A 57253-nucleotide genomic window follows, 5' to 3' on the forward strand; every position below is an offset into this window, starting at 1 on the left:
TACCGGCACCTCCACCCCGCACCGCCAGAAACCACCCCGATCACGACTCTCATCGAACGGACTTCCGAAACACGGCCCGGTAGACAGGTGCCGACCCCGGCAGGAACGGAGATCACCATGACCGAGCGCCCCACCCTGGTCTGCTTCCACCACGCGGGCGGCACCGCCTCCGTCTTCCGCACCTGGAAGCAGGAGGCCGACTTCCCCGTGCACGCGGTGCAGCTACCCGGCCGGGAGAGCCGGGTCGGCGAACCCCGGCACACCAGCCTGCCCGCGCTGGTCGACTCGCTCCTGCGGGAACTGGAGGACGTGCTCGCGGGCCCGCACGTGCTCTTCGGCCACAGCATGGGCGCGCTCGTCGCCCACGCCCTCACCCGCCGCAGGCTCGCCCTGGGCCTCCGCGAACCCCTGGCACTGCTCGTGGCCGCCTACGTCGCCCCGCACGAGGAACCCGTCCGCCTCGCCCTCGAGCGCATGACCGACCTGGAACTGGCCACGACCCTCTGCGACATCGACGGCCTGCACCCCCAGTTCCTCGAACGCCCCGAATGGCTCGGCCCCCTGCTCGCCGTGGTCAAGGACGACCTGCGCGTCTGCGCCAGCCACCACCACGGTCCGACCGCCCCGCTGCCCGTCCCCGTCCACGCCTTCGGCGGCACCGACGACCCGCTGGTCGCCCCGGCCAAGCTGGTGTCGTGGGAGGCCCACACCACCGCGGAGTTCGGCCTGACCTGGGTCCCGGGCGGCCACTTCATGGTGACGGCGAGGGGGTCGACGCTGCGCGAGGACGTGTTCGCGCTGACCCGCCGCTTCGCCGGGGCGCCGGTCGGCTGAGCGGGTCGACTCACGCGGCGGGCGGGGAGGACCTGATTCCTCCCTGCCACCCGCGTTTTCAGTCCACCTCCCCCGGGTCGCGCAGGGCCCGCTCGATGACCTCCGCCTCCGTCAGCGGGCTGGCCGCGTGGTGGGTCAGGCACAGCGGCGCGGTGATCCTGGCGAAGCCGGTTCCCTCGCCCGCGCAGTAGAACTGGCCCGCGGTGAGCCGGGAGATGTCGAGGACGGTGCTGCCCTTGGCCTTGGCGTACTCGCGGGCGGACTCGATCTGGGTCGGGCTGTTGAGGAGGCCGTAGAACTGCGTCGTCGCGTTGCCGACGATGCGGTTGTGGATGCCGCGCGGGGACTGGGTGGCGAAGACCAGGCCCAGGCCGTACTTGCGGGCCTGGGCGGCCAGGGACGTGGTGCTCTCGGTGCACGCGGTCATCCGGCCGGAGGGGGCCAGGGTCTGGGCCTCGTCCATCACCAGCAGGCCGCCGAGGGGGCGGTCGCCCGCCGGGTTGCGCTTGACCCAGGCGAACAGGGCCATCTGGAGCTGGTTGACGAAGCTCTGGCGCTGCTCGGCGGCGGGCAGGCCGATCATGCTGATCACCGAGACCCTGGCGCGCTTGCCCGGGCCCGGGGTGAGCAGCTCGCCGGGGTCGAGCGGGGCGCCGGAGCCGCCGAAGAGGGAGTCGTTGATCATCTCGGCGGCGAGGGTGTCGGCCAGGTCGGCGGCCAGGCGGGTGGCGTTGTTGATCCGGCTGAGGTCCGCGGGCAGGTCGGCGAGCAGGTCGAGGAACGCGGCGAGGTCGCCCCCGCCGGAGCGGGCGAAGGACGTCAGCGCCTCGCGGAGCACGGCCCGGTTGCGCTTGGCCCTGGGCGTGTCGCCGTCGACCTTGGCCCGGGGGGCCAGCACGGACACCGCCGAGTCCAGGGCCAGGGTGAACTCGTCGTCGTCCTCGAGCACGGCGGCGAAGTCCGGCAGCGGCCGCAGCGACAGCGGGCGGCCCCCGCCGCGGCGCGGCGTCCACACCACGACCTCGGTGCCCGCCAGGTACGCCCGCGCCCGCTCCTGGTCGCCCGCGCCCCACCCGGCGGGTGGCTGCGGCCAGGCGTCGCCGAGGCGGGCCAGGTCGTTGTTGGGGTCGAGCACGATGCTCGACACCCCGCGCAGCGCGCACTCCTCGATGATGCGGCGCAGCAGCACGGTCTTGCCCGAGCCGCTGCCCGCGAACACCACCACGTGCTTGCGCAGCGACTCCAGCGGCAGCTCCACGGCGTCGCCCGTGGCCGTGTCGACCCCGACCGGCAGCGCCCCGGGACCGCTGGACTTGTCCGGGTCGGCGCTGGGCCACCCCGGCGGCCGCTCCCCCTCGGCCGCCGGGACGGGCGTCACGGGCGCCGCTGTCGGCAGCGTCGCCTGGAACAGCGCGGTGGCTCCGGCGGGCCTGCGCTCGCGCAGCCACGCGCCGAGCCCCTTCGCGCCCTCGGTGCGCAGCACGTCGAGCGCCGCGAACACCCGCAGGTCGTCGGGCTCGAGGTCGAGGCACGCGCCGCCCTCGTCGACGAACTCCGCGAGCCTGGCGCGGGCCTTGGGCCCCGGCGACCACGTCGCGGGCCGCAGCAGGAACACCCGGCGGTCGGGCGCGGAGCGGGACAGGCCGCCGTCGGTCCAGGCGCGGTTGAGCCGGGCCAGCAGGGCGCGGGCGTTCGGGTTGGCGATGGAGCGGAACGACCAGTGCGCCTCGGCCTCGGTCTCGTCGTCGAGCCGCAGGCGCAGCCGGGCGTGCAGCGGCGGGTTGGCGCCGGGCAGTGGGTCGGCGGAGTAGTCCTCGCGGTTGTCCTGCTCCTCGATCCACGCGCGCAGCCCGGCGCCGAGCAGGGCGGCCATCGCGGTGTTCTCGGTGTCGGGGTGGGTGGCCGCGGCGGTGTCGGCCTCTGCGACCAGGCGGGCGAACCGCTCGTCGAGGGCGGCCATCTCGTCCGGGCGCGCGGTCGGCGCCGGGATCGGGGCCCGGGCGGCGACGGCGGCGTTGTTGTCGTCGTCGTCGTCCAGGGACGCCAGCTCGCTGAACTCGTCGCTGTCCAGGCACGCCTTGATGTGCCGGTCGATGCGCTGGAGCAGGCCGCGCGGGGTGAACCGGCGCGCGGCCGCGAACGCCTCCGGCAGCACCGGCCAGGTGGGGTGGGGCGGGGTGCGGGCGACGGCGAGCAGCCGGGGGACGAAGTGCGCGGCCACCAGGTCGCGGCCCACCTCCGGCGACGGGACGCGTTCGAGGCTGGGGGCCTTGCGGAAGCGGTCGTCGAAGGAGTTGACGGCGTTGTCGCGCAGCAACCGCCAGGACTTCTCCAGGCAGCTCACCAGGGTCACGGTGCGGGGCATGACCTCGCGCAGCTCCATCAGCCCGCTGCTGAGCTGCTCGGCGAGCGGGTTGGGCGCCTCCGCGCCCGCCGCCGCGCCCGAACCGGTGGTGGAGACGTCGATGAGCGAGTCGATCTGGTCGATGGCCAGCAGCAGCGGGCCGGTGGCGGCCAGCAGCACGGCCAACTCGTGGGCGATCCGCTTGGGCGGGGGCGGCGGGGGCAGGGTCCCCCAGCGCCGCACGCCCCCGTCCGGCAGGGGCTTCGAGGTCAGGTACGCCTCGCCGTCGTCCATGGCCTCGATCGGCTGGGACGCGAACAGCAGCAGCGCGCGCAGGGTGTGCCTGCACTCCGCGCCGAGCCGCCGGTCGCGCACCCGGACCGCCCGCACGAACGCCTCCAGCGCCGCCGACTCGGGCTCCTCGGCCGCCAGGACGGCGTCCGCGACGCCGCCGGGCACGCGCGCCCAGGCCGCGAGCAGCCGCACCAGGTCGTGCAGCGGCGGCGGGGTGTCCTGGTCCGGCGACCGGTTGAGGTCGGTGAGCAGGGAGTTGACGATGTTCTCCCAGAAGCCCTGGCCGGGACGCAGCTCCACCAGGCAGAAGTAGCCGCCGTCCTTGCGCACCTGCTCGCGCACCCACCGGATCAGGTGCGTCTTGCCCGCGCCGTTCTGCCCGACCATCGCCACGCCGACCGGGCTGCCGGTGCCGCGCCGCACGTCGTCGAACGCGGTGAGCACGGTCGTCGCCACCTGGTTGTTCAGCCCGGCGACGTGCGCCTCCAGCGGCTGCCAGACGTCCTCGCGCGTGGGCGCCCAGCTCACCTGCAGCGCCTCCAGCGCGACGCGCTCCTCCGGTGTCACGGCGCGGTGATGGCGAGCAGGTGCTTGTCCTCCCCGCCGACGCGCAGCGACGCCGCCCGCTGCGCGTCGGTCAGCGACTTGCGGTTCGCCTCCGGGATCAACGACACCCCCGCCTGATCGTCGAGGTCGAGCAGCGCCCGGTCCACCTCGGCGTGGTCGCCGCCGACCGCCGCGCGCAGCGCGGCCAGGTCGACGTACTCCCCCGGCTCGGCCAGCTCCGCGTAGGCCGCGCGCAGCTTGTCGACGAGGGTGGTCCCCGCAGCGGTGTCGTCCGTAGCGGTGTTGTTCGTGGCGGCGGCGTACACCTCGGCCACCTTGATCCCGCTGCGTTCGAGGAACCCGGCGTAGTCGGCCAGCACGGTCGACTCGATGCGGTGGGAGCGCTCCGCGCCCTTCGGCGGGCCCGCCGCGGCCTCGAAAGCGCCCTGGCGCCACCCGGGGTCGGTGAGCTCGTGGAAGTACGGGCCGGAGCGCTCCCGCTCCCGCCGCACCTGGATCAGCCCCCGCTCCCGCAGCCGGTCCCGCACCGACTTGGGGACGGTGAACCCGAAGCGCTCCTTGATCTCGGTGTTCGAGACTTCCCGCTTGAGGTGCATCAGGACGAGGAGGACCTGCCGGTCCGCGGGCAGCAACCGCGCCAATTCGCTCACGGGGGTCAGTCCACCGCCCGCACCCCGGCCGAGTACAGGTCAATAACCTGACAAAACCGGGACACCCCGGCTCGCGGGGGCGCTCAGCGGCCCATGACCTCGTCGTAGAGCGCGGTCGCCTGGGCGGACGGGGTCGGAACGCCCGGCACGACGCGGAACCCGCCCCCGGCGACGAGGAACAGCCCGGGGCGGGTGCGGTGCAGGCGTTCGGCCAGCAGGTGCAGGTGGGTCACCGCCACCACCCGGACACCGGAGTCGACCAGCGCGCCGAACACGCCCTCGGCGATCTCGGCGCCCTCGTGGTCGGTCGTGGACGCGAACGACTCGTTGGACAGCAGCAGCGCGCCCGGCCGGGCCCGGTCGACGACCGCGCTCATCCGGCCCAGCTCCTCGTCGAGCCGCCCGCTGGCCATCGACCGGTCCTCGGCCCGGGTGAAGTGGGTGAGCACGGCGGGCGCGGGCGGCGCGGCGAAGGCCTCCGCGCACACGAACATCCCCGCCTGCGCCATCACCTGCGCCAGCCCCAGCGACCGCAGGAAGGTCGACTTGCCACCGCGGTTGGCCCCGGTGACCACCACCAGCGGCAGCCCGTCGGTGGCGATGTCGTTGCCCACCACGGCTTCCCGGGACCACAGCGCCAGGCACGGCTCCCACAGGCCCCGCGCGGTCACCGACGCCGCGTCCGGGTCGGGCCAGCAGGTCGGCCCGGCCAGCTCCTCGGCGAGGTTCAGGCACCCCAGGTAGAACGACAGCTCCGCGCGGAGCACGCGGAAGTACCCGGTCACGTGCGCGGCGGACTCCGTCACCGCCGCGGCGATGTCGCCCAGCACCTCGTTGCGGAAGGCGGCCATGGCCCCCCAGTCCTGCTCGTCGTGACCGGTGATCCGGTGGCGCAGAACGGACTTGCGCAACCGCTTGAGCACGGCCGCGTCCCCCGGCTCGTGGACGCGGTAGTGCACCTGCCCCGGCCCGTCCCCGAGCCGCGCGCCGACCACGATCCCGTCCTCGAACCGCAGCCCCCGCAAGACCGCGGCGACCTCGCCCAGGTAGGCCTCCCCCACCCGCTCCCGCAGCTCCGCGAACAACCGGACCAGCGGCGGCGCGGTGAACCGGCCGCCGGAATCGCGCAGCGCGCGCAGGTGGTCGCTCGCGACCTCCAGCACCCGCACCGAACGCCGCAGCAGCCCCTCGCCCCTGCCGTGCGGGAGGGCCTGCTCGGCGCGGACGGCCGTGTCTGCGAGCTGGTGCAGCGCGCGCAGCTCGGCCGGGTGCGCCAGGAAGTCGGCGAGGACGGACTGGCGGTGGTCGATCACCGCGGTGTCCCGCAGCGGGTCGAGCAGCACGCGACGGGCGATGGCGCGCACGTGCTCGTCGCCACGGGACATCGCGTCCCACACCACGTCGAGCCGGAGATCGGCGACGAGGTGTTCGTCGGCAGGGTGCTCGTCGGCAGGGTGCTCGTCGGCGGGGTCGCGGACGAGGTCGCCGTCGGGGAACAGCAGCAGCGGCCTCACCGGGCCAACCTCCCCAGGACCTGGTCGCGGGTCAGGCCGTGGCGGCGGACGACGTCGAGGGCGTGCCCGCGGCCGTCGGCGGAGCGGCGGGTCACCGCGAAGGAGCGGTCGGGGCTGCTGGCCATGCTCACCGCCGCCGGGCTCCACCGCGCCAGGTCGGCGGTGAAGCTGACCCAGCACACCGCCGCGCCCGCCGTGTCCAGCTCAGCGAGCACGCGGCGGCTCAGCTCGGCGGCGTCGTCGGCGGTCGTGGAGGTGAAGATCTCGTTGAGCACCACGGCCGAGCGCGGGCCCGCCTCGGCCAGCAGCGCGCGCAAGCGCAGCAGCTCTTCCTCCAACTTGCTCGCGCCCTGCTCCTCCGCGCGCTCGAAGTGGGTCAGCACCCGGTCGACCGCGGCCACCCGCGCCGACGCGGCGGGCACCGGCAGCCCCAGCGCGGCCAAGTGGTGCACCTGCCCGAACGCCCGCGCGAAGGTGGTCTTGCCACCCTGGTTCGGACCCGAGACGACCAGCACCCGCTCGCCGTCACCCAGCAGCAGGTCGTTGCCCACCACCGGTTCGCCCCGCGCCGCCGCCTTGGCCGCCAGCGCGAGGTCGTAGACCCCGCGCGCGTCCAGACCCGGCCCGTCGGTCACCTCGGGGTAGCAGACCGGCATGCCCGCCGCCCGGATCGGCGCGAGGAAGTCCAGGTACCCCAGGCAGAACCGCAGCTCCCGGTCGAGCAGCGCCACCTCCTCGGCGACGAACCCGCGGTGGCGGCGGGCGAACGCGTCCACCTCGGCGAAGACCCCGGGGTGCAGGCGGACCACGAGGTCCAGCACCCCCTCCTCGACCGCGTCCAGCCCCACCCCGATGGGCCGCCCCGGCCGCCGCACGGGCACGGTCGCGTGCCGGAACCGGTCGAACAGCGTCACCACCCTGGCCGCGTGGTCGGCACGGGTGTCGGCCGCGGGGCAGGCGGAGACGACGTCGGCGTGCAGCAGCAGGTCGTAGCGCACGTCGGCGAGCAACCCGCGCACCCGCGCCGCCTCATCGGCCGCCCTGGTGAAACCGGACGAGCGCACCAGCTCCGACAACCCGTCCCGCACCCCGGTCAGCGCCTCGGACACCGCGGGCGCCAACCCGTCCGCGAACGCCACGACCGCCCGCTGGTGCCCGGTCACCGCCGCCAGGAACCACCGCCCGGCGCTCGGCGGGTGCGTCATCCCGTCGATCCGCGCCAACCACGCCCTGGTCTCAGCCATCGATCTGGTGAACCCCCGCGCCGCGGCGAGCACCCCGGGCCGCTCGAGGTCCTGGAACAACCGCTGCCGGTAGCCGATCGACGCGGGGTCGGGCAGGTGCCGCAGGTAGTCGGCCAACGCCGGGTCCGCCCGCGTGACAGCCGCGGCGACCTGGTCGAGGTTGATGTCGGCGAAGCACCCCGAGCGATCTCCGGCGACCGGCTCGCCGAGCAGGCTGGGAATCGACACCCGTCGAACGTTAGCGAACCGGGGACCACCCGCGGGCGGGACCGCGAATCCGCGGTGCCCACGGCGCACCCGATTCACGTTTTGACAAAACGGCAACTTGGTTTGCGCTTCCGCCGCCCCCGGCGCATGGTGGTCCCATGAACGAAGACACCTTGAGCCCCAGCTACGACGTCGTGGTCATCGGCGGCGGCGCCGCGGGCCTGAGCGGCGCCCTCATGCTCGCCAGGGCCCGCCGCGCCACCGCCGTCATCGACGCGGGCCACCCCCGCAACGCCCCCGCGGGCGGTGTCCACGGCCTCCTCGGCCGGGAGGGCGTCCCGCCCCTGGAACTGGCCGCCCGGGGGCGCGCCGAGGCCCGCTCCTACGGCGCCCACATCATCACCGGCGAGGTCGTGACCACCACCCGGAACCCGACCGGCGACTTCACCGTCACCCTGGCCGACGGCCGCACCACGACCGCCCGCCGCCTCCTCATCACCACCGGCCTCGAGGACGTCCTCCCGGACATCCCCGGCGCGGCGGCCCGGTGGGGCAAGGACCTGGTCCACTGCCCCTACTGCCACGGCTACGAGGTCCGCGACCAGCCCCTGGGCGTCATCGCCACCGGCCCCATGTCCGTCCACCAGGCCCTCTTGTTCCGCCAGTGGACCGCCGACCTGGTCCTGTTCACCCACGACCAGCCCCTGCCGTCCGAAGAGGACGCCGAGAAGCTCGCCGCCCGGGGCGTCCAGGTCATCACCGGCCCGATCGCCTCGCTGGACACCACCGACGGCAGGCTGACCGCCATCACCCTCGCCGACGGCCGCTCCATCCCCCGCGCCGCCGCGGCCGCCGCCACCGGCATGCGGGCCCGAGCGGGCTTCATCGCCGGCCTGGACCTGGCCCTGGCGCCCCACCCCTCCGGCATGGGCCACTACCTGCCCGCCGAGCCGACCGGGAAGACCACCGCCCCGGGGGTCTGGGCCGCGGGCAACGTCACCGACCTCTCCGCCCAGGTGGGCGCCGCGGCCGCAGGCGCGGCCCTGGCCGCCGCCCACCTCAACGGGGACCTCGTCACCGAGGAGACCCAGGCGGCGGTCGACGCCCACCGGGCGCGGGCGACCACGGCGGTGTGAGCCCACCCGCACCCGGCGCGCGGGCCGGGTTCTGGCACGGGAGCGGGTGTCAGGCGTGGAGCATCTCGTCGAGGCGGCGGGCCCACTGCCGGGCGTGGGAGAGGTAGCCGACGTGGCCGCCGGGGAAGACCGAGACCCCGGTGCCGGTCTTCTCGGCGAGGATGGTGGTGGCGCGGGTGGGCGGGGTGTCGACCGAGTCCTCGCCCACGGCGGGGAACAGGTGGGCGCTGTTGGCCGCCAGGGCCGCGAGGTCGGGTTCGTAGTCGACGAAGGACATCATCTCGTGCCGGAAGAAGAAGGCGCCGTTGGCGGCGATGCGCGCGGCGGCGGCGCGGGCCTCGGGCGGGCTGTCCGGGTCGTCCTCGGCGGGGCCGGAGCCGTTGGCGAACACGGCCATGCCCGCGGCGACGCCGCCGCGCTCGAACTCGGCGAGGGCGACGCGGAGGAAGGCCAGGTTCTCCGCGCGCTCGGGGGTGAGGGTGAAGGCGGGGGCCTCGTGGGCGACGGCGCGGCGGAGCAGGTCGGGGCGGCGGGCGACGAGGTCCACCGCCACCAGGGCGCCGGAGCTGGAGCCGAACACGTCCGCCGGGCCGCGGCCGAGGTGCTCGACGAGGGCGGCCGCGTCGTCGCCGTGCACCTCGATCCGCTGGGGGTGGGGCTCGCCGTCGAGCAGGCTGCGGGAGTTGCCCCGGCGGTCGTAGCGCACGACGGTGTGGCGGTCCTCGAAGTGGCCGCGCACGAGGTCGTAGTGCGAGGTGTCGCTCGTCCCGCCGCCGATGAACAGCAGCAGCGGGCCGGAGCCGGACGTCTCGTAGTACAGCGTGGCGCCAGGAACCTTCAGCGTCTCTCCCATTCCCGCGACGCTAGGCGCCGTCGCGGGACACCCACTCGAGCCGCACGGGAGCCCGACTGGCGATAGGCACCGCTAATCGCCGGACCTGTTGTCCCGCGGCGCGATCCCGACCTAACCTCGGGACAACCGTTGCGGCATCAGGAAGGAAGCCCGATGACGACCACGACAGAACCCGCCCCCACGCTCGACTACCGCTTCAGCGAGCCGGGTGCGGACGCCACCTCGTGGGCCGACACCGTCGCGCTGCTGGAGACCGCGGAGCTGTACTGGCTCACCACGGTCCGCGCCGATGGACGCCCGCACGTCACCCCCGTCGTGGCCGTCTGGCACGACAACGCCATCTACTTCACCACCGCGCCCATCGAGCAGAAGATGCGCAACATGGAGGCCAACCCCGAGGTCGTGGTCACCACCGGGGTGGCCACCTGGGTCAAGGGCCTCGACGTCGTCGTCGAGGGCGACGTCCACGTCATCACCGACGTCGAGCACCTGCAGCGCCTCACCTCGGTCTTCGACGCCAAGTACGACGACGACCGCGGCTGGAACCTGGAGGTCACCGACATCGGCGAGGCGCGCGTGGCCAACCACCCAGCCGTGGTGCTGCGGGTCGTCCCGACCAAGGTCTTCGCCTTCGCCAAGGACCCGCACACCCAGACCCGCTTCAAGTTCTGAGCGGACAGGCACAACCGGCCCCCACCGCCCGGCGGTGGGGGCCTGCTCGCGTGCCCGGGGGAACGGGGCGAACGGCTCGTCCCCCACCCGGGAGACCGGGCGGGGGACGAGGGGGCGGGCCTACTTGGTGTACGGGGTGGTGAACTCGTCAGCGGGCTCGTCCGCCAGGATCGCCGACAGCACGTCCTCGTAGTCGGCGTACCGGAAGGCGAACCCCGCCTGGGTCAGCTTGGTCGGGAGCACCCGCAGGCTGATCAGCGCCAGCTCGTCGGCCGCCTCGCCCAGCATCAGGCGCACCAGCGACTTCGGCATCGACAGCAGGACCGGGCGGGACAGGGCGCGGCCCAGGGTCTTGGTGAAGTCCTTGTTGGTCACCGGGTTCGGGGAGCAGAGGTTGACCGGGCCCCGCACCGACTCGTTCTCGACGACGAAGCGGATGGCGGCGACGGTGTCGGGGAGGCTGATCCAGGCGATGTACTGGCCGCCGTCGCCGAGCCAGCCGCCCATGCCGAGGCGGATGGCGGGGCGCATCTGGTGGATGAGGCCGCCGTCGCGGGACAGGACCAGGCCGATGCGCAGGGAGGTGACGCGGGTGCCCGCCTCGCGGGCGGGGGTGAGGGCGGCCTCCCAGTCGACGGCGAGGTCGGCGAGGAAGCCGCCGCCGCGCGGGGCCGACTCGTCCACGGCGGTGGTGCCGGTGTGGCCGTAGTAGCTGAGGGTGGAGGCGTTGACCAGGGTGGGGATGCCGCGGGCCGCGACGGCCTCGGCCAGGACCCTGGCCGGGACGATGCGGCTGCCGCGGGAGCGCAGCTTGCCCTGCTCGGACCAGCGGCCCTGGAACGACGCCCCGCAGAGGTTGACGACCGCGTCGACGTCGTCGAGCGCGTCCGGGGCGATGGTGCCCGCCACCGGGTCCCACTCGAACTCGTCCACGGCGACCGGGGCGCGGCGCACGAGACGGCGCACCCGGTGGCCTGCCGCGCGCAGTTCGTAGACGAGCGCGCTACCGATAAGACCAGAAGAACCCGCGACAAGGATCAGCATGCCTTTCACGGTAAACCCAGGAAAGGCCCCGGCACGGCGGACGGTGATAAGGGTTGACACCTCTTCCGATCGCCCGCCGTGCCCCGAACCGGTCCGTGTTGGAAATTACCGGCTCGACCCGGGAGAATATCAGGGGGTCGGCAGGGAATCCCAGATCTGGAGGTAGTGCTCGTTGTACATCAGACCGAGGACGTTGCCGAACGGGTCGCGCACGGACGCGGTCACGAAGCCCTCGCCGTGCTTGATCGGCCGCTGGTGCACCGTCGCGCCGAGGGCGACGAAGCGGTCCATGACCGGCTCGATCTCGTCGACGTGCCAGTAGACCATCGCCCCGGCCGGGCCGTCCGCGCCGCGGTGCGGGGCGAACCTGGAGTCCAGGATGCCGAGTTCGTGCTGGTAGTCGCCGATTCGGAACTCGATGTAGGCGGGCCGGTCGTCGACCGGGCGCTCGAAGTAGGCCTCGACGCCGAGCGCCTCGGCGTACCAGTCCCTGGCCTCGGCGACGTCGTCGGCGAAGAAGTTCACCGTGGTGAGACCTCGCAGCATGATGTTCGCGCTCCTCTCCTGGAAGATCAACGGGGATTGCGCCGTCCAGCGCAACCCGCTGGTCCGACGGCGTGACTGTAAATCGTCGCCCGACCACCGGTCCACTTGACAAATCAGACACCCGAAACCGCCGGACCACCGCCGCGGAATGGCTGCACCACCGCTGAGCTGGTGGTAATCTCCGAATGGAGGACGACGCACCGGACGATCATTCCCGGAATCCGATCGTTCCGATAACCAATGCTGATCGCCGCACCATTGTCCGGGTGGGCGAAATCGCCATACGGTTGTCGTCGACGCACGGCCCACTCCACGACGACGAGCGAAGGGGGCGACGTGAAGTTCGGCGTTCTTCCGGCCTACATCGGCGGCCGAGACATCACCGGAGACGACCCGCGGTACGTGCACACCGTCACCGCGCGCGCCATCCTCGAGGACACCTTCCCCGCCCTGGCCCTCAAGCGCGACCTCGACCTCGGGGTCGTGGCCGCGGACACGGCCGGGCCCGCGGTCATCGGGGCCTGCGTGGTCGCCGACGAGGCGGTCGCGGAGCAGGCGCTGGCGGCGGCGGCGCAGGCGGCCCCGCTGTGGGCCAAGGTGCCGGTCGAGCAGCGGCTCGACATCGCCCGCAGGATCACCGAACGGCTGCTGGAGCACCAGGACGCCCTGGTGGAGATCCTGGTCGCCGAGGGCACCCCGCGCTCGGCCGCCATCGGCATGATCGCCGGGGTCCCGCTCACCGGGTGGAGCGAGCAGACGCTGCGGTGGTGCGCCGACCAGCTCGAGGAGCGGCGCACCGACGGCGCCCGCGAGATGATCCTGCGCCGCCTCCCCGACGGCGTCGTGTGCGTCAACCCGCCGCAGAACGCCGCGATGGTCAACGCGCTCAACGGGTTGGCCGCGATCGTCGCGGGCAACACCGTCGTGGTGCGCGCCCCGCGCGGGGTCGGCCTGAGCTGCATGTACCTCGTGCGCGAGGTCGTCGGGCCGGTGCTGGCGGAGGCGGGCGCCCCGGCGGGGGTGGTCAACGCGTTCTGCGGGCCGCCGAGCCTGGAGGCGTGGCTGGCCAGCGAGCACGTCGACGACATCCTCTACTTCGGCGGGTCCAAGACCGGCATGGAGTTCGAGGGCAAAGCGGTCGCGGCGGGCAAGAAGCCGATCCTGGAGCTGGCGGGCAACGACTGCTGTGTGGTCTGGCGCGACGCCGACCTGGACGCGGCGGTGGAGACCATCACCCAGTTCTTCCTCAACTCCGGGCAGGTCTGCTTCGTGCCCAACCAGGTCGTGGCGCACCCGGCGATCGCCGAGGAGCTCATCGCCAGGCTGGCCGAGGCGTGCGGGCGGATCACCCCCGGCTACCCGGACGACCCGAGCGTGGTCCTGACCCCGGTGCTGGGCATGGAGTGGTTCTTCGGCTGCCTGGGCGAGGCGCTGGCCAAGGGCGCCGAGCTGGTGTGCGGCGGGCGGCGGCTGGAGGTCGACGGCACCCCGTCGGACACCGGGTTCTTCGCCGAGCCGACGATCGTGCGCCTCAGCGGCCTGGAGGGCGCGCGCTCGCTGTCGGTGGTGCGGGACGAGACGTTCTTCCCGCTGCTGCCGATCATCGTCCCCGAGGTGACCACGCCGGACGGCGAACTGCTCGAGCAGGTGCTGGAGTTCGTCAACTCCAACGCCTACGGCCTGCGCAACTCGGTGCTGACGACCGGGGAGGACACCATCGCGTTCTTCCTCGACGGGATCACCAACGCGGGTGGCCTGAAGATCAACGATTCGCACGGCGGCTTCCTGCCGTTCCTGCCCAACCAGGGCGGGACCGGGCTCACCGGGGGCGCCTTCGGCGAGGCCAGCCACCCGGTGCTGCGCACGACCCGCTACCAGGGCGTCAGCATCCAGCGACCGGCCACCCGGGCGCTGTAGACACAGAGGGAGAGGACCCGCCATGACATCCCGAATCCTGAGACTCACCCTGCCCGGCACCGCGGCCAGGATCGTCGAGGCCCTGGCCGAGGACATCCGCTTCCCCGGGATGGCCGAAGACGTCATCTCGGTCTCGGCCGCGGGCGCGGACCTGCGCTCGTGGGTGCTGGCCTTCCGCGGCGGCACCGCGCGCTGGACCCAGCGGGTGACCCGCACGGCCGGGGACGGCAGGCACACCGTGGCCTTCGAGCAGGTCTCGGGCGACTTCACCGCCCTGCGCGGGTCCTGGACCTGCACCGACACCGACGCCGGGTGCGAGGTGGTCTACGAGGTCGTGTTCAGCACCAGCGTCCCGCACCTGGCCGGGGCCATCAACTCCGCGGTCGGCCGGGTGCTCGTGCGCAGCGCCCACCAGATCGTCTCCGCGCTCGGCCCGGTCCGGGTCGTCGCGGGCGGGCAGTACCTGTCCGACCTGCCGGAGGGCTTCCTGCCCGGCCGGGTCCTCCCCGACCCCGTCCGGCTGTCGGCGTAGTCGGCCGCGGCCTTCCGAACACGAGGAGAAGCAAGGATGAAGCGCGTCTGCGTCATCGGCGCCGGGTCCGCGGGCATCGCCACCTGCCAGGTGCTGCACGCCCGGGGCATCGAGTTCGACTGCTACGAGGCCGGTTCCGGGATCGGCGGGAACTGGCGCTACCAGAACGACAACGGCATGTCGTCGGGGTACCGGTCGCTGCACATCAACACCTCCCGCAAGATCACCGAGTACCGCGCGTACCCGATGCCGTCGGACTACCCGCCGTACCCGAGCCACGTGCAGATGCTGGCGTACCTGGAGTCCTACGTGGACCACTTCGGCTTCCGCGGCTCGATCGCCTTCCGCAGCGAGGTCACCTCGGTCGAGCCCGTCACGGGCGGCGGCTGGGCGGTGACCGTGCTCGACCGCGACTCCGGGGAGAGCACCACCACCGCGTACGAGTCCGTGGTCGTGGCCAACGGGCACCACTGGGACCCGCGCGACCCGGAGCCGTCGTTCCCCGGCGAGGACACCTTCACCGGCGTGCGGACCCACTCCCACTACTACCGCACCCCCGACGAGTACGCGGGCAAGCGGGTCCTGGTGCTGGGGTTCGGCAACTCCGCCTCCGACATCGCGGTGGAGACCTCGAACGTCGCCGAGCGCACGTTCCTGACACTGCGCCGGGGCGGGTACGTCTTCCCCAAGTTCATGTTCGGCAAGCCCGCCGACGACATGATCAACCCGGTGGTCACCAAGATGCTGCCGCGCGAGGTGCAGCGCTGGATCATGTGGGTGCTGCTGCGGCTGAGCATCGGCAAGGTGGAGGACTTCGGCCTGCCCGCGCCGAGCCACAAGCTGTTCAACGCCCACCCCACGGTCTCGGAGACGCTGCTGCCCAAGCTGGGCCACGGCGACATCGCGGTCAAGCCGAACATCAGCCACTTCGACGGCGGCACCGTGCACTTCGTCGACGGCAGCGCGGAGGAGATCGACGCGGTCGTCTACTGCTCCGGGTACAAGACCTCCTTCCCGTTCCTGAGCGAGAGCGTGGTCGCGCCGACCGACAACGAGGTGTCGCTGTTCCACCGCATGGTGGACCCGGCGCACCCGGGGCTGTACTTCATCGGGCTGTTCCAGCCGCTGGGGTCGGTCACCGTGCTGTCGGAGACCCAGTCGCACTGGCTGGCCGACCTGCTCGACGGCACCGCGAAGCTGCCGTCGGTGCGCGCGATGCGCAAGGAGATCAGCGACTACCGCGAGCGCCTGCGGAAGCGGTACGTGACCTCCAAGCGGCACACCATGCAGGTGGACCACTACCCCTACATCGCCGAGCTGGCCAAGGCGCGGCGCGAGGGCGCCAAGCTGGCCAAGGCGGCGCGCGCGGCCGAGGACAAGGCCCTGGGCGCGCTCCCGGCGTCGTCGTTCGAGCCGGAGTCGGTGTCGCTGCGGATCGCGGCGGCCCCGGAGCTGGTGTGGGACCTCATCTCCGACGTCACCCGCACCGGCGAGTGGAGCCCGGAGTGCCGCAGGTGCTTCTGGCGCGGCGGGGAGCGCGGCGTGGGCGCCAAGTTCATCGGCGTCAACCGCAAGGGCTGGGTCGTCTGGGTCACCTCGAACACGGTGGAGAAGTCGGAGCGCGGTCGGTCGTTCGCCTTCCGCACCGACACCAACGGGGTGCGCTGGGGCTACGAGCTGCGGCCCGACGGCGACGGCACCGTCGTCACCCAGACGTGGGACTACTCGGGCCAGACCGCGGCCCAGCGCGCCCGCACCGCCTCGTTCGCCACCATGGCGCTCGGCGGGTACGCCGAGCACACGCGGGAGCTGCGCGATGGCATCCGCACCACGCTGGAGCGGGTCAAGGCGGCCGCGGAGGCGGTGACCCCGGCCAGGGCGCCGGAGGTCGACCGCACGCGGCTCGGCGCCGACACCCCCGGCGGGGGCAAGACCACCAAGGCGGCGTGACGCCGGGGCGCCGGGTCCCCGCCCGGCGCCCCGCGCGCGCCCCGGTCCGCCCACCCCCGGTCGACGCGGGCCCCCGCGCACCGGGGGCGGGCGGACCGCGTTCGTGAGTACGATCCTGGCCTGCCGCAGGTCCGGGGTCCGTTGAGAGAGCGGTGACGCACGTGCTGGTCAACACGATTACCGAGGGCAACCTCCACTTCCCGACGGTGGCCGACTTCGCCCAGTGGATGGAGGCCAACCACACCGAGGTCGACGAGGTGTGGGTGGCGCTGCCGAAGAAGGGCACCGACGTCGGGTCGCTGACCCGGGGCGAGGCGCTGGACGTGGCCCTGTGCTACGGCTGGATCGACGGCAAGGCCTACTCCGGCGACGTGCCGGAGGGCTGGTGGGCGCAGCGGTTCTCGCCCCGGCGCAAGCGCAGCCCGTGGTCGAAGATCAACTGCGCCCGGGTGCGGGAGCTGATCGCCGAGGGCCGGATGCGCCCGCCCGGGCAGGAGCAGATCGACCTGGCCAAGGCCGACGGCCGCTGGGACGCCGCCTACGCCCCGCAGAGCGAGGCCGTGGTGACCCCGGAGCTGCAGGCCGCCCTGGACGCCTCGCCCGCGGCCTCGGCGGCCTTCGACCGGCTCAGCCGCAGCAACCGCTACCAGATCCTGCTGACACTGGCGAAGGCGGTGAAGCCGGAGACCAAGACCCGGCGCATCGCCGACTACATCGACCGGCTCGAGTGCGGCGACCCCGTGATCGGGGCGCGCAAGCCGAAGAGCTGAGGCAGCGCATTTCCGATAAGGGCCGAAAGGCCCGGTTAATCATTTCCCGGATAGCCAAAAGAACGGGTGCCAACCGACAGCGGCCCGGCAATGGAAAAGGGCCGACCGGCCACCCCCTGCCAGGGGTTCACCCGATCGGCCCAGCCCCGGGGGTGGGTGCGTCCCGATATGCGGGACGCCACCCCCCGGCTCAGACGAGTAGCCGCTGCAGGTGCCCGGCCTGCGCCTGGTCGAGCCGGGCGTCGGCGGTGAGGATGGCGTGCTGCAGCTCGCGGACGCGGCGCGACGGGCTGACGCCGAGCTCCTCGGACAGCTTGGCGCGCAGCCCCTGGTAGGCGTCGAGGGCCTGCCACTGCCGCCCGGAGCGGAACAGCGCCAGCATGTGCTGGGCGCACAGGTTCTCGTTCATCGGGTACCGGGCCGTCAGCGCCGCCAGCTCGCTGAGCAGCAGGCTGTGCCGCCCGCAGCGCATCTCGGCGTCGATGCGGGCCTCGACGACCGACAGCCTGCTCTCCTCCAGCCTGGTCAGCTCGATGGCCAGCGACTCCCCCGTCGGCACGTCGACCAGGGCCGGACCGCGCCAGGCCTCGAGCGCCGAGCGCAGCAGCCTGGCCGCGGACTCCGCGTCGCCCGCCTCCGCCGCCCGGCGCCCGGAGCGGGCCAGCCGCTCGTAGTCGTGCACGTCGACGGCCTCGGCGGGCAGGTCGAGCAGGTAGCCGCCGTACCGGGTGGCCAGGACCCCGGCCGCGCCGGGGCCGATGAGCTTGCGCAACTGCTTGATGTAGGTCTGCAGGGTGGTGCGCGCGCTCGGTGGCCGACGCTCCCCCCACAGCTCCTCCACCAGCGCGGCGACCGGCACCACCTCGCCGACGCGCAGCGCGAGCAGGGCGAACACCTGCCGGGGCTTGGCCGCGGTGGGCAGCACGGACCGGCCCGCCCTGGTGGCCTCGAGCAGGCCGAGGACCCGGACCCGCAGCGCGGGGCCCCCGTCGTCCTGACCTGTGGTGACGGTGGTCGTGGCGGTGGTGGCGGTGGTGGTGTGCGCGACCGCGGTCATGGTCTGACCCTCCCCTGCGCTGGTGTTGCGGTGGACGGGTGCAAGTCCACCGCAGGAGGGGCGACCGACCCCAGTGCCACTACCACCAATCGCGCGTGAAGTCACCCCGCATCCAGGTGTGAGAAGTTCATGTCCATTCACGTTAGCGCGTAACTACCGGCTTTTTCCCCGCCCATTAAGAATTCAGCTCAACGAATTCCGGAGCGGCACGAAGCCAAAGGGGCGCGAACATGAACACCATGGCCACCACCTCCGACATCCACTTCGACATCCACTTCAACGACGACTTCGCCATCTACGAGCTCGACCAGGCCCGCGGCGCGTTCGACCTCGCCTTCACCTGCCTGTGCGTCATCGACGGCGCGTTCACCGCGCCGAGCACCCCGGCCGTCTGAGCCGGGGGCCGGGCGATGCGAGGGCAGGACAGGATCGGGTTCCGCCGCCACCTGCGGCCCGAGATCGTCGAGGGCGAGGCGGTGTACCTGTTCGCCGAGAACGGGGTCACCGCGCTGCGCGGCCGGGCCATCGAGCTGCTGGCCGCCCGGCTCGACGGCACCAGGCGGGTGCCCGAGCTGCTGCGGGACCTGCCCGCCGGGGTGAGCGCCGAGCAGGTCGACCGGATGCTGGACCGGTTGGGCGCCGCGGGGCTGATCGGCCCCCGGCCCGACCCCGACCCCGGGCAGGACGCCGCCGCGCTGGCCTACTGGGACGCCGCCGGGCTCGACCCGGCGGCCGCCGCGGCCGCCGCGCTGGCCGCCGAGGTGACCGTGCTGCGGGTCGGCTCCGCCGACGCCGAGGGCCTGGCGGGCGCGCTGCGCCGGGCCGGGCTGGCCACGACCGCGACCGCCGGGCCCACCGACCCGCTGTCCCCCCGCTCGACGCTGTCCGTCGTGGTCTGCGACGACTACCTGCGCCCGGAGCTGCGGGGGGTCGACCTGGCCCACCGGGCGGCGGGGCGGCCCTGGCTGCTGGTCAAGCCGACCGGCGCCCAGGTGTGGGTCGGGCCCGTGTTCACCCCCGGCGACGGCGCGTGCTGGCGCTGCCTGGCCACCCGGCTGGCGGCCAACCGGCCCACCGAGGCGCACGTGCAGAACCGCAGCGGCCGCACCGGGCCCGCGGCCCGCCCGGACATCGGCCTCGCGCCCGTGTCGGGGGCGGCCGTCGAGGTCGCCGCGGCGGAGGCGGCCAAGTGGCTGGCCGGACACCGCCACCCCGGCCAGCGCGAGGTCTGGGTGCACGACAGCCTGACCATGCGCGCCACCCACCACCAGGTGCGCGCCCTGCCGCAGTGCCCGTCGTGCGGCGACGAGGACCTGGTGCGCGCCCGGGCGCTGCTGCCGGTGCGGCTGGCCCCCCGGCCCAAGCGGTCGAGGGCGGGCGGCGGGCACCGGTCCCGCAGCCCGGAGGAGGTCCTGGAGCTGCACCGGCACCTGGTCAGCCCGATCACCGGGGTGGTCACCGACATCCGCCGCGACGGCCGGGGGCACCCGCTGTTCCAGTCCTTCCGCTCCGGCACCAACATCGCCGCGGGCGACGGGTTCGACGCGCTGCGCTCGACGCTGCGCGACGACAACGGCGGCAAGGGCGCCACCGCGCTGGAGGCGGAGGTCGGCGCGCTCTGCGAGGCCGTCGAGCGGCACAGCGGCGCCTTCCACGGTGACGAGGCCGTCGTGGTGGCCAGTTACGCCGAGCTCGGTGAGCGCGCCGTGCACCCGGACGCGGTGCAGCTGTTCGACAAGCGCCAGTTCGCCGACCGGGACCGCGCCAACGCCGCGCACTCGGTGCTGCAGTGGGTGCCGGAGCGCTTCGACGAGGAGGCGGAGCTGCCCTGGACCCCGGTCTGGTCGCTGACCAGGGGTGAGCACCGGCTGCTGCCCACGGCGTCGCTGTACTACGGCGGGCCGGGTCCGGCGTCGGTGACCGCGAACTCCAACGGGTGCGCCGCGGGGTGCAGCGTGGAGGACGCCGTGCTGCAGGGGCTGCTGGAGCTCGTGGAGCGCGACGCGGTGGCGCTGTGGTGGTACAACCGCACCCGCGCGCCCGGCGTCGACCTCGGCTCGCTGGGCGACCCGTTCGTCGACGAGGTGCGCCGGGCCTACGCCGAGCTGGGCCGCGAGGTCTGGGTGCTGGACCTGACCGCGGACCTGGACGTGCCGGTGTTCGCCGCGCTGACCCGGCGGGTGCGCGGGCCGCGGGAGGAGGTGCTGCTCGGCTTCGGGGCGCACCTGGACCCCCGGTGCGCGCTGCGCCGGGCGCTGACCGAGCTGAACCAGATGATGCCCGCGGTCAGCGACCTGCGCGAGCATGTCCTCGCCGCGATGGACCCGGACCTGCGCGGGTGGCTCACCGGCCCGGGGACCCGGGCGAACCCGCACCTGCTGCCGGACCCGTCGGCGCCGGTCAGGGGGATCGGCGACTACGCCGACCAGACCGCCGCCGACCTGCTCAGCGACGTGGAGACCATCCAGCACCGCCTGGAGGCGCTGGGCATGGAGGTGCTCGTGCTCGACCAGACGCGGCCGGACACCGGGCTGCCCGTCGTCCGCGTGGTCGTGCCCGGGTTGCGCCCGTTCTGGTCCAGACTGGCTCCAGGCAGGCTCTACGACGTCCCGGTATCCCTGGGGCGGGTCGACCGGCCCACCGCGTACGACGACATGAACCCGATCCCGGTGTTCCTCTGACCCGACAGGGCCGCCGGACGCGATCCGCGCTGAAGCTGAGAGTTGTGCCGTGACACCACCTTTCCCCTCCGGGCGACCGCTGTTCTCGCTGCGGGAGGACGCGCTCGTGCGCGCGGACCGGGACCGGCTGACCGTGCGCAGCCGGTGGGGCCCGGTCCACGTGGCCGACGACAGCCCGCTGGTGCGCGAGGCGCTGCACCGGATGAGCCTGGGCCCGGTCTCGCTGGAGCACATCCCGGTGTTGTCCGCCGAGCTGGACCGGTGGCGCGCCGACGGGTCCTGCGGGCCGCAGTGGTCCCGACTGAAAAGGACACTCGACCAACTGGGCGGGTGTGTTATTCCCTCACTGGGACTGCACAACGGCGCCGGGCCGATCCTGTCGCTGGTCGCCGTCACCGCCGACGCGTGGTTCGACTGGCCGGACATCGCCGACACCGAGGCGGTCCACCTCGCGCGCGGCGCGGCCATCACCGACCCCGGCGGGGGTCTCGTCCTGGGCGCCCCCGGCGCCCGCTACGCCGTGCACCTGCACCGCCCACCCGCGACGGGGATAGCGAAACTGCTGGGGGCGGGCGAGAACACGGTCGTGGGGCTGGCCGAGCGGTTGCGCGTGGACCGCGCGGTGGTCGCCGACGTGGTGGCGTACCTGGCGAGCGCGGACCTGGTGCTGCGCGGCCGCGACCGCGCCGCGGACCACGGGTAAGCCGCTGTGCCGCGCGGCAGATCTCGCCACCGGGCCGACACCAGCACCGGGTCCGACTAGCATCGGCACCCGCACCACCGGCGGCGAGTGCCGCTCCGCACCCCAGCGCACGGGAGAACTCTGTGGCGGGAAGCCCCGGGACGACACCGGACACGGACAGCCGCGCTCGGGCGAGCAGGCTCGCCCCGACCCTGGCTCTGCTCATCACCACGGTCGTGTTCACCGGCTTCAGCGTCAACGCCTTCCAGCGAGTCGTGCAGCAGGACCCCTCGCTCACGCACGTCCTGCCCGCCGCCGCCGCGCTGGTGGCGGTGCTGGCGCTGCAAGTCGGCTTCTTCAGCAACCCGCGCCGGGAGCGCGCGCTGCACACCCCCACCGGCTACGCCGCGCTGGCGCTGCAAGCGGTGCTCTCGGGCGTGCCGCTGCTCTACTACGGCGACGCCTGGGGCGGCATCCCGGCCATGTTCGCCGGGTCGGCGCTGGTGGTGCTGCGCGGCCCGGCGGGGTGGGTGGTCCTGGGCCTGACCGCGGTGGCAAACGGGGTGAACGGCTACCTCACCACCGCCGACCCGGTGGTGGAGGCGGCGTACTACGCCGCGGCCGTCGTCGTCAGCGCGCTCGTGGTCTACGCCATGGTGCAGCTCCGCTCGCTCGTGGGCCAGCTCAACGGGGCGCGGGAGGAGCTGGCGACGCTGGCCGTGGCCCGCGAGCGGCTGCGCTTCGCCAGGGACCTGCACGACCTGCTCGGGTTCTCGCTGTCGGCCATCACGCTCAAGTCCGAGCTGGCGCACCGCCTGCTGGTCTCGGCGCCACGGCGCGCGGTGGCGGAACTGCGGGAGATCCTGGGGATCGCGCGCCAGGCGCTCGTGGACGTGCGCGCCGTGGCGTCGTCGTACCGGGCGCTGTCGCTGGAGGACGAGCTGGAGTCCGCGCGGTCGGTGCTGGGCGCGGCCGAGGTCGCGGTCGTGGTGGAGCACGGCGGGCCGGGGCAGGCGGGCGCGCTCGCCGGGCTCTCCCAGCCCGCGCGCACCGTGCTGGCGACCGTGCTGCGCGAGGGCGTGACGAACCTGCTGCGGCACAGCAAGGCGGAGAACTGCCACATCCGCTTCACCCGTTCGGGCGACAACGTGGTGCTCGAGGTGGTCAACGACGGTGTGCGCCCGCCGCAGGACGCCGACCACCGGCCCGGCAACGGGATCGACAACCTCACCACCCGGGTGCGGGCGCTGGGCGGGGCGCTGGACGCGGCCCCCGCCGACGAGGACACCTTCCGGTTGCGCGTCACCGTCCCGGCCGCGCGGGAGCCGCTCGTCGGCGGTGAGGCCGACGCCCCCGACGACACCGACGCCCTCGACAACCCCGACGACCCGGCCCCGCGCTCCTCGGCGCTGCGGCCGGGCAAGGGCGCCGCGGTGGGCACCGCCGTGTTCGTCGGCTACGCCTTCACCTCCTCGTCGTTCGTGTTCAACATGAGCGACGGCGCGCCCGTGTGGGAGAAGGTGCTGGCCGTGCTGTGCGTGCTGGCGTCGCTGGGGATCGCGCTCGGCTTCTTCGCCAGGCCCGCGGCGCGGGTGCGGTCGACTCGCGGGCGGGTGCTGCTCGGCGTGCTCGCCGCGCTGCTGCTCGCGCCGATCCTGGTGCTGGGGTCGGCGTTCCCGGTCGCGCCCGGGTTCCTGGCGGGCAGCCTGCTGCTGGCGCTGCCCGCGCGGGCGGGCGTCCCGCTGTTCCTGACCGTGGTGGCCGGGATCGTCACCGCGCACGTGCTGCTCACCGGCAACCCCATCATGATCACCTATGGGCTGCTGGTGACGGTGAACCAGGGGCTGGTGGTCTTCGGCCTGACCTGGCTGCGGTCGCTGGCCGAGGAGCTGCAGGCGGCGCGCTCGGAACTGGCCGACATGGCCGTCACCCGCGAGCGGCTGCGCTTCGCCAGGGACCTGCACGACCTGCTCGGGTTCTCGCTGTCGGCGGTCACGCTCAAGTCCGAGCTGACCCTGCGGCTGGTCGAGCGCGACCCGGAGCGCGCCCAGCAGGAGCTGGCGGGCATCGTCGACATCTCCCGCCAGGCGCTCGCCGACGTCCGCTCGGTCGCCTCCGCCTACCGCGAGCTGGCGGTCGAGGAGGAGGTCGCCGCCGCCCGGGCGCTGATGACCGCGGCCAACATCGACGTCACCGTCCGGATGCAGGACCTCGAGCTGGCGCCCGCCGCCCGCACCACCCTCGCCACCGTCCTGCGCGAGGGCGTCACCAACCTCCTGCGGCACAGCGACGCCACCCACTGCGAGATCACCCTGACCCGCGAGGGCGACCGGGCCGTCCTGCAGATCACCAACGACGGCCTGGGCCCCGACGGCGGTCCCACCCTGCTCGGCGGCAGCCGGGGCGGCGACGGCATCCCCAACCTCAGCGCCCGGGTGGCCGAGCTCCACGGCGCCCTGGACGTCCGCGTCGTCGAGGACCGCTACCGCCTGCGCGCCGAGGTCCCCCTGCGCTGAGCGGGCCGCCCGGCGGGCGGGTCAGCGTCCATACCGGACACGACCGCCGGAACCGCCCTCCCCCAGGGGGATGGCGGCGCGGAGGTGGTAGTGGTCGGCGCCGACGCGGCCCGCGGTGAGGACGCCGTCGAGGGCGTGGACCCGCTCGCAGAGGTTGCGGACGCCGCTGCCGCCGTCGAGGGGGGCGTCGTGGGCGCCGTCGTTGAGGATGTCCATGGTGACCGCCCCGGCGTCGCGGCGGACGCGGATCTCGCAGAAGCGGGCGGCGCTGTGCCGCAGGACGTTGGTGACGCCCTCGCGCAGCACCACCGCCAGCACCGTCCCGGCGGGCTCGGGCACGGACCCGCCGTCCAGCTCGACCCGCACCGCGACACCCGCCGAGGCCAGCAGGGACCGGGCGGAGCGGATGCTGTCGTGCACCGACAGCAGCCGGTAGCCCATCGCCACCGACCGCACGTCCGAGAGCGTGCGGTCGGCGATCGTCAGCACCTCGCCGACGGCCTCCTTGGCCGCGCCCGGGTTCGCGGGCAGCAGCCGGTGCGCCAGCTCGGACTTGAGCTTGATCGCGAAGATCCCGGAGCCGAGCAGGTCGTGCAGGTCGCGCGAGACCCGCAGGCGCTCCTCGGAGACCGCGCCCGCCTGCGCCACCGGACCCGACCACCTGGCCCGGCCGCGCGGCAGCGCCCACACCACCAGCCCGGTCGAGGCCGTCGTCGCCGCGCTCAGCGCCGCCGTGGTCACCCCCGCCCCGGTGAGCAGCGGCGCCGCGGCGGACAGCGCGCAGAGCGCCGCGAACGCCACCCAGCGCGCCGGGCCGCGCAGCAGCAGCAGCGCGCTGCCGCCCGCGAGCCCGACGGCGGCGATCCACGGGTGGCCGAACAACAGCACCGGGACCGCCACGAACGCCACCTGCCCGACCAGTGCGGCGTAATGCCGAAATCCGGGATGAACCGTTTCACCGCGGTGCACGAACAACACCTGGGCCGACAACAACAACACGATGTCGAGCACAACCACCGCCGAATGGCGGAAATCGCGATCGAGGGTGAGCACGTGCGTGATCTCGATGGCGGCCATCGCGCACAGAACGGTCGCCGCCGAGGCCGGGCGGCGTCGCGGTCGAGTCCCGGTTGGCATTGCCTGACCCCCACACGCCGTGCTGCCCGGATCTTACAAGGGTGCGGGGCCGCCGTGATCCCGCGTGCGAGGTAAATATTCTCCGACGTGAATGACATTCCGTCACCGCCTCGGAATTCAGTGGACCTCTCGCGGTTTCCCGGGTTCATTCGTGAAAACCTCACGTCCGCCGCGGTAGGGGTTCACCGGTGATCCGTGTGGTCGTCCGTGGCGCGGGGCGCCGCCGGTGCAGTGGACTGGGGGCATCGAGGAACCGGGCGGCGACGACCCGGGCGCCGCTGCCGCAGGTGGGGAGAGTCCACATGGAGATCAAGGTGCTGGGACCGCTGGAGGCCACGCTCGCCGGGGCGTCGATCACGCCGACGGCGAGCAAGCCCAGACAGCTGCTGGCCCTGCTCGGCCTGCAGGCGGGCAACGTCGTGACCGTCCCGGCGCTGATCGAGGAGCTGTGGGGCAGCGCCCCGCCGCGCTCGGCGCTGACCACCCTGCAGACCTACGTGCTACAGATCCGCCGCCGCGTCGAGGCGGCGTCGGCGCACCCGGCGGCCAAGGACGTGCTGGTCACCCGCTACGGCGGCTACCTGCTCGCGGTCGACCGCGACGGTGTCGACGCCACCGCGTTCGACCGGGCCGCCAGGGCGGGCCAGGAGGCGCTCGAGGCCGGGCGCCTCGAGCAGGCCTCGGCGCTGTTCACCTCCGCGCTGCGGGTCTGGCGCGGCCCGGTGCTGGCCGACGTCAAGGTCGGCCCCCGGCTGGGCATGGAGGTCGCCAGGCTGCGCGAGGGCAGGCTGGGCGTGCAGGAGGCGCGCATCGACGTGGAGCTGCGGCTGGGCCGCCACCAGGCGCTGCTCGGGGAGCTGTCGGTGCTGACCGCCCAGCACCCGATGCACGAGAACTTCCGCGCCCAGCACATGCTCGCGCTCTACCGCTCCGGCCGCCGCTGGCGCGCGCTGGAGGAGTACCGCTCGCTGCACGACAAGCTGATCGAGGAGCTGGGCCTGGGCCCGTCGGAGCGGCTGCGCGGGTTGCAGCGGGCGATCCTGAGCGCCGACTCGGTCCTCGACGTGGCCGACCGGGACGCGCCGGGCAGGGGTGCGCGACCACAGCTCGCGTCATGAGCGCGTTCTCGACGCCCGTCCGGGCGGGAGCGCGCGGGCGCGGTCGCGCGGCACTATGGTGTGCCGCACCAGGTGGCGGGAGGCGTCGGGGATGATCAGGGTCTTGCTCGCGGAGGACATGCACATGGTCCGGGGCGCGCTGGTCGCACTGCTCGACCTGGAGCCCGACATCGAGATCGTCGCCGAGGTCGAGTCCGGCGACCAGATCGTGACGATGGCCAGGGCGCACACCCCGGACGTCGCGGTGATCGACATCGACCTGCCGGTCCTCGACGGCCTCACCGCCGCCGCCACGATCCGGACCACCCTGCCCGGCGTGCGCACCCTGATGCTCACGTCCCTGGCCCGGCCGGGCACCCTGCGCCGCGCGCTGGCCGCGGGCGTGGACGGGTTCATCCTCAAAGACGCCCCGCCCGCCAAGCTCGCCGCCGCCATCCGCGACGTCTCCCAGGGCAAGCGCGTCGTGGACTCGCAGTTGGCGCTGGCCGCCTGGGACCGCGGCGAGTGCCCGCTGACCGAGCGCGAGCTCGAGGTGCTGCGGCTGGCCGCGGTCGGCACGGACGCCCCGGACATCGCCAAGGCCCTGATGCTGTCCTCGGGCACCGTCCGCAACTACCTGACGACCATCGTGGGCAAGCTCGACGCCCGCAACCGCGTGGACGCGATCCGCATCGCCGCCGACGCGGGCTGGATCTGACCGGTCCGCCCCGGCGGGTCAGAGCCAGCCGGAGGTGCGGGCGATGCGGACCGCGTCGACCCGGTTGCGCGCCTCGAGCTTCATCGAGACCGTCGTCAGGTAGTTGCGGACCGTGCCGACCGACAGGAACAGGGTGCGGGCGATCTCGCCCGCGTCGGCGCCGTCGGCGGCCAGCCGCAGCACCTCCAGCTCGCGCGGGGTCAGCGGGCACTCGTCGCCGTCCCAGGCGGCCAGCGCCAACTGCGAGTCGATGACCCGGCGGCCGACCGAGACGCCGCGGATGGCGTCGCACAGCTCGTTGATCGGGGCGTCCTTGAGGATGAACCCGTTGACCTTGGCGCTCAGCGCCCGGCGCAGGGTGCCGGGGCGGCCGAGGCTGGTGAGCATCAGCGTGCGGGTGGCGGGCGCGGTCTCGTGGATCAGCGCCGCCGCGGACAGGCCGTCCATCCCCGGCAGGTCGATGTCGAGCACGGCGACGTCGGGCTGGCTCTTGGTGACGGCGGGGATGATGTCGTCGCCGCTGGCGACCGAGGCGACCACCTGCATGTCGGGTTCGAGGTCGAGCAGTGCGACGAGGGCGCCCCGCAGCATTCGCAGGTCCTCGGCGAGCAATACCTTGATCATGGTTCCCCCTCGGGGCGGCACCGTGCGCGAGAAGTCTTCCACTCCGCGTTCACCCCGGTCCACGCGTTCGCGGCGATTGCGCCGAACGCGCCGCGACCTGGGTCGAAATGCCCTGCCGAACGCGGCGTGGAGAGCGCGTGCCGCCGTGTCCGGGATCGGCACAGGTGGGCACACCGGTCCGCGGATTCCCCCGACATCCGCCGGACAAGGGTAGACGGGTGGTCCGCGCGGTGCCAACGCGGACCACCCGCCCGGGTCACCAGCGGCCGGCGACCAGTTCGCCGAGCACCTCGGCCAGCACGTCGCGCCCGTTGCGCGACAGCACCGAGGCGAGGTGGCACTGCACCGAGGCGAACCCCGGCCCGCGCAGCGCGTGCACCTCGTCCTCGGCGCCGCCGGTGCTCTCGCCGAAGACCTCGACCACCCCGCCGCGTGCCGGGCAGTCGAGCCGGTCCGCGGCGGAGCGGGCCGAGAAGGTGTTGTAGAAGCCGACCAGCTCGGTGCGCCCGAACAGGCCGACCTTGCGCTGCACGCCCTGGTTGGGCTCGGCGCGGCGGCGCACCGGCAGGCCGAGCATCGTGGAGAGCACCTGGTGGCCCAGGCACACCGCGAAGAACGGGGTGTCCGAGGCCAGCAGCCTGGCCACCACCGCGCGCAGCACGGCGATCTTGGGGTGGGCCACCTCGCGCGGGTCGCCGGGGCCGGGGCCGACGATGACCAGGTCCCAGCCCGCGTCGAGGTCGTAGTCGCCGTCGAAGCGGGTGACCGTGACGCTCGGGCCCAGCGAGCCGATCAGGCCGCGGGCCATGTGGGTGAAGGTGTCCTCGGCGTCGATGACCAGGATGCGCTTGCCCAGCAGCCCCGGGTCGTGGCGCGCCCGGGCGGCGGGCTCGGCGAACCAGAAGTCGGCCACCGGCACGTTGCGCTCGGCCAGCGCCCTGGCCACCGCCGGGTGCCCGGTGACGTCCGGGATCTCGGCCACGGCGGGCAGCGACTCCCCCGCCAGCGCGGCGAGCAGACCCGCGGCCTTGGCCCTGGTCTCCTGCGCCTCGGCCGCCGGGTCGGAGTCGCGGACCAGGGTGGCGCCGACGCCGAGGGTCATCCGCCCGGCCGCCGACACCTCGGCGGTGCGGATCATGATGGCCGAGTCGAGCCGCTGCCCGCCGCGGGCGTCGCGGCCGAACAGCGCCACCACCCCGGCGTAGTGGCCCCGGCCGTGCGGCTCGTGCTTGGCCACCACCCGGCAGGCGCTCTCCAGCGGCCCGCCGGTGACGGTCGGCGCGAACAGCGTGCCGCGCAGCACCTCCCGCGCCTCCAGCGACGAGCGGCCCTCGATCAGGTACTCGGTGTGGGCGACCCTGGCCATCTGCTTGAGGTACGGGCCGTGGGCGCGGGCGCCGAGGTCGCACACCCTGCCCATCATCTTGAGCTCCTCGTCGAGGACCATGTACAGCTCGTTGGCCTCCTTGGTGTCGGCGAGGAAGGCCAGCACGCCGTCGAGGTCGGGGCCGTGCTCGGGGTAGCGGTGGGTGCCGCTGATCGGGTTCATCACCACGGTCCCGGCGTCCAGGCTGACGTGGCGCTCCGGGGAGGCGCCGATGAACGCGCGGTCCCCGGTCCAGACCAGGTAGGTCCAGTACGAGCCGGGGTCGCGGCCGAGCAGCCTGCCGAAGAAGGCCAGCGCGGTCTCGCGCGACCAGTCGCCGATCTCGGCGGTGAAGGCCCGCTTGATGACGAAGTTCGCCCCGGTCCCCCGCCCGATCTCCTCGACCAGCACCTGGCGGACGACCTCGGCGTAGGCGTCGTCGTCGAGGTCGAACGCCCCGCCCGCCAGCGCGATGGGCAGGTCGGGCAGGGCCGCGGCCACCTGCGCGAGCGGCAGCGCCGCCTGGTCGGTGACCGTCATGGTGATCAGCGGCGCGCCGTCGTCGCGGCAGGCGAAGCCGCGCTCGCGCACCTGCCGGTAGGGCAGCAGCGCCAGCACCTCGTGCCGGTCCCGGCCGCCCGCGGCGGGCAGCGGGATGTCGGCGACCAGGTCGACCTCGCCCACCTGCCCGAGCAGCAGGTCGACGGTCTCGGCGCCGCCCGCGCCGGGGCGGTGCAGCAGCGCGAAGGCGGGGGCGTCGCCGCCCAGGATCGTGTCCAACCAGGTGGCGCCCACGGTCTACTCCCCTCCGGTCAGCGCCGCCAGGGCGGCCCGGGTCGAGATGGTGACCGAGCAGCGCGACGACGCGTAGGTCAGCGCCATCCGGTGGTGCTCGGCGGTGAAGTCGGCGACCGCGTCGGCGACCACGAACGTCTGGATGTCGTTGCTGAAGCCCTCGTGCGCGGTCATCAGGATGCCGACGTGGGCGTAGACGCCGCAGATGACCAACTGGTCGCGGCCCTCCGCGCGCATCCGCGCCAGCAGGTCGGTGCGGGCGAACGCGCTGGGCCGCCACTTGGTCAGCACCAGGTCGCCCTCGGCGGGGGCCAGGCTGGGCAGGATCTCCCGGTGCTCGGGCTCGGCGCTCATGCCGGGGCCCCAGAAGTCCATCAGCAGCCCCCGGTCCTGGGCGGACATGCCGCCGGGCTGGGCGGTGTAGGCCACCTGGGCGCCGTGCTCGGTGAACGCCGCGCGCAGCAGGGAGACGTTGGCGACCAGGTCGGTCATCGGCTCCTCGGTGTGCCGGAACGGGCTGAGGAAGAAGTTCTGCATGTCGTGCACCAGCAGCACCGCGCGCGCCGGGTCGATGGTCCAGCGCGCGATGTTCTCCGGCAGCTCGTGCTCAGCGGGCATCGGGTAGGACTCGATCACTGGGATCGCCATGGTCTCTCCTGTTCGGGGTGGGTGGGGGTGGCCCCGGCGGTCCGCGCGCGGCGCGGGCGCGGACCGCCGGGGCGGCAGGCTCAGGCGCCGAGGGTCGCGCCCCCGTCGACGGTCAGGTCGTGCATCGTGATGTGGGCGGCCCGGTCGGAGAGCAGGAACAGCACCGCGTCGGCGATGTGCTCCGGTTGCGCCAGCCGACCCAGCGGGATGCCGAGCCGGTAGGTCTGCGGGGAGCCCTCGACCGACACCCGCAGCGCGTCGGTGTCCGAGTCCGCCCACAGCGAGGTCAGCATCGGGGTCTGCGTCGACCCCGGGGCCACGACGTTGCAGCGGATCCCGTGCCCGGCCAGCTCCAGGCCCAGGCACTTGGTGAAGCTGGCCGACGCCGCCTTGGACGCGGCGTAGGCGGCCATGTTCCAGCGCGGGGTCGTCGCGGAGTTCGACGCGACGGTCACGATCGACCCGCCGCGGCGCGGGACCATCCGCCTGGCCACCGCCCTGCTGACGTTGAACACCCCGGTCGTGTTGACCGCGAACGTGATGTCCCAGTCCTCCTGCGTGAGGTCGACGGCCCCCGCGGTGCGCAGCACGCCCGCGGCGTTGACCAGGTAGCTGATGGGGCCGATCTCGCTCTCGACCTTGGCGACGGCCGCGTCGACCTGCGCGCCGGAGGACACGTCGACGGTGAAGCCGCGCACGGCGTGCCCCTGCTCGTTGAGGGCCTTGACCAACAGCTCCAGCGCCTCGGTGTCGGCGTCCACCGCGGCCACGGCCGCGCCGTCCGCGGCGAGCGCGCGGACCACCGCCTCGCCGATGCCGCCTGCCGCCCCGGTGACCAGGGCAGTCTTCATCCACATGGCAATCACCCCTCGACGTTCTCCCGGCGCCGCGCCGTCATCCTCGCCACCACCTCCGGGGGTATCCCGAGGCAGCGGACGGAGAAGGACCCCACGGCGTCGAGGTAGTCCAGTTCAAGCCGGGTCTCGTCGACCGCGGTGGCGCGACCGCCCCGCACCAGCACCCGGCCCGCGACGACGACGGTGTCGACGTCGGCGGACCCGCCGAGGGCCAGGAAGCCCTCCAGCGGCCGGGGGTTGAGCAGGTAGCGCCAGTCGTCGGCCCGGATCAGCACCAGGTCGGCCTGCTTGCCGACCTCCACGCTGCCGATCTCGTCGGCCCAGTCCAGGCCGCGGGCGGCGATGCGCGTGGCCATGGCCAGCGCGTCGGTGGGCAGCACCTCCGTCGGGTCGGCGTACATCTCGTTGACGACCTGGTAGGCCGCCTTCATCGCCTCGGCCATGCCGGGGACCGGCAGCGCGGCGCCGTCGGTGGACAGCGACACCTCCAGCCCCGCCCTGCGCAGCTCGGGCACCGCGCGGGTCTCGGTGAGGGTCGACTCGCCTGCGTGGCCGTACTTCGCGGGGGACACGCTGATGTGGACACCGCTGTCCACCAGCAGCTTGCGCTCGTCGTCGTCGACGAACGCGGTGTGCACCGCGGTGAAGCCGGGACCCAGCAGCCCCAGGTCGGCGAACCGGCGCACGGGGCTGGCCCCGTGGTAGACCAGGCTCGCGTCGTACTCGTTGCGCAGCGCGCCCACGTGGGTGGCGAACGGCACCCCGTGGCGGGCGACCAGCTCGGCGAAGCCGCGGCCGAGCTCGTCGGTCATGTTGACCCCGTAGACCGAGGTCGGTCGGGCCTTGAGCAGGCCGGTGGTGTCCGCCGCGGCGCGCGCCAGCAGCGCGTCGAGGTCGGCGAGCAGGGTGTCGGCGTCGCGGGTGCGGCGGAACCGGGTCTCCCCCGGCGCGCAGACCGCGTCGCTGGCCCAGGTGCTGACCGAGGCGCGCATCCCCAGGTGCAGGGCGGCGTCGGCGAGCGCGTCGGGCCGGTTGAACGAGCCGACGTCGCCGAGGGTGGTGACCCCGGTGCGCAGCTGCGTCCACATCGAGTAGCGGGCGATCGCCGCGGCCTCGTCGGGGGTGAGCCCGCCGATGCGGTCGGTGAACGAGTCGAAGGCGACCGAGACCGCGGGCAGGTCGCCGCCCAGGGCCATGAACGCGGGCTTGTCGTCGCGGTCGTGCGGGGTGCGCAGCGCACCCCGGAACGGCAGCCGCATCGCGAACAGGTCGTGCCAGTGGGCGTTGACGAAGCCGGGCAGCACCATCATCCCGGTCGCGTCGAGCACCTGGGCGTCGGCGGGCGCCGCCGCGAGGGCGTCCGGCCCGACCGCGGTGATCCTGCCGTCCACCGCGAGCACCGCGCCGCCGGGCACGACGCCCGCGGCGGCGTCGGCGGTGTAGAGGCAACCGCCCTTGACCAGCAGCGCCGCCATCACCGCACCCGCGGCGGCGCGGCGAGGTAGGCCGCCCAGGCGTCGATGGTGGGGACCGCGGCCAGCTCGGCGAGCACGACCCGCAGGCCCGCGCGGCGCCACTTCGTGCTCAGCCGCATCATCTCCAGCGAGCCCAGGCCGAGGAACACGAGGTTGGCGTCGCCGTCGATCTCGGCCGGGTCGACGCCGATGAGGTCGGCGACCTGGGCGCGCAGCGAGTCCGCTGTGGTCAGGTCCGGTGTGGACAGTTCGGGGGTGGCAGACATGGCTGGTGTCTCCTCTCAGGCTTGCGCCGTGACCCAGTCGCGGGCGATGGCGGGGTCGCAGGCCGCGGCGGCCAGGACCTTCTTGTCGACCTTGCCCAGCGGCGTGAGCGGGAAAGCGGCGACGTACTCCACGCGGTCCGGGAGCTTGTACTCGGCCAGGCCGCGCTCGTGCAGGGCGCGCTTGAGCTCGGGCAGCGCGGGCTGCCCGTCCGCCTCCGCGCACACCAGGAAGGCGTAGATGCGCTCGCCGAGGAACTCGTCGGGCACCGGGACCACGGCCGCGCGGGAGACCGACGGGTGGGTCACCAGGTGGCCCTCGACCTCGCCCGCGGAGATCTTGTCGCCGCCGCGGATGACCACGTCCTTGATCCGGCCCTCGATGACGAGCTTGCCCTCGGGGGTGAGCCGGGCCAGGTCGCCGGAGCGGTAGAAGCCGTCCTCGGTGAACGCCTTCGCGTTGTGCTCGTCGGCGCGGTAGTAGCCCTGCAACGTGTACGGGCCGCGGGCCAGCAGCTCACCGGTGCCCCCGGGGCCGACCGCGGCGCCGTTCTCGTCGACGATGCGCACCTCGTCGAACGGCGAGATCGGTGTGCCCTGGGTGTGGACCACGGTGTGGTCGTCGTCGGCCGCGTCGGTCATCGACAGCAGTCCCTCGGCCATGCCGAACACCTGCTGCAACCGCGCCCCCAGCTCGGGCTCGACGCGCGCGGCCAACTCCGGCTGCAACCGGGCGCCGCCGATCTGGACCGTCCTGAGCGTGGACAGGTCCGGGGACAGCCACTCGGCCGCCTCCAGCCACAGGTGCGCGACGGTCGGCACCAGGCTGGTGAACGTCACCGCCTCCTCGGCGATGAGCCGGAAGCAGTCCTCGGCGCCCGGGTCGTCGGCGAGCACGACCGTGCCGCCCACCCCGAGCACGCCGACCACACCGGGGCAGCCCCAGGTGAAGTTGAACTCCACCGGCAGCGCGGCCAGGTAGACGTCGTCGGCGGTGGTGCCGCAGTACCGCGCGACCTCCCTGGTCTGGTAGGCGTAGTCGTCGTGCGTGCGGGGGATCAGCTTCGGCAGCGCCGTGGTGCCGCCGGAGAGCAGGAAGAACGCGACGTCGGACGGGTCGGCCGCGGGCAGCGGCGCGGGCTCGGCGTCCACTGAGGACAGCGGGACGACGCGCGGGTCGGTCGAGCAGCCGCTGCCGTGGGCGAACACCGTGCGCAGGGTGGGGACCTCGCCGAGCATCCGCTCGGCGAGCTGGGTGTGGTCGTAGCCGCGGTGCACGCCGGGGATCACGTAGCCCACCGCGCCGGACAGCGCCAGCAGGTGCCGGATCTCGTTGGCGCGGTGCGAGGTCAGCGCGAAGACCGGCTTCGCGCCCACCCGGAACAGCGCGAAGGCGACCACGACGAACTCGGGGACGTTGGGCAGCTGCAGCACGACCCGGTCGCCGGGGCCGATGCCCTGGGCGCCGAACCCGGCGGCGACGCGGTCGACGCGGTCGGCCAGCTCGGCGTAGGTCAGGCGGGTCGTGCCGTGGACCAGGGCGACGGCGGCGCCGTCGCGCTCGGCCCAGCGGCGGGGCAGCTCGCCCAGGGGCTCACCGCGCCACAGCCCGGCGCGGGCGTAGGCGGCCGCGCGCTCGGCGGGCCACGGGGTGCATCCGTCCAGCATCGCTCACTCCTGGTTCTCGTCGGGGGAGGCGGTGATCTCCACGACCGCGCACCCGGCCTCCATGCCGGGGGCGTTGGCGATCAACATGACGTGGTCGCCGGGGACCACGGCGCCGGTGCGCCACAGCCGCTCCAGGCCGATGAACGGGTCGGCCGCGCCGACGTGGCCGGTGGTGCGGGTGATCTCCCAGGTGCCGCGCTCGGCGTCGACGCCGAGGGCGTCGAGGTAGATCGCGTGCAGCGGGCCGCGGGCGAAGCCGACGTGGCAGACCCGGGTGATCTTGTCCATCGGCACCCCGGCGTCGGCCAGGGCGGTCTCGGCCGCGCCCGCGACGCACTCGCCGAGGTCGCCGATCGGCGGGGCGACCCCGCGCGACCACTGCTCGCGCCAGTGCTCGCTGCGCTGCTCGAAGTTGAGCGAGACGCCCCGGGTGATGCCGGGCGGGAAGAGCCGCTCGCCGCCGCGGTGCAGCTCCTCCATCCCGGGGTTGCTGTAGGCCGCCACCGAGGCGACCCTCGCGAACCCGCCGCGGCGGGAGACCACCGCGGCGGCGGCCCCGTCGGCGAGCAGGAACAACTTGGCCGCGTTCCACCGGTCGACGATGGGGGCGGAGAAGTTGTCCGAGGTGGTCAGCAGGACGGCGTCCGCCCCGCGCTCGGCGGTGAGCCGGTGCGCGGCCAGCTCGAGGGCGGCGATCATCCCGACGCAGCCCTGCCGCAGCTCCACCGCCGAGATCGGCCGGTCGACGGTCTCGCGCAGCACGTAGTGCGGCGCGGACCACCCGTCGGGCCCCTGGTGGTAGGTGGTGGCGTGCAGCAGCGCGGCGAAGTCGTCGGCCGCCAGGCCGGACCGGGCGATGGCGGCCCTGGCCGCGCTGACCGCCATGTCCGGCGCGGGCAGGTCACCGGCGACCAGGACGGACTCGAAGCCCGCCGCGGCCCGGTCGGCCTCGGCGTACCAGCCCTGCTCGACCGCGTGCGCGGTGGTCACCGCCGGGGGCAGGAAGGTCCCCACCGCGGCGAGGTGGACGTCGTCGACGCGCATGGCTCACCGTCCCCCGCGGGCCGGGGTGTCGGCGGGGTCGGTGGCGGGCACCAGGTATCGCGCGACGCTGTCCATCTTCTCGCTGGTCTCCTCGTACTCGCGCTCCGGCGAGGAGGCCGCGACGATCCCGGCGCCCGCGCGCAGCCAGGTGCGCCCGTCCTGGCGGTAGGCCGAGCGCAGCACCAGGGCCGCGTCCATCTCGCCGGACTGGTCGACGGTCAGCACCGCGCCGCTGTAGAGGCCGCGCGACTCCGCCTCGAAGCCGCGGATGGCGTCGTAGGCCGGGGCCTTGGGCACCCCGGAGGCGGTGACGGCCGGGAAGACCGCGCCGAAGGCGTCCCAGGGGCCGAAGCCGGGCGCGAGCTGCCCGGCGACCTTCGAGGCCAGGTGCTGGCAGGTGCCGCGGGACTTGACGACCATGAACTCCGGGACCTCGATGGAGCCGGGGACGCAGACGTCGGTGAGCTCGTCGGTGCCGACCTTGACCGAGATCGCGTGCTCGTAGACCTCCTTGGCCGAGCCGAACAGGTCGCTGCGCAGTTGGGCGTTGACCGCCTCGTCGTCGGTCAGCGCGCGGGTGCCCGCCAGCGGCTGGCTGACCACCCGGCCCGCGGCGTCGACCTGGACCACGATCTCCGGGCTGAAGCCCAAGGCCTCCAGGCCGCCGAGGTTGAGCAGGAACGAGCGCGCCGGGTTGTTGCCCTTGCGCCCGACCTGGTAGGTGCCCGCCAGGTCGACGTCGAAGTCGACGTCGACGACCCGGGAGAGGATGACCTTGTCCAGGTTGCCCGCGGCGATCGAGTCGACCGCGTTCTGGACCGAGCCCTGGTACTGCTCGACCCCGCGCCCGCGCACGGCCAGCGGCGTCGGAGCGGCCACGGGGGCGTCGACGGCGGCGGTGATGGCGGTGATGAGCGCGGTCAGGGTGGCCTGGTCGGCGGCGCGCAGGTGCGCGGCGCCCTCGATGATCCGGACCTCGGCCGCGGGGACGACCAGGTGCACCAGGCGGTTGTCGCTGACGTGGGTCAGGTCGCCGTCCTTGGCGTAGGACAGCTCGAAGGTGGCCCAGCCGTAGGCGCGCCACCCGGGGATCGCCACGGTGTCCAGCAGCGACGAGATCTGGCGCAGCGGCGCGCCGTCCCAGGGCAGGGAGACCTTCTCCGCGCCCTCCTGGCTCAGCTCGGCGCCGGTGCGGTCCAGCGTCAGCTCGGCGCGCACGCCGCCCGCGTAGGAGAAGGCGCCACCGGTCTCGTAGACGACGTAGGACTCGAACAGGCCGGAGCGGGCCAGGCGGGTCGCGGCGGTGAGGGCGTCGACGGCGAGCGGGAGCTGGGTCTCGAAGTAGTGCCGCGAGATCGTGGAAGTCATCTGCGCGTCCTCTCGGGTGGGAACCGATCTTGTTACCACCTAAAAAACTACAGCGGTAACAACGAGGGCGATACGGCTGCGCGATAAGGCCTCATACTCGTTTGCGAAACATCCGCGCCATCGACGAAAAGCGTTGTGGCACAACGGAAAAGCCGGGCCACGGGAACCCCCGTGACCCGGCTCGGCGCACTCCGCTGTGGCCGACGACTTACCCGGCCCGCTCCTCCATGGCGGTGATGGCCTGGGCCATGCCCGCGATGCTGGGGCTGTCGAACAGCTCGAAGAACAGGTCCTCCAACTCCCGGTCGACGGCGAACCTCTTGCCGATCTGGGCGGTCAGCGAGGCGGCCCGCATGGAGTCGCCGCCGAGGTCGAAGAAGTTGTCCAGCACGCCGACCAGCTCCAGGTCGAGCGCGTCGGCCCAGATCTGCTGCAGCGCGCGCTCGAGGTCGGTGCGCGGCTCCTGGTAGTCGGTGTCGACGTCCGGGCGCGACCTCGGCGGCTCCGGCAGGTTGGCCCGGTCGATCTTGCCGTTGGTGGTCAGGGCGAACACGCCGACCACGTAGGCGGCCGGGACCATGAACGTCGGCAGCTTCTGCCGCAGCGCCCGCCGGACCTCGGCGACCACCGGCTCCCGCCCGGGGTCGGCCTCGAGGTAGGCCACCAGGCGGGTGTCGCCCTTGTCGTCGGCCTTGGCGACCACCGCGGCCTGGCCCACCCCCGGCTGGGTGGCCAGCACCGCCTCGATCTCGCCGAGGTGCACGCGGTTGCCGCGCACCTTGACCTGGTTGTCGGTGCGCCCGACGATCTCGATGTCGCCGTCCGGCCAGTACCGGGCCAGGTCCCCGGTGCGGTAGAGCACCGGGTGGCGGTCGGGGTCGATCGGGTTCGGGATCCACTTCTGGGCGGTGGCCTCCGGCTGGTTGAGGTACCCGGCGGAGAGGCTGTCGCCCGCGATGGCCAGCTCGCCGACCACCCCCGGCGGGACCGGCTTGAGGTCGTCGCCGAGCACGAACGTGCGCACGTTCTGGGTCGGGCGGCCGATGGGCGGGGTGCGCCGCGCCCTGCCGTCCGCGCCGAGGGCCTGGCCGAGCTCGGTGATGTCGCAGATCGCCACGACCGTGGCCTCGGCGGAGCCGTAGAGGTTGAGCACGTGGAACGGCAGCGAGGCCGCGGGCCAGGACTGCACGCGCTCGCCGCAGATCCGGATGTTCTCCAGCGCGGTCTCCTCGGGCCAGTCGAGGGTCAGGATGCGCTCGCAGACCGCCTTCATCAGCAGCGTGTGGGTGATCTCCTCGCTGACGAACCAATCGCGCAGCCACTCCGGCGAGGTCACCACGGACGGCTCGGGGATGCGCACGGGCGCGCCCGCCGCCAGCACCGAGAAGCACTCGACCTCGACCATTCCGTAGCCGGGCGCGGCCAGCCAGGTGCCCCGCGACCGGTCGGTGATGCCGCACAGGGTGCGCATGCTGTAGATGAGGTTCCGCGCGGCCCCGTGCCGCACCAGCACCGCTTTCGGCACACCGGTCGAGCCGGAGGTGTAGCAGATGTGGATGAAGTCGTCGGCCTCCACGGCGACGCCCAGCGGCGTGGTCGGCTCGGTCCTCCAGTCGGTGGTGTCGACGGGGACCACCGGGGCGCTGCCGCCCGCGACGACGTGCTCGTGCGCGGAGAGGGTCAGCACGACCGCGGCGGCCGCGTGCTCGACCATGAACCGCACGCGCTCGGCGGGGAAGTCCGGGTCGAGCAGGATCGCCGCGGCGCCGAGCTTGAAGCAGGCGATCTGCGCGACCAGGCTCTCCGGGCCGCGCGGGAAGCAGGTGCCGACGGTGTCGCCGCGGCCGACGCCCAGGCGCTGCAACCGGTGCGCGAGCTGGGTCGACTGCGCGTCGAGCTCGCCGAAGCTGAGCCGCCCGCCCGGCCACACCACCGCGTCCTGGTCCGGGGTGCGCGCGGCGATGGCCGCGATCTCCTCGTGGAAGAAGCCGCCGGGCACGTCCTCGTCGGTCTGGTTCCAGGCGACCAGGATGCGGTGCAGGTCCTCCTCGTCGAGCAGCTCGATGTCGGCGACCCTGGTCGCGGGCGCGGCGGCCAGGGCCCGGCCGAGGTGGGTGGCGTACTGGTCCGCGGCGTCCGCGCCGAACTCCGAGACCGCCATCAGCAGCTCGACGCCGGTCGGGGCGCTCACGACGGTCAGCGCGGCCAGCGCGGCGTCGGCGTCGTCGACGACCGTGGCGTGGAAGGCGGTGCCCGCGGCCTCGACCGGGGTGATCTCGACGGCGGCGTGCAGTTCGCTCAGCGTGGTCTCGCCGGTGACGGCCAGGTGCACCGCGCCCGCGCCGCCGCGGCCGATGGCGACGGCGGACTCGCCGGTGTAGCGGTGGACCAGGGCGGCGACGGCCGCGATGACGGTGGTGTCCTGGCTGGCGGGTGGCTCGACCGGCCCCGCGACCGACCTGCGGTGCACCGGGCCGGTGCGGTCCTCGGCCGCGGGGCGCGCGAGCGGCAGCGACGCGTTCTTCGACGTGCTCATGTGTTCTCCCTGCTCACTGTCGGCGGTTCGGTGGTCAGCCCGCGAGGGCGCTGTCGGCGGCGGCGCGGCGGGCGCCGATCGCGGCGGCCAGCTTCTCGACCAGGCGGACGGTGCCCGACCAGTCGACGCAGGCGTCGGTGACGCTCTGGCCGTAGGTCAGCTCGTCGGCTTTGCCCAGCACCAGCTTCTGGGCGCCCTCGGCGAGGAAGCTCTCCAGCATGATCCCGGCGATGCCGCGCTCGCCGCGGGCGATGCGGTGCGCCAGGTTGGCCACCACCAGCGGCTGGCGCCGGTGGTCCTTGCCGGAGTTCCCGTGGCTGGCGTCGACGACCACGCCGGTGCCGATCTCGGCCTGGCGCAGCAGCTCCAGGCTCTTGGCCACCTCGATCGGGCCGTAGTTGGGGCCCGCGCTGCCCCCGCGCAGCACCACGTGCCCGTCGGGGTTGCCGGTGGTGGTCACCAGCGCGGTGCGGCCGTCGTCGGTGATGGCCGGGAAGGTGTGCGGCTGCGCGGCGGAGACGATCGCGTCGACGGCGTCGAGCACGTCGCCGTTGGTGGCGTTCTTGTACCCGATCGGGATTGACAGGCCGCTGGTGAACTGGCGGTGCGTCTGGCTCTGCACGGTCCTGGCCCCGACGCAGCCCCAGGCGACCAGGTCGGCGAGGTAGGCGGGCACGGCGGGGTCGAGGAACTCGCAGGCCACCGGCAGGCCGCCGGCGGCGATCTGGGCCATCAGGCCGCGGGTGAGCCGCAGGCCGGAGTTGAGGTCGTTGGAGCCGTCCAGGTGCGGGTCGCTGAGCAGGCCCTTCCACCCCACGCGGGTGCGCGGCTTCTCGACGTAGACGCGCATCACCACGACCAGCTCGTCCTCGACCTCGCGGGCCAGGGCGGCGAGCCGCTCGGCGTAGGCCAGCGCGGCGGCCGGGTCGTGCACCGAGCACGGGCCGGTGATGACCACCAGCCGGTCGTCGGCGCCGGAGAGCACCCGGCGGATCGCGTCCGAGCCGGACAGCGCGGTCTGCCTGGCCGAGGGTGGGGCGGGGATCTCGGCGCGCAGCTCGGCGGGCGAGACAAGCGGCTCCACGCGGGAAATGCGGGCGTCGACGGTCCGGATCGAGCGCATGGTGGGGTCCTTCCGGGACGGTGAGCGGGGTCTGGGACGCGGGTCAGGCGGGGACGGTGAGAACGGCGGCGGAGAAGGTGAAGCCCATGGCGGTGCCCAGCACCAGCAGCGTCGAGCCGGGGGCGAGCAGGTCGTTGGCGGCGAGGTGGGCCAGGGCGTAGAGCTGGTCGGCGGGGCCGAGGTGGCCGATGGTCAGCCCGGTCTCCAGCAGGGTGTTGCGGGGGGTGAACCGCAGCGGGCGCAGGAAGCTGTCCTTGAACAGCGCCCGTCCCACGAACGGGGTGATGAACCAGTCGACGTCGTCCAGCTCGACCTCGGCCTCGGCCAGGGCGCGGCCGACGACGCTGGCGGTGCGCTCGCCGGAGCGCCTGCGCACCTCGCTGAGCGAGATCCCGCCGTGCGCCAGGAACTCCCGGGTGCGCTTGCGCATATCGGGTTGGCCGTCCGCCGAGGCGGTGAACGGCTCCGCGCCCCGGCTCAGGCCCTCCAGCGCGGCGTCGGTCTCGGTGACGATGCTGTGCAGCCGCAGCAGCCCGCGCTCGCGCGCCACCACCGCGGCGGCGCCGCCGTCGCCGAAGACCATGCCCGGGGACAGGTACCAGCGGTCGACCGGCGGGGCGAACCGGTCGCCGAGGGTGATCAGCGCGGTGTCGCGCTGCCCCGCCAGGAGGGTGTTCGCCGCCAGCTCCAGGCTGGTGAGCGAGCCGTTGGAGGCCGCGGAGACGACCGTCGGCTGCCCCTCGACGTTGAGCCCGATCAACTCCTTGGTGATCCAGCAGGCGACCGGCCACATGTCCAGGCCCTGGAAGTTGCTGTGGCTGTGCAGGTGCAGCGTCGAGGGCCCCACCTCGACACCGCGCTCGGCGGCCTCCTTGATCGCCAGCCTGCCCGCGGTCACCGCCAGCTCGGGCGGCGCGGCGTCGGCCTGGGCGACCGAGACCATGCCGGTGGCGGCCGCGACGTCGGCGGAGTAGGACCCGTCCGCGATCGCCTGCTCGATGGGGACGAGGTCACCGAGGGTGCCGCCGGTGCCCGCGATCCAGATGTCGGGGAAGCGCATCGCCGGTTCCTTCCTGGTTGAGGTTACTAGCAAAAAGGTTACGGTGGTAGCACGGGGGCGACAACGGGCCCGTGATTAGTTCTGCTGTTCATTCCGCGCGGCCGATTTCAACGGGCGCAACGGGTTGCGCGCGTCAGCCGCCGCCGTGCAGCCAGGCGACCTCGTCGTGCAGGTCCTCTGTGGTCAGCGCGCCGAGCATCGTGTTGCGCGCCAGGGCCGCCTCGCCCGCCGGGTGGTAGAGCCTGCTGCCCAGCTCCCGCGCGACGAGCTGCGTCCGGGCGGCGCGGTGCCCGCGGTCGGCGTTGTACTTCTCCAACCGCTGCGGCACCTCCCCCGGCGCGTCGAGCAGCTCCCCGAGGGCCACCGCGTCCTCCAGTGCCTGGCACGCGCCCTGGGCGGCGTACTGCAACATCGGGTGCGCGGCGTCGCCGAGCAGCGCGACCCGGCCGTCGGTCCAGGTGCGCAGCGGGTCGCGGTCGCACAGCACCCAGGACTTCCAGTCGGCGCCCAGTTCCAGCAACCGCCTCGCGGTCTCCCCGAGGTCGGGGAACTGCTCCAGCACGAAGTCCCGGCCGACCGGTTTCCCGGTGACCTCCTCGGTCGCCGCGTCGTCGCGGGTGGCCGCCAGGTTCAGGAACTCGCCGCCGCCGATGGGGTAGTGCACGAAGTGCCACTTCGGCCCGGCCCAGAGCGTGACGAGGTTCCACCGCAGGTCCTCGGGCACCCGGTCCATCGGGATGACGCTGCGGTAGATGGTGTGCCCCGAGACGCGCGGGCCGCCGTCGCCGACCATCTGCGCCCTGATCGCGCTGCGGATGCCGTCGGCGCCGATGACCGCGTCACCGGTGAAGGCCCCGCCGCGGGCGGTGTGGGCGGTCGCGGTCCCGTCGGCCTGGGCGTAGTGGGTGGTGCGCTCCCCGGCGTGCAGGGTGACCCCGGGCGTCGCGCGACAGGCCTCGAGCAGGGTCTGGTGGAGATCGCCCCGGTGGACGACGGCGTACGGGTTGCCGAAGCGCTCGCGGTAGGCCCCGGTCAGCGGCATCCCGGCTACGCGCTCGCCGGTGGTGCCGTCCATGAACCGCAACTCGTCGATGAACACCGCCCTGGCGCGGGCGCCGTCGCCGACCCCGAGGCGGTCGAGTGCCCGGAAAGCGTTGGGCCCCAACTGGATTCCCGCGCCGATCTCGGCGAAGCGCTCCGCGCGCTCCAGCACGTCGACGCGGTGCCCGCGCCGCGCGATGGACAGGGCGGCGGCGAGCCCCCCGATCCCGCCGCCGACCACCACGACGTCAAGGGTGGACCTGTCAGTCATGTCGACCCCTCACGCCGCCCGCAGCCGCTGCTGCGCCCCGTCGGCCAGGACCCGCTCCGCCCGCGTGGCCGCCAGCCGCGCCTGGTGCGCCGCGTCGGCCGCCTCCGGCCCCCCGCGCTCGGCGATGCGCGCGAACAGCCCCGCCTTGCGCCGGTACCAGGCGGCCACCACCTCCGGCGAGGCGTTCAACCCCGGTCTGGCGAACTGCAACTCCCCGAACTCGTGCAGGATCTCAAGGTGGCTCATGCGCCCTCCCAGGGATGCGGTGATGGTTACCACCTAAAACTGTATGGCGGTAACACCCCTCGGACAACGCCCCCGCGATAAGGGTTTCTGCTCACCCGGGACAGGCGCGGACCGGCCCCGGTGGCGTCAATCGCCACCGGGGCCGGTCCGGGTCAGTCGGGGAGTGCGCTAAGCCCCCTTCAGGCACTTGCCAGCGGGGCCTCGGCCTCGGGCGCGCGCTCCACGGGAGCGGCGGCCGGGGCCTGCTTGGACAGGGAGGGAACCAGGAACAGCGAGATGAGCAGCACCAGGGTCGCGATGCCCGCGGAGAACCAGAAGGCGCTCTGCACGCCCGCGACCGTGATCGCGCCCGTCGCGTCGCCGGTGAGCGTGGCGATGGTGACCGCGACCGCGAGCAGGAGACCGACGCCGAGCTGGCGGTTGGAGTTGTACAGGCCGGAGGCGAGACCCATCTGCTGGGGCGCGACACCGGTCATGGCGGCGGCGGCGGTGCTGATCATCATTACCGTGATGCCGACGCCGAGGGCGAGCCCGCCCGGGAGCACGTTGGCGGCGAAGGAGCCGTCGGCCGGGGTGAGCGCGAGCCACAGCGAGCCCGCGATCAGGAAGACCGAGCCGAAGACCAGGACCGGGCGGGCGCCCAGCTTGGCCGTCGACTTGGCCACCGGCAGCGAGGCGAACACGACCACCAGCGCCTGCGGGAAGAACGCCAGGCCCGTCAGGATGGCCGAGAAGCCCAGCACGTGCTGCAGGTACAGCGTGATGAAGAACGTCGAGATCGACATCACGCCGCCGGACAGGAACGCCACCAGGTTGCCGCTGGTGACACCGCGGTTGGCGAAGATGGACAGCGGCACCAGCGGGTTGGCCACCTTCGCCTGCAGGCCGATGAAGGCCGCCAGGAGCACGACGCCGCCGACGAGCGGGACCAGGGTGCCGCCGGCGCCCCAACCCTGCTCCGAGGCGATCGTCAGCGCGTAGGCGATCGAGCACATGCTCGCGGTCACCAGGATGGCGCCCGGGACGTCGATCCTGGCCTTGCGGGTCTGGGCGCTGTCGTCGGTCAGCTTCATCGCCGCGGCGACGACCATGTAGATCCCGACCGGGATGTTGACGAACATGACCGCGCGCCAGCCGAAGACCTCGGTGAGGACGCCGCCCGCGAGCACGCCGCCCGCGAAGCCGACCGAGGACACGGCGCCGAACACGCCCATCGCCTTGGCGCGCTCGGCGCCCTCCGGGTACCCGGCGCCGATCATCGCCAGCACGGCGGGGGCGACGGCGGCCGCCGACAGGCCCTGCAGCGCGCGGGAGACGATGAGCAGCAGCGGGGAGTCGGCGAACCCGCCGACCAGCGAGGCCAGGGTGAACACGGCCAGGCCCCACACGAACATGCGCTTGCGGCCGATGATGTCGCCGACGCGGCCGCCCAGCAGCAGGAAGCCACCGTAGAACAGCGCGTAGGCGCCGACCACCCACGGCATGGCGCCGTCGGTGAACGCCAGGTCCGTCTTGATCCACGGCAGGGCCACGTTCACGATCGCGAAATCGAGCGTGAGGATGAACTGCGCCAGGCACAGCAGCATCAGCGGGGGCCGCTTGGTTGCCACCTGAGTGCTCATGATTCCTTTCTCCTGTCTTGTCGTGTGAGAGCACGGCGAACGAGGTCGGTGCTGGACCGACCACACCAGGCCGTGCGGGATTTCTCCTGCATTCCTGCTGGATGACGAGGACACGGCCTCCGTTACCGGTGCACGCGGCACACCGGTGGCGAACCCATGGCGGGGTCTGTCGCTCCCAACGGTGGAACAGGGCTGGAACCGACCGGCCACGGGACGGCGTCCCGGACAAGTCGTGAACACGTCACTACCAGCGAATCCGCTTGGCAGGTAACGTTACCTGGGTGATGGGACAACCAGGAGACAGAGCGGCGGCCCCGGGCGGGCTCGCCCTCGTGCAGTCGTTCGTCAACAGCGTCAACGTCGAGCACGGACCGGACGAGTTCGAGACCACCGACGGGCTCGCGCGGTGGTTGGGCCGCAACGGCTTCACCGCCGCGGACCTCGGTGAGCCGGACCGCCGGGACGCGGTGGCGCTGCGCGAGGCGCTGCGCTCGCTGCTGCGGGAGAACAACGGCGCCGAGCAGGACACCGCGGCGCACCGGGTGGTCGAGCACGTCGCCAGGGACTGCCCGCTGGTGCTGCGGGTCGGGGCGGGCGGCATCGCCCTGGGCCCGGCGCACGACGACGTGCGCGGCGCGCTGGGCGCGGTGCTGGCGAAGGTGGCCGAGGCGGCCACGGACGGTTCGTGGCAGCGGTTGAAGGCGTGCCAGGAACACCGGTGCGAGTGGGCCTTCTACGACCGCTCCCGCAACCGGGCGAGCCGCTGGTGCTCGATGCAGGTGTGCGGCACGCGGGCGAAGATGCGCGTCTACCGGCAGGGCAAGCGCGAACAGGGTGATCAAGGTTGACACCGTGTGGCTCCCCTCGGTGATGACGCAGCCACGTGGACCGAGATCAAGTATGTGCGCGGGATCGGTCCCCGGACCAGGGCGGCGGTCACCACTGCGGCGTGCGTTTCTCACGCCGTCAGCGGTGACCGCTCACGCCTGTCAGGGCGCGTGCTCGCGGCCGAGCAGCGACCGGGCGACCACGAGCTTAGTGGCCGCGGCGGTGCCGTCGGCGAGCTGCATGCCGATGACGTCGCGCAGCCGCTGGGCGATCGGGCCGTCCTCGGTGTAGCCGAGGTGCCCGAGCACGAGCAGCGCCTGCTGCACGGCCTCGACGGCGGCCTTGGGGGCCCACCACTTGGCCATGTTCGACGGCAGCACCGGGTCCAGGCCCTCGTCCTGCCTGGTCAGCGCCTCGAGGGCGACCAGCCGGGCGGCGTGCAGGACCGTGGCGTGCTCGACCAGCGAGAACGCCACCGACTGGTACTTGGACAGCGGCTGGCCGAAGGCGACCCTGCTCTTGGCGTGGGCGATCGCCTCGTCCAGCGCGGCGCGGGCGACCCCCAGCGCCATCAGGGCGATGAGCGCGCGGGAGAACCCGAAGCCGCGCATCACCTCGATGAACCCGTCGCCGGGCCCGCCGACGACGTCCTCGCGGCCCACGCGCACCCGGTCGAAGACGAGGTCGCCGCGACCACCCGCCCGGCAGCCCAGGTCGTTGGTGCGCTCGCGGGTGACGCCCGGGTCGTCGAGTCCGATGTAGAACGCGGTGACCCCGCGCGCGCCGGGGCCGCCGGTGCGGGCGAAGACCAGCCCGTGGGTGGCGTAGGCGGTGGCCATGATCGAGGCCTTGACCCCGGTCAGCACCCAGCCGTCGCCGTCGGGCTCGGCGGTCATGGCGATGTTGGCCGCGTCGGTGCCGTGGTCGGGCTCGGTCAGCGCGACCGCGACGACGGCCTCGCCGCGGGCGATCGGGGGCAGCCAGCGCCGGAGCTGCTCCGGGGTGCCGTTGGCGGCGAGCACCCCGGCGACCAGCGCGGCGTTGAGGACGGGGAAGCAGACCGTCAGGTCCGCCGCCGCCAGCTCCTCCAGCGCGATGCCCGCGCTGACCGCGTCCAGCTCCAGGCCGCCGTGCTCGGCGGGCACGCGCAGGCCGTAGAGGCCCTCGGCGGCGATCTCGGCGATCAGGCCGTCGCGGTAGCTGCCGCGCACGTCGTTGTCCCGGCGGTGCGGGGCGATGCGGGACGCGGCGAAGTCGGCGGTGCTCTTGGCGAACGCCTTCTGCTCCGCGGTGAACTCGAAGTCCATCGTGGACCCTCCTACTGGGCGCGCAACAGCTCGCGCAGGGCGAATTTCTGGATCTTGCCGGACGGCGTCCTGGGCAGGGCGGGCACGAGCTCCAGCCGCTCGGGCCAGTAGTGCTTGACCATGCCCAGCCCGTCGAGGTGCGAGGTGAGGTCGTCCATCGTCAGCGCGGCGCCGTCGGCGGCGACCACGACGGCGCAGGCGCGCTCGCCGAGCCGCTCGTCGGGGTAGCCCACGACGGCGACGTCGGTGACCGCGGTGTGCCGCAGCAGCGCGGCCTCGACCTCCACGGCGGGGATGTTCTCCGCCCCGCGCATGATGAGGTCCTTGACCCGGCCGGTGATGCGGATGCCGCCGTGGCCGTCGTCGCGGGCGAGGTCGCCGGTGTCGAACCAGCCGTCGGCGGTCACGTTCTCCGCGTAGGCGTCCTGGCGGCGGTAGTACCCGAGGCACTGCGCGGACCCGCGGACCTGCAAGGCCCCGACGGCCCCGGGCGGCACCGGGTCGCCGTTGTCGTCGACCAGGCGGACCCGCATGCCGGGCACGGCGGTCCCGTCGCTCTCGGAGGCCCGCAGCACCGGCTCCTCGGGGCGGGTGATGGTCACGCAGCCGTTCTCGGTCATGCCCCACAGGGCGTATAACCGACAGCCGAGCACCTCGACGCAGCCCTCCACCAGCACCGGCGGGACGGGCGCGCTGCCGGTGGCGAACACCGCCAGCGCCGAGAGGTCGTACGGGGTCTCCAGCTGCCAGTTCACCAGGTCGGACAGGAACGGCGGGGCGCCCATGAAGAAGGTGACCCGCCGCTGGGCCAGGATCGGCAGCATGACCCTGGCGTCCCAGTGGTCGACGTGCACCGAGGTCGCCCCCAGGTGCAGCGGCATGAGCAGGTTCCAGGTGTAGCCCGCCTGGTGCGCGGTCGGCGACCCCATGGCGGTGACCTCGTCGGCGGTGAGGCCGAGGACGTCGGCCTGGGCCTTGTTCATCGAGTGCAGCGTGTTGTGGCTGTGCACGACGCCCTTGGGCTCGCCGGTGGTGCCGGAGGTGAACATGACCTGCGCCAGGTCGTCCGGGCCCGCCTCGACCGCGCCGTCGAGCGAGGACTCGGTGTCGAGCAGCTCGGCGTCGAAGTCCAGCGAGCCGCCCACCGCCCCGCCGCCGAGGATGACCCGGTGGCGCAGGGTGGGGACGTTCGCGGCGACCTCGGCGCTCATGGCCGCGTAGTCGAACCTGCGGAACTCGGCCGCGGCGATGTAGACCGGGCTCTCGGTGAGCCCGACCATGAACTCGACCTCGCGCCGCCGCATGATCGGCACTATCGGGCCCGCGACCGCGCCGATCCTGGCGCAGGCCAGGATCAGCGCGGCCAGCTGCCAGGTGTTGGGCAGGTGCAGCGTCACCACATCGCCGTGGCGGACCCCGAGCCGGTGCAGGTTGCCCGCGATCCGCTCGACCTTCTCGGCGAGCTCGCGGTAGGTGAGCGACACCGGGCCGAACTCGCCCGTGGGCACGCTCTGGTAGCACACCAGGGCCGTCTTGTCCGGGGTCGCCGCGACCGCGCGGCGCAGGTCGTCGAGGACCGTCTCCTCGCGCCACCACCCCTGGGCCCGGTACCGGTCCGCCGCTGCCGTGGAAATCGCTGTGTCGCCCATGATGGGGACCTATCCCTTCACGCTCGACGTGGCCCGCTCGACGATGGCCGCGGCGGTGACGCCCGCGCGGTCGAGCAGGTAGCGCTGGGAGCCGGAGACCGAGACGAACCGGTCCGGCATCCCGAGCCGGTGCACGCGCACCGGCAGCAGTTCGGTCAGCGCCTCGGCCACCGCGGCGCCGAAGCCACCGGCCCGCCAGTGCTCCTCGACGGTGATGACCGTCCCGGTGATGCCCGCGGCCGCGGCCAGGGTCGCGGTGTCCAGCGGCTTGACCGTGTGCACGTGCAGGACCGTGGCGTCGATGCCGAGTCCGGACAGCTCCTCGGCCGCCTCCCACGCCGAGAGCACCGGGTAGGCGCCGCAGGCGGCGATGGTGACGTCGGTGCCCTGGCGCAGCACCTGGGCCTGGCCGAGGACGACCGGCGGCCCGGCGGGCAGGTCCGGCACGGCGTTGCGCCCCAGCCGCAGGTACACCGGGCCGGGCAGCGCGAGCGCCTGGCGCACCAGGGAGTCCGTGCTGGCGGCGTCCGCGGCGACGACCACGGTCATGTTGGGCAGCACCCGCATCGCCGCGATGTCCTCGAGCGAGTGGTGGGTGGCGCCCAGGTGGCCCGCCGACACCCCGGAGTGGGTGGCGGCGATCCGCACGGGCAGGTCGTTGTAGGCAATGTTGATCTTGACTGCCTCGATGGCGCGCGACGACGCGAACGCCGCCATGGTGTTGGCGAACGGGACCCGGCCCTGCTTGGCCAGCCCCGCCGCCGCGCCCATCAGGGTGTGCTCGGCGATGCCGATGTTGACGTAGCGGCCCGCCGCGGGGCCGAAGTCGACCCCACCGAACAGGCCGGTGTCGGTGTCGAGGCAGACCACCCGCTCGTCGCGGGGCATCAGCTCGGTGAGGATGTCCCGGTAGACCTCGCGGGAGGAGGGGGCCTTGGGCGGCGCGGGGACCGCGGGGGCGCTCACGGGCGACGCGCCTTGCGCAGGGCCTCGAGCGCCAGCCGGTGCTGCCGCCCGCCGAGCTTGGCGTAGTGGCTGCGGGCCTGGTCCTCCACCATCGGCAGCCCCTTGCCCTTGACGGTCCTGGCGATGACGACGGTGGGGCGCCGGTCCTGCCCCGGCGCGGCGGAGAGGGCGTCGGTGAGCGCGTCCACGTCGTGGCCGTCGACCTCGAACACCCGCCAGCCGAACGCCCGCCACCGGTCGGCCAGCGGCTCCAGGTCGTTGACCTCGGCCGTGGCGCCGGTGATCTGCAGGCCGTTGCGGTCGACGACCGCGACCAGCCCGTCGAGCCGGTGCGCCGCGGCGACCGAGGCCGCCTCCCACACCGAGCCCTCCTGCAACTCCCCGTCGCCCATGACGACGAAGGTCCTGCGGTCGGTGTCGTCGAGCCGGTTGGCCAGCGCGAAGCCGATGCCCAGCGCCAAGCCGTGGCCGAGCGACCCGGTCGGCATCTCCACCCCGGGCACCTCCGTGTTGGGGTGCGCCATGAGCGGGCTGCCGTGCTCGCCGTACTCGGCCAGCCGCTCGACCGGGAAGTACCCGGCCTCGGCCAGCGTGGCGTAGAGCCCGATCCCGCCGTGGCCCTTGCTCAGCAGCAGGACGTCGCGGTCGGGCCAGGCCGGGAAGCCCGGGTCGACCAGCATCACCCGGAAGTAGAGGACGGACAGGATCTCCACCAGCGACATCGAGCCGCCGACGTGGCCGCCCTCGCGACCGGCGCACATGGTGACGACGTGCTCGCGGATCCGTGCGGTGACCTCGGTGAGGTCGGTTCGGTCGGTCTGCCGGTGCTCGGCCCCTGTGGCCGGGGCGGCTGCGGGCGCGGTCGGCGCCTGGCCGCCGCGCACCGCGAACGTGCTGCTCATGCCCTTTGTGTCCTTTCGACCGGGGTCAGTTGGGGTGCAGGCCGGTGAACTCCAGCCCAGCGCGCTCGGGCAGCCCGTGGCGCACGTTCATGCACTGGACCGCGTTGCCCGCCCCGCCCTTGACCAGGTTGTCCAGCGCCGCGATGACCGTGATGTGGCCGGACCCCGCCTCCAGGGCGAACCCGACGTCGCAGAAGTTCGAGCCGGACAGGATCTTGGCGTCGGGGAAGCGGTGCAGGCCCCGGCGCTCGGCGACCACGCGGACGAACGGCTCGTCGGCGTAGGCGGCGCGGTAGGTCTTGCGGACCGCCCGCTCGTCCACCCCGGGGGCCAGCCGGGTGCGGCAGACGAGCTGCACGCCGCGCACCGCCTCGACGCCGGTGGCCGACATCCGGATCGGCAGGCCGGTGGCCTGGGCGATCTCCGCCTCGTGCCGGTGGCGGACCGGGGCGAACACGCGCATCGCGCCGCTGCGCTCGGAGTGGGTGTTCTCCACCCCGGCCCTGGCCCCCGACCCGCTGGAGCCGGTGCGCGCGTCGACGGTGACGTCCCCGGCGAGCAGGCCCGCCTTGGCCAGCGGGGTCAGCCCGAGGATGCCCGCGGTGGCCATGCAGCCGGGGACGCTGATCCGGTCCGCGGTGCGCAGCTCCTCGCGGTGCAGCTCCGGCAGCCCCGTGGTGAAGCTGTCGAGCAGCTCCGGCGCGCTGTGCCGGACCCCGTAGTAGGCCTGGTAGGCCTCCGGGCAGCCGAGCCGGAAGTCGCCGGACAGGTCGATGACCGTCTTCGCCAGCCCGAGGAAGTCGGGCATCCTGGTCATGGTCTCCTTGTGCGGGGTCGCCAGGAACACCACGTCGTACTGGTCGAGCGCGTCCTCGTCGGAGAAGGCGAGCCTGGTGCGCCCGCGCAGGTTCGGGTGCACCCCGTCGACCTGGCGGCCCTGCAGGCTGCGCGAGGTCGCCGCGGCGACCTCCACGTCCGGGTGCGTGGTGAGCACCCGCAGCAGCTCGCCGCCGATGTACCCGGCGGCCCCGACCACGGCGACCCTGATCATCGGACGCCCCTCGCCGCGGCCAGGTCCACGATCCGCTCCGCGACGTCCACACCGGAGTGCGCGCCCTGGAAGCCCCTGAACTCCACCCTGTCGTTGACCTCGAGCACGGTGAGCCCTCCTTCGGTGTCCTCGATGAGGTCGACCCCGGCGATGTCGGCGCCGACCGCCGCCGCGGCCCGCGCGGCCAGGTCGGTGATCTCGTCGGTCAGCGCGCACACCTGGCTGACCGCGCCGCGCGCGACGTTGGTGCGCCACTGGTCGCCGCGGCGGCGGGTGGCCCCGATCGGCTCCCCGCCGACCACGACGACCCGGATGTCGTTGTCGGCCTTGGGCACGAGCGCCTGCAGGTAGACCACGTGCGACTGCGGGGAGGGCAGCGCCTCGATGTGCTCGAGGACCGCCGCGGCCATCGCCCGGTCGGTGACCTGGGTGACGAGCCTGCCCCAGGACCCGACGAGCGGCTTGACCACGGCGGGGTAGCCCAGCTCGTCGAGCGCCTTGAGCGCGGCGTCCGGGGTCAGCGCCAGCGAGGTCGCCGGTGTCGGCAGCCCGGCGCGCAGCAGCGCCGCCGAGGTGAGCCACTTGTCGCCGCTGACGTGGGTGGCCGCGGCGGAGTTGAGCACGACCACCCCGACCGATTCCAGCGCGCTCGCGGCGTAGCGGGCGCGGAAATGGCCGACCTCGCGGTTGATGACGAGCCCAGGACCGGTCCAGGAATTCCCGCCCGCGATGTGCAGCGTGCGCGGGTCGAGGTGCTCGAAAGCGATGCCCCTGCGGTCGAGAGCGGCCATGATGGACTTTTCCTCGAACCGCACTCGAGAGGCCAGGATACCGAGTGCGGCGGCGTCGGAGTTCATCGTCATGCTTCCCTTTTGTGGCTCGTCGTTGTGGCGGACCCCGTTACTCGCCCCAGTCCTCCTCGACCTCGGGCGCGAGCTCGAGCAGCGGCGGCTCGACGGACTTGACCTCCAGCTCGCTGCGGCACTCGACGCACTCGACGATCTCGCTGACCCGCGCGTCGGCGTCCAGGCCGACCTGCGCGTCGCACTCCGGGCACACGGCGCCGGAAATGGTCTTCTGCATGACTTCGCCCCTCGTTGTCGCTGTGCGTGACGGTATGGGATCAATTTAGGCCCCGAACGTGAAAATATCCAATAAAGTCCCCTTCTCAATGCACACCGAGTGGGTTATGTGCTGGCCGTATAACCGGGTTCCGAGAACAACATAAGCAGGGCTTTTCGCACGGACGGTAAATCAGCGGCCGGTGAACCCTATGCTCGGTGCGAAGCGATTTCCCATTCCCAGCACCTCCCCGGTTTCGAGCAAGGAGCGCAGATGACAGGGACTCTCCTCCCCGCGGACGTGGCCCAGACCCCCGGCGAGGCGTTCGCCGCCGCCGCGGCCGCCGCGGGCCCCGGCGACCTGGTGGTGCCGTTCAGCACGCACCTGCCCGCGGCGTTCCCGCTGTTCGCCTCGCGGCCCCGCTACCCCGTCCGCCACCTGCTCAAGACCGCGGCGACACCGGACGGCCCGGCCACGTTCGTGCACGAGCCGCCGGTGGGCGCGCTCGCCGCCGCGGGCACCAGCTACGCCGCCACCCCGGAGGCCGCGTTCGCGCCGGTGCTGCAGCGGACCCCGCTGACCGACCTGGTCGCGCGCGTCCCCGCGCCCGCGGGCATCCTCGACCACCCCGAGCTGCTGCCGCAGTACGTGGACTTCCGCGTGCTGGTCCGGCTCTCGGTGGTGGAGAACCAGTCGCTGCTGACCGGCACCGCCGACGGCGCGATCAAAGGCCTGCTCAACCTGCCCGGCACGCGCGACATCGCCTCCCCGCACGGCCTGGCCGCCGCGGTGACCGAGACCGCGGCCGAGGTCGAGGAGACCGGCGGGTCCTGCGACGGCGTCGTCGCGCACCCGTTCACCTACTGGGAGATGGTGCGCACCGGCCTGCTGGAGCGGCTGCGGGGCGCGGGCGTCACCGTCTCGCGCACCAGGATGATCCCGCGCGACACCCTGCTGCTCGGCGACTTCCGGGCCGCCTTCACGCTGCTGCTGCCCGACGTCGCGCACATCGCGCTGCGCCGGGGCGCGGGCGCCGACGGCGGGGACGTGTTCGAGGCGTCGAGCCGGATCGGGCTCGCGGTGCACCTGCCGCAGCACCTGATCGCGCTGACCTGGCAGTCGGGCGAGTAGTCCGGTGTCGCGGCCGAGGGTCCTCTACATCACGGGCTGGATGCGCAGCGGCAGCACGCTGCTGGGCAACGTCCTCAACGAGCTTCCCGGCGTGCTGCACGTCGGCGAGCTGCACTACCTGTGGCGCAACGGGGTGCTCAAGCAGGGCACCAACACCACCTGCGGGTGCGGTCGCGACATCACCGCGTGCGCGCTGTGGTCGGCGGTGCTCGACGACGACGGATCGTCGGCCCTGGCGGCGGCGCGCCGGATGATGGGCCAGCAGCGGCGGCACCTGCGCACCCGGCACACCGCCGCCCGCCTGCGCGACTGGCAGGACGGCGGCGGGCCCCCGCCCGGCGTCGCCGAGGCGACCGGCCGCACCGCCGCGGTCTACCACCTGCTGGCCGCGGGCGGCGCCGACCGGCTCGTCGTCGACGGGTCGAAGTACCCGGCCGAGGCGGCGGCGCTGCTCGGTCGGTCCGATGTGGACGTCCGGGTGCTGCACGTGGTGCGCGACCCGAGGCCGACGGCGTTGTCCTACAAGCGCGCCAAGGACTACATCGACCCGATGGGACCGGCCCGCAGCAGCGCCTACTGGACGGCGTTCAACGCCGCCTCCGAGCTGCTGGGCCGGGCCGCGCCGGAGCGCTACCTGCGCGTCCGGCACGAGGACCTGTGCGCGGACCCGCGCTCGGTGATCGCCGCCGTCATGGCCTTCGCGGGCCTCGACGGCGACAACCCGGTCGACGACCGGGGCCGGGTCGCGCTCGGCGTCAACCACACCGTCACCGGGAACCCCGACCGGCTCAGCACCGGCGTGACCGCCATCCGGTCCGACGAGCGGTGGCGGACGGCGCTGTCGCGGCGGGAGATCACCGCCGCGACAGCGACCGCCGCCCCGCTGCTGACCCGCTACGGCTACCCCCTGCTGCCCGCCGGTTAGGCCGTCGCGAAGGAGCTGGAGAACACCATGGACCTGGGCATCAAGGACCGCGTCGCCGCGGTCGCGGCCTCCAGCAGCGGCCTGGGCCTGGCCGTGGCCAAGGCGCTGGCCAGGGAGGGCGCGCACGTGTCCCTCTGCGGGCGCGACCCGGCCCGGCTGGCCAGGGCGCACGCCGAGGTCAACGCCGAGGGCCCCGGCGAGGTGCTCAGCCACCCCGTCGACATCGGCGACGAGGCCGCGGCCGCGGCGTGGGTGCGCCACACCGCCGACACCTTCGGCGGGCTCGACGTCGTGGTGACCAACACCGGCGGCGTCCCGTTCGGGCCGGTGGACAGCTTCGGCGTCGCCGACGTGCGCGAGGCCGTCGAGCAGAACCTGCTCCCGCACGTGGCCATCACCCTGGCCGCGCTGCCGATCCTGCGGGCCCGCGGCTGGGGCCGGGTGCTGATGATCGCCTCCGAGGCGGTCCGGCAGCCGCACCCCGAGTCGGGCCTGTCGTCGGTGGCGCGGCTCGGGGTGCTCGGCCACATGAAGGGGCTGGTGCACGCGTTCGGCGCGAGCGGGGTCACGGTCAACGTGCTCGCGCCGGGCTTCCACCGCACACCGATCCTCGACGAGCAGTTCGGCGCGGAGGTGGACGCGGAGCTGGCGAAGGTGGCCGGTCGCATCCCGCTGGGGCGCATCGGCGACGTCGACCACTTCGGCGCGCTGGCCGCCTTCCTCGCCAGTGAACAGGCCGACTACGTCACCGGAACGGTCCTCGTGGCCGACGGCGGCAACACCCGGGGATTCGCCTGACCCGTCAGGCCCCGCCGAACCAGGAGGGAACGATGTCCGCACTCGGACACGTCGCCAGCGCGCGCAGCGCCGCGCTGTACGTGGTCAAGATCGGCAGCGCCTCGCTGCACCACGAGAACGTCTTCGACGAGCTGGCCCAGATCCGGCAGCGCGGCGCCAGGGTGCTGCTGGTGGCGGGGGGCGCGGCGGGCATCGTCGAGCACTACGCCGCCCTGGGCAGGGACATCCGCTTCCTGCGCCTGCGCAACGGCGACGACGTGCGCTACTGCCCGCCGGAGGAGATGGCGCACATCGTCGGCGCCTACGAGCGGGTCACCCTCCCGAGGGTGCGCCGGGCGCTGGCCACCAGGGGGCTGACCGTGCACGCCGCGGTCGCCGACGACGACGCCGTGGTGGCCGGGACGGCGAACCCGCCGATCCGGGCCGTGCGCGACGGGAAGGTCACCATCATCCGCGACCACCGGGCGGGCACGGTGTCCGGTGTGGACACCGACCGGCTGCTGGCGCTGCTGGAGGCCTTCGACGTGGTGTGCCTGTCGCCGCCGGTGGCCGACGCCGCGGGCGGCTCGCCGCTCAACGTCGACGCCGACGTGCTGGCCGCGGAGCTGGCCAACGCGCTCGACGCCGACCACCTGCGGCTGGTGACCGGCACCCCCGGGCTGCTGGCCGACCCGGCCGACCCGACCTCGCGGGTGGCCGACGTGCTGCCGGGCGAGGGCGGGCGCCACGCCAAGGGCCGGATGCGGCAGAAGGTGCGCGCCGCCGAGATCGCGCTGACCGGCGCGGCGGACGTCGCCATCACCGGTCCGCACGTGCTCACCCCCGCCTCCGGCACCCGGTTCTGGCGGGCCACCCCGCCCGCGGCGGACCTGTCGCTGCTGACCAGGGCCGTGGAGATCTCCTCGGTCTCGGCCGACGAGCGCGAGCTGGCCGACTACCTCGTCGACTGGTGCACCGAGCACGGCGTCGACGCGCGCGTCGACGCCGCGGGCAACCTCGTGGCCGTGCGCGGCAGCGGCCCGCAGCGGCTGCTCATGCTGGGGCACATCGACACCGTGCCGCACCGCTGGCCCGCCCGGTGGGCGGACGGGGTGCTGCACGGCCGGGGCTGCGTGGACGCCAAGGGCTCGCTGGTGGCGTTCCTGGAGACCCTGGCCGAGACCAGCGTCCCGCCCTGGGCGCAGATCCGGGTCGTCGGCGCGGTCGAGGAGGAGATGACGGCCGCGGGCGCGTTCCACGTCCGCGACCACTACCCCGCCGACGCGGTGGTCATCGGCGAGCCCAGTGGTTCCGGCGCGCTGACCATCAGCTACAACGGCCTGCTCAAGGTCCGCCTGTCGATCGCCACGCCCGTGGGCCACACCGCGGGCAACGGCGTCTCCACGGCGGCCGACCAGCTCGTCGACGTGATCACCCGGCTGCGCGCCGAGATCGCCGCGTTCTCCCCGGAGGCGATGGTCGCGGTGCTGGGCGTCGACGCCAGGAACGCGGGCGACTTCCAGCGCGGCGAGGCCGTGTTCGACGTCCGGGTCCCGCGCGCCACCGACGTGCACGACCTGGCCACCCTGGTCACCGGGGCGGCGGCCCCGGCCGAGGCGACGGTCCTGCGCGCGACCCCCGGCCTGGCCACGGCCCGCACCAGCGCGCTGGTGAAGGCCTTCTCCC

Annotated in this window: 49 protein-coding genes (1 of these 49 cut by a window edge); 18 read left to right on the forward strand and 31 right to left on the reverse strand. The window is 73.6% G+C overall.

The window, feature by feature from the left end; translation table 11 throughout:
- Positions 1-117: 117 nt before the first annotated feature.
- Positions 118-834: a thioesterase II family protein gene (locus tag GCL84_RS06325; protein ID WP_156754417.1), complete on the forward strand. Its 717-nt coding sequence runs from the start codon at positions 118-120 to the stop codon at positions 832-834.
- Positions 835-892: 58 nt separating this feature from the next.
- Here GCL84_RS06325 and GCL84_RS06330 read toward each other — a convergent pair whose 3' ends face one another.
- The 4 genes from GCL84_RS06330 to GCL84_RS06345 all read right to left on the reverse strand — a co-directional run bounded on the left by GCL84_RS06330 (position 893) and on the right by GCL84_RS06345 (position 7675).
- The gene (locus GCL84_RS06330; protein ID WP_156754418.1) at positions 893-4039 is read right to left on the reverse strand and encodes a helicase HerA domain-containing protein; all 3147 of its coding nucleotides are present in this window, start codon (positions 4037-4039) and stop codon (positions 893-895) included.
- Positions 4036-4689 carry a hypothetical protein gene (locus GCL84_RS06335; protein WP_156754419.1) on the reverse strand — a complete coding sequence of 218 codons (654 nt, stop codon included), beginning with the start codon at positions 4687-4689 and terminating at the stop codon, positions 4036-4038. The genes GCL84_RS06330 and GCL84_RS06335 overlap by 4 nt, the downstream gene beginning before the upstream one ends.
- Positions 4690-4772: 83 nt before the next feature.
- Positions 4773-6203, reverse strand: a complete 1431-nt coding sequence (locus GCL84_RS06340; RefSeq protein WP_156754420.1) for a MutS-related protein — start codon at positions 6201-6203, stop codon at positions 4773-4775.
- Positions 6200-7675 carry a MutS-related protein gene (locus tag GCL84_RS06345; protein ID WP_156754421.1) on the reverse strand — a complete coding sequence of 492 codons (1476 nt, stop codon included), beginning with the start codon at positions 7673-7675 and terminating at the stop codon, positions 6200-6202. The genes GCL84_RS06340 and GCL84_RS06345 overlap by 4 nt, the downstream gene beginning before the upstream one ends.
- A gap of 137 nt (positions 7676-7812) precedes the next feature.
- Here GCL84_RS06345 and GCL84_RS06350 point away from each other — a divergent pair, with 137 nt between their 5' ends.
- Positions 7813-8790: an NAD(P)/FAD-dependent oxidoreductase gene (locus GCL84_RS06350; RefSeq protein ID WP_156754422.1), complete on the forward strand. Its 978-nt coding sequence runs from the start codon at positions 7813-7815 to the stop codon at positions 8788-8790.
- A gap of 49 nt (positions 8791-8839) precedes the next feature.
- Here the strand turns inward: GCL84_RS06350 and GCL84_RS06355 are convergent, their stop codons facing one another.
- The gene (locus tag GCL84_RS06355; RefSeq protein WP_156754423.1) at positions 8840-9643 is read right to left on the reverse strand and encodes an alpha/beta fold hydrolase; all 804 of its coding nucleotides are present in this window, start codon (positions 9641-9643) and stop codon (positions 8840-8842) included.
- 153 nt (positions 9644-9796) lie between these two features.
- On the opposite strand from GCL84_RS06355, the gene GCL84_RS06360 reads away from it, so the two are divergent.
- Positions 9797-10315, forward strand: a complete 519-nt coding sequence (locus tag GCL84_RS06360; RefSeq protein WP_156754424.1) for a pyridoxamine 5'-phosphate oxidase family protein — start codon at positions 9797-9799, stop codon at positions 10313-10315.
- Positions 10316-10435: 120 nt separating this feature from the next.
- Here GCL84_RS06360 and GCL84_RS06365 read toward each other — a convergent pair whose 3' ends face one another.
- Together GCL84_RS06365 and GCL84_RS06370 are read right to left on the reverse strand one after the other, a co-directional pair.
- The gene (locus GCL84_RS06365) at positions 10436-11359 is read right to left on the reverse strand and encodes a TIGR01777 family oxidoreductase (protein ID WP_156754425.1); all 924 of its coding nucleotides are present in this window, start codon (positions 11357-11359) and stop codon (positions 10436-10438) included.
- Between the two features lie 129 nt (positions 11360-11488).
- Complete coding sequence (locus tag GCL84_RS06370) at positions 11489-11905, reverse strand: VOC family protein (RefSeq protein WP_156754426.1); 417 nt, start codon at positions 11903-11905, stop codon at positions 11489-11491.
- Between the two features lie 336 nt (positions 11906-12241).
- On the opposite strand from GCL84_RS06370, the gene GCL84_RS06375 reads away from it, so the two are divergent.
- The 4 genes from GCL84_RS06375 (at position 12242) to GCL84_RS06390 (ending at position 17074) form a co-directional block, all read left to right on the forward strand.
- Positions 12242-13822, forward strand: coding sequence for an aldehyde dehydrogenase family protein (locus GCL84_RS06375; protein ID WP_197523052.1), 1581 nt, complete (start codon positions 12242-12244; stop codon positions 13820-13822).
- Positions 13823-13844: 22 nt separating this feature from the next.
- Positions 13845-14354 carry a type II toxin-antitoxin system RatA family toxin gene (locus GCL84_RS06380; RefSeq protein ID WP_156754428.1) on the forward strand — a complete coding sequence of 170 codons (510 nt, stop codon included), beginning with the start codon at positions 13845-13847 and terminating at the stop codon, positions 14352-14354.
- Between the two features lie 36 nt (positions 14355-14390).
- Positions 14391-16304, forward strand: coding sequence for an NAD(P)-binding domain-containing protein (locus tag GCL84_RS06385; RefSeq protein WP_156754429.1), 1914 nt, complete (start codon positions 14391-14393; stop codon positions 16302-16304).
- Positions 16305-16456: 152 nt separating this feature from the next.
- Positions 16457-17074: a YdeI/OmpD-associated family protein gene (locus tag GCL84_RS06390; RefSeq protein WP_197523053.1), complete on the forward strand. Its 618-nt coding sequence runs from the start codon at positions 16457-16459 to the stop codon at positions 17072-17074.
- 190 nt (positions 17075-17264) lie between these two features.
- On the opposite strand, the gene GCL84_RS06395 is transcribed toward GCL84_RS06390, so the two are convergent.
- Entirely contained in the window at positions 17265-18131 is an 867-nt protein-coding gene (locus tag GCL84_RS06395; protein WP_197523054.1) for an AfsR/SARP family transcriptional regulator, read from the reverse strand.
- Positions 18132-18361: 230 nt separating this feature from the next.
- On the opposite strand from GCL84_RS06395, the gene GCL84_RS06400 reads away from it, so the two are divergent.
- From GCL84_RS06400 to GCL84_RS06415, 4 genes are all read left to right on the forward strand, one after another.
- A complete protein-coding gene (locus GCL84_RS06400) occupies positions 18362-18526 on the forward strand; it encodes a hypothetical protein (protein ID WP_156754430.1) in 165 nt (54 codons plus the stop codon).
- A gap of 15 nt (positions 18527-18541) precedes the next feature.
- Positions 18542-20812 (forward strand): TOMM precursor leader peptide-binding protein, encoded by a 2271-nt coding sequence (locus GCL84_RS06405; RefSeq protein ID WP_156754431.1) that lies wholly within the window; start codon positions 18542-18544, stop codon positions 20810-20812.
- 49 nt (positions 20813-20861) lie between these two features.
- Entirely contained in the window at positions 20862-21515 is a 654-nt protein-coding gene (locus GCL84_RS06410; RefSeq protein WP_156754432.1) for a hypothetical protein, read from the forward strand.
- Between the two features lie 122 nt (positions 21516-21637).
- Positions 21638-24010: a sensor histidine kinase gene (locus GCL84_RS06415; protein ID WP_156754433.1), complete on the forward strand. Its 2373-nt coding sequence runs from the start codon at positions 21638-21640 to the stop codon at positions 24008-24010.
- Positions 24011-24031: 21 nt separating this feature from the next.
- Here GCL84_RS06415 and GCL84_RS06420 read toward each other — a convergent pair whose 3' ends face one another.
- Positions 24032-25087: a sensor histidine kinase gene (locus GCL84_RS06420; protein ID WP_197523055.1), complete on the reverse strand. Its 1056-nt coding sequence runs from the start codon at positions 25085-25087 to the stop codon at positions 24032-24034.
- A 362-nt stretch (positions 25088-25449) separates the two neighbouring features.
- Here GCL84_RS06420 and GCL84_RS06425 point away from each other — a divergent pair, with 362 nt between their 5' ends.
- Both GCL84_RS06425 and GCL84_RS06430 read left to right on the forward strand, forming a co-directional pair.
- Positions 25450-26265, forward strand: a complete 816-nt coding sequence (locus tag GCL84_RS06425; RefSeq protein WP_156754435.1) for an AfsR/SARP family transcriptional regulator — start codon at positions 25450-25452, stop codon at positions 26263-26265.
- 91 nt (positions 26266-26356) lie between these two features.
- Positions 26357-26962 carry a response regulator transcription factor gene (locus tag GCL84_RS06430; RefSeq protein WP_156754436.1) on the forward strand — a complete coding sequence of 202 codons (606 nt, stop codon included), beginning with the start codon at positions 26357-26359 and terminating at the stop codon, positions 26960-26962.
- 18 nt (positions 26963-26980) lie between these two features.
- Here the strand turns inward: GCL84_RS06430 and GCL84_RS06435 are convergent, their stop codons facing one another.
- The 15 genes from GCL84_RS06435 to GCL84_RS06505 form a co-directional block, all read right to left on the reverse strand.
- Positions 26981-27586 carry a response regulator transcription factor gene (locus tag GCL84_RS06435; RefSeq protein WP_156754437.1) on the reverse strand — a complete coding sequence of 202 codons (606 nt, stop codon included), beginning with the start codon at positions 27584-27586 and terminating at the stop codon, positions 26981-26983.
- 256 nt (positions 27587-27842) lie between these two features.
- Positions 27843-29747: an anthranilate synthase family protein gene (locus GCL84_RS06440; protein WP_156754438.1), complete on the reverse strand. Its 1905-nt coding sequence runs from the start codon at positions 29745-29747 to the stop codon at positions 27843-27845.
- Positions 29748-29750: 3 nt separating this feature from the next.
- A complete protein-coding gene (locus tag GCL84_RS06445; protein WP_156754439.1) occupies positions 29751-30395 on the reverse strand; it encodes an isochorismatase family protein in 645 nt (214 codons plus the stop codon).
- An 80-nt stretch (positions 30396-30475) separates the two neighbouring features.
- Entirely contained in the window at positions 30476-31252 is a 777-nt protein-coding gene (locus GCL84_RS06450) for a 2,3-dihydro-2,3-dihydroxybenzoate dehydrogenase (RefSeq protein ID WP_156754440.1), read from the reverse strand.
- A gap of 5 nt (positions 31253-31257) precedes the next feature.
- Positions 31258-32727 (reverse strand): amidohydrolase family protein, encoded by a 1470-nt coding sequence (locus GCL84_RS06455; RefSeq protein WP_156754441.1) that lies wholly within the window; start codon positions 32725-32727, stop codon positions 31258-31260.
- On the reverse strand, positions 32727-32993 hold the full coding sequence (locus GCL84_RS06460; protein WP_156754442.1) for a phosphopantetheine-binding protein: 267 nt from the start codon (positions 32991-32993) through the stop codon (positions 32727-32729). The genes GCL84_RS06455 and GCL84_RS06460 overlap by 1 nt, the downstream gene beginning before the upstream one ends.
- A 15-nt stretch (positions 32994-33008) precedes the next feature.
- Positions 33009-34658 (reverse strand): (2,3-dihydroxybenzoyl)adenylate synthase, encoded by a 1650-nt coding sequence (locus GCL84_RS06465; RefSeq protein WP_156754443.1) that lies wholly within the window; start codon positions 34656-34658, stop codon positions 33009-33011.
- A 3-nt stretch (positions 34659-34661) separates the two neighbouring features.
- Positions 34662-35702, reverse strand: coding sequence for a ketoacyl-ACP synthase III family protein (locus GCL84_RS06470; RefSeq protein ID WP_156754444.1), 1041 nt, complete (start codon positions 35700-35702; stop codon positions 34662-34664).
- 3 nt (positions 35703-35705) lie between these two features.
- On the reverse strand, positions 35706-37070 hold the full coding sequence (locus GCL84_RS06475; protein WP_156754445.1) for a salicylate synthase: 1365 nt from the start codon (positions 37068-37070) through the stop codon (positions 35706-35708).
- Positions 37071-37278: 208 nt separating this feature from the next.
- Positions 37279-39606, reverse strand: a complete 2328-nt coding sequence (locus GCL84_RS06480) for a non-ribosomal peptide synthetase (RefSeq protein ID WP_156754446.1) — start codon at positions 39604-39606, stop codon at positions 37279-37281.
- A gap of 34 nt (positions 39607-39640) precedes the next feature.
- A complete protein-coding gene (locus GCL84_RS06485; protein ID WP_156754447.1) occupies positions 39641-40729 on the reverse strand; it encodes a 3-deoxy-7-phosphoheptulonate synthase in 1089 nt (362 codons plus the stop codon).
- A 43-nt stretch (positions 40730-40772) separates the two neighbouring features.
- Positions 40773-41789 (reverse strand): ketoacyl-ACP synthase III family protein, encoded by a 1017-nt coding sequence (locus GCL84_RS06490; protein WP_156754448.1) that lies wholly within the window; start codon positions 41787-41789, stop codon positions 40773-40775.
- Positions 41790-41922: 133 nt separating this feature from the next.
- Positions 41923-43101, reverse strand: a complete 1179-nt coding sequence (locus GCL84_RS06495) for a 3-hydroxybenzoate 6-monooxygenase (protein WP_156754449.1) — start codon at positions 43099-43101, stop codon at positions 41923-41925.
- A gap of 9 nt (positions 43102-43110) precedes the next feature.
- The gene (locus GCL84_RS06500; protein WP_156754450.1) at positions 43111-43347 is read right to left on the reverse strand and encodes a hypothetical protein; all 237 of its coding nucleotides are present in this window, start codon (positions 43345-43347) and stop codon (positions 43111-43113) included.
- A gap of 179 nt (positions 43348-43526) precedes the next feature.
- A complete protein-coding gene (locus GCL84_RS06505) occupies positions 43527-44969 on the reverse strand; it encodes an MFS transporter (RefSeq protein WP_156754451.1) in 1443 nt (480 codons plus the stop codon).
- 284 nt (positions 44970-45253) lie between these two features.
- On the opposite strand from GCL84_RS06505, the gene GCL84_RS06510 reads away from it, so the two are divergent.
- A complete protein-coding gene (locus GCL84_RS06510; RefSeq protein ID WP_156754452.1) occupies positions 45254-45817 on the forward strand; it encodes a CGNR zinc finger domain-containing protein in 564 nt (187 codons plus the stop codon).
- 141 nt (positions 45818-45958) lie between these two features.
- On the opposite strand, the gene GCL84_RS06515 is transcribed toward GCL84_RS06510, so the two are convergent.
- Genes GCL84_RS06515 through lysW form a run of 7 tightly spaced genes read right to left on the reverse strand, consistent with a single transcriptional unit; the run spans position 45959 to position 52755 of the window.
- Positions 45959-47104: an acyl-CoA dehydrogenase family protein gene (locus GCL84_RS06515; protein ID WP_156754453.1), complete on the reverse strand. Its 1146-nt coding sequence runs from the start codon at positions 47102-47104 to the stop codon at positions 45959-45961.
- Positions 47105-47115: 11 nt separating this feature from the next.
- Positions 47116-48753: an AMP-binding protein gene (locus GCL84_RS06520; RefSeq protein ID WP_156754454.1), complete on the reverse strand. Its 1638-nt coding sequence runs from the start codon at positions 48751-48753 to the stop codon at positions 47116-47118.
- Positions 48754-48762: 9 nt separating this feature from the next.
- Positions 48763-49719, reverse strand: a complete 957-nt coding sequence (locus GCL84_RS06525; protein ID WP_156754455.1) for a transketolase family protein — start codon at positions 49717-49719, stop codon at positions 48763-48765.
- Positions 49716-50621: a transketolase gene (locus tag GCL84_RS06530; RefSeq protein ID WP_156754456.1), complete on the reverse strand. Its 906-nt coding sequence runs from the start codon at positions 50619-50621 to the stop codon at positions 49716-49718. The genes GCL84_RS06525 and GCL84_RS06530 overlap by 4 nt, the downstream gene beginning before the upstream one ends.
- Positions 50622-50646: 25 nt before the next feature.
- On the reverse strand, positions 50647-51672 hold the full coding sequence (gene argC, locus GCL84_RS06535; RefSeq protein WP_156754457.1) for an N-acetyl-gamma-glutamyl-phosphate reductase: 1026 nt from the start codon (positions 51670-51672) through the stop codon (positions 50647-50649).
- On the reverse strand, positions 51669-52535 hold the full coding sequence (locus GCL84_RS06540; protein ID WP_197523056.1) for a RimK family alpha-L-glutamate ligase: 867 nt from the start codon (positions 52533-52535) through the stop codon (positions 51669-51671). The genes argC and GCL84_RS06540 overlap by 4 nt, the downstream gene beginning before the upstream one ends.
- Before the next feature lie 37 nt (positions 52536-52572).
- Complete coding sequence (lysW, locus tag GCL84_RS06545; RefSeq protein WP_156754458.1) at positions 52573-52755, reverse strand: lysine biosynthesis protein LysW; 183 nt, start codon at positions 52753-52755, stop codon at positions 52573-52575.
- Between the two features lie 252 nt (positions 52756-53007).
- On the opposite strand from lysW, the gene GCL84_RS06550 reads away from it, so the two are divergent.
- The 4 genes in view from GCL84_RS06550 to GCL84_RS06565 are tightly spaced (at most 32 nt apart) and all read left to right on the forward strand, a layout consistent with a single transcriptional unit that may run on beyond the window.
- Positions 53008-53865 (forward strand): family 3 encapsulin nanocompartment shell protein, encoded by an 858-nt coding sequence (locus GCL84_RS06550; RefSeq protein ID WP_197523057.1) that lies wholly within the window; start codon positions 53008-53010, stop codon positions 53863-53865.
- 4 nt (positions 53866-53869) lie between these two features.
- Positions 53870-54790, forward strand: a complete 921-nt coding sequence (locus GCL84_RS06555) for a sulfotransferase (protein WP_197523058.1) — start codon at positions 53870-53872, stop codon at positions 54788-54790.
- A gap of 27 nt (positions 54791-54817) precedes the next feature.
- Positions 54818-55588 (forward strand): SDR family NAD(P)-dependent oxidoreductase, encoded by a 771-nt coding sequence (locus GCL84_RS06560; protein ID WP_156754459.1) that lies wholly within the window; start codon positions 54818-54820, stop codon positions 55586-55588.
- Between the two features lie 32 nt (positions 55589-55620).
- Positions 55621-57253, forward strand: partial view of a M20/M25/M40 family metallo-hydrolase gene (locus tag GCL84_RS06565; protein WP_156754460.1) — the 5' portion only. The gene runs 272 nt beyond the window's last position; 1633 of the gene's 1905 nt are visible here — the first part of the coding sequence; the start codon lies at positions 55621-55623; its stop codon lies off the right edge, out of view.

Source organism: Actinokineospora pegani (genome assembly GCF_009745975.1).
GTDB lineage: Bacteria > Actinomycetota > Actinomycetes > Mycobacteriales > Pseudonocardiaceae > Actinokineospora > Actinokineospora pegani.

Coding starts and splice junctions, on each gene's coding strand:
- GCL84_RS06325 (WP_156754417.1), top strand. CDS start 118: ATGACCGAGCGCCCCACCCTGGTCTGCTTCCACCACGCGGGCGGCACC.
- GCL84_RS06350 (WP_156754422.1), top strand. CDS start 7,813: ATGAACGAAGACACCTTGAGCCCCAGCTACGACGTCGTGGTCATCGGC.
- GCL84_RS06355 (WP_156754423.1), bottom strand. CDS start 9,643: ATGGGAGAGACGCTGAAGGTTCCTGGCGCCACGCTGTACTACGAGACG.
- GCL84_RS06360 (WP_156754424.1), top strand. CDS start 9,797: ATGACGACCACGACAGAACCCGCCCCCACGCTCGACTACCGCTTCAGC.
- GCL84_RS06365 (WP_156754425.1), bottom strand. CDS start 11,359: ATGCTGATCCTTGTCGCGGGTTCTTCTGGTCTTATCGGTAGCGCGCTC.
- GCL84_RS06370 (WP_156754426.1), bottom strand. CDS start 11,905: ATGCTGCGAGGTCTCACCACGGTGAACTTCTTCGCCGACGACGTCGCC.
- GCL84_RS06380 (WP_156754428.1), top strand. CDS start 13,845: ATGACATCCCGAATCCTGAGACTCACCCTGCCCGGCACCGCGGCCAGG.
- GCL84_RS06385 (WP_156754429.1), top strand. CDS start 14,391: ATGAAGCGCGTCTGCGTCATCGGCGCCGGGTCCGCGGGCATCGCCACC.
- GCL84_RS06395 (WP_197523054.1), bottom strand. CDS start 18,131: ATGACCGCGGTCGCGCACACCACCACCGCCACCACCGCCACGACCACC.
- GCL84_RS06400 (WP_156754430.1), top strand. CDS start 18,362: ATGAACACCATGGCCACCACCTCCGACATCCACTTCGACATCCACTTC.
- GCL84_RS06405 (WP_156754431.1), top strand. CDS start 18,542: ATGCGAGGGCAGGACAGGATCGGGTTCCGCCGCCACCTGCGGCCCGAG.
- GCL84_RS06420 (WP_197523055.1), bottom strand. CDS start 25,087: ATGGCCGCCATCGAGATCACGCACGTGCTCACCCTCGATCGCGATTTC.
- GCL84_RS06425 (WP_156754435.1), top strand. CDS start 25,450: ATGGAGATCAAGGTGCTGGGACCGCTGGAGGCCACGCTCGCCGGGGCG.
- GCL84_RS06430 (WP_156754436.1), top strand. CDS start 26,357: ATGATCAGGGTCTTGCTCGCGGAGGACATGCACATGGTCCGGGGCGCG.
- GCL84_RS06435 (WP_156754437.1), bottom strand. CDS start 27,586: ATGATCAAGGTATTGCTCGCCGAGGACCTGCGAATGCTGCGGGGCGCC.
- GCL84_RS06445 (WP_156754439.1), bottom strand. CDS start 30,395: ATGGCGATCCCAGTGATCGAGTCCTACCCGATGCCCGCTGAGCACGAG.
- GCL84_RS06450 (WP_156754440.1), bottom strand. CDS start 31,252: ATGTGGATGAAGACTGCCCTGGTCACCGGGGCGGCAGGCGGCATCGGC.
- GCL84_RS06455 (WP_156754441.1), bottom strand. CDS start 32,727: ATGGCGGCGCTGCTGGTCAAGGGCGGTTGCCTCTACACCGCCGACGCC.
- GCL84_RS06460 (WP_156754442.1), bottom strand. CDS start 32,993: ATGTCTGCCACCCCCGAACTGTCCACACCGGACCTGACCACAGCGGAC.
- GCL84_RS06465 (WP_156754443.1), bottom strand. CDS start 34,658: ATGCTGGACGGATGCACCCCGTGGCCCGCCGAGCGCGCGGCCGCCTAC.
- GCL84_RS06470 (WP_156754444.1), bottom strand. CDS start 35,702: ATGCGCGTCGACGACGTCCACCTCGCCGCGGTGGGGACCTTCCTGCCC.
- GCL84_RS06475 (WP_156754445.1), bottom strand. CDS start 37,070: ATGACTTCCACGATCTCGCGGCACTACTTCGAGACCCAGCTCCCGCTC.
- GCL84_RS06480 (WP_156754446.1), bottom strand. CDS start 39,606: ATGAGCACGTCGAAGAACGCGTCGCTGCCGCTCGCGCGCCCCGCGGCC.
- GCL84_RS06485 (WP_156754447.1), bottom strand. CDS start 40,729: ATGCGCTCGATCCGGACCGTCGACGCCCGCATTTCCCGCGTGGAGCCG.
- GCL84_RS06490 (WP_156754448.1), bottom strand. CDS start 41,789: ATGCGCTTCCCCGACATCTGGATCGCGGGCACCGGCGGCACCCTCGGT.
- GCL84_RS06495 (WP_156754449.1), bottom strand. CDS start 43,101: ATGACTGACAGGTCCACCCTTGACGTCGTGGTGGTCGGCGGCGGGATC.
- GCL84_RS06500 (WP_156754450.1), bottom strand. CDS start 43,347: ATGAGCCACCTTGAGATCCTGCACGAGTTCGGGGAGTTGCAGTTCGCC.
- GCL84_RS06505 (WP_156754451.1), bottom strand. CDS start 44,969: ATGAGCACTCAGGTGGCAACCAAGCGGCCCCCGCTGATGCTGCTGTGC.
- GCL84_RS06510 (WP_156754452.1), top strand. CDS start 45,254: ATGGGACAACCAGGAGACAGAGCGGCGGCCCCGGGCGGGCTCGCCCTC.
- GCL84_RS06515 (WP_156754453.1), bottom strand. CDS start 47,104: ATGGACTTCGAGTTCACCGCGGAGCAGAAGGCGTTCGCCAAGAGCACC.
- GCL84_RS06520 (WP_156754454.1), bottom strand. CDS start 48,753: ATGGGCGACACAGCGATTTCCACGGCAGCGGCGGACCGGTACCGGGCC.
- GCL84_RS06530 (WP_156754456.1), bottom strand. CDS start 50,621: ATGAGCAGCACGTTCGCGGTGCGCGGCGGCCAGGCGCCGACCGCGCCC.
- argC (WP_156754457.1), bottom strand. CDS start 51,672: ATGATCAGGGTCGCCGTGGTCGGGGCCGCCGGGTACATCGGCGGCGAG.
- GCL84_RS06540 (WP_197523056.1), bottom strand. CDS start 52,535: ATGACGATGAACTCCGACGCCGCCGCACTCGGTATCCTGGCCTCTCGA.
- lysW (WP_156754458.1), bottom strand. CDS start 52,755: ATGCAGAAGACCATTTCCGGCGCCGTGTGCCCGGAGTGCGACGCGCAG.
- GCL84_RS06550 (WP_197523057.1), top strand. CDS start 53,008: ATGACAGGGACTCTCCTCCCCGCGGACGTGGCCCAGACCCCCGGCGAG.
- GCL84_RS06560 (WP_156754459.1), top strand. CDS start 54,818: ATGGACCTGGGCATCAAGGACCGCGTCGCCGCGGTCGCGGCCTCCAGC.